40 protein-coding genes, 5 tRNA genes and 3 pseudogenes (2 of these 48 only partly in view) are annotated in these 57,671 nt (G+C 74.6%); 18 read left to right on the forward strand and 30 right to left on the reverse strand.

Annotation, left to right across the window (positions count from 1 at the left end; genetic code table 11):
- From ACIPSC_RS25835 to ACIPSC_RS25845, 3 genes are all read right to left on the reverse strand, one after another.
- On the reverse strand, positions 1-654 hold the 5' portion of the coding sequence (locus tag ACIPSC_RS25835; RefSeq protein WP_400828434.1) for an EamA family transporter. It extends 492 nt beyond the left edge of the window; the window shows 654 of its 1,146 coding nt (coding positions 1-654); it begins with the start codon at positions 652-654; its stop codon lies beyond the left edge, outside the window.
- A 217-nt stretch (positions 655-871) separates the two neighbouring features.
- Positions 872-3,349, reverse strand: coding sequence for a transglycosylase domain-containing protein (locus tag ACIPSC_RS25840; protein WP_400828435.1), 2,478 nt, complete (start codon positions 3,347-3,349; stop codon positions 872-874).
- Between the two features lie 225 nt (positions 3,350-3,574).
- Positions 3,575-3,648, reverse strand: a tRNA-Lys gene (locus ACIPSC_RS25845).
- A 354-nt stretch (positions 3,649-4,002) separates the two neighbouring features.
- Between ACIPSC_RS25845 and ACIPSC_RS25850 the strand changes: the two genes are divergently transcribed.
- Entirely contained in the window at positions 4,003-4,923 is a 921-nt protein-coding gene (locus tag ACIPSC_RS25850) for an alpha/beta fold hydrolase (protein ID WP_400828436.1), read from the forward strand.
- A 60-nt stretch (positions 4,924-4,983) separates the two neighbouring features.
- Here the strand turns inward: ACIPSC_RS25850 and ACIPSC_RS25855 are convergent, their stop codons facing one another.
- The 5 genes and pseudogenes from ACIPSC_RS25855 to ACIPSC_RS25875 form a co-directional block, all read right to left on the reverse strand.
- Positions 4,984-5,790, reverse strand: a complete 807-nt coding sequence (locus ACIPSC_RS25855) for a GPP34 family phosphoprotein (RefSeq protein ID WP_400828437.1) — start codon at positions 5,788-5,790, stop codon at positions 4,984-4,986.
- A gap of 118 nt (positions 5,791-5,908) precedes the next feature.
- A tRNA-Lys gene (locus ACIPSC_RS25860) sits at positions 5,909-5,982 on the reverse strand.
- 152 nt (positions 5,983-6,134) lie between these two features.
- On the reverse strand, positions 6,135-8,333 hold the full coding sequence (locus ACIPSC_RS25865; protein WP_400828438.1) for a dipeptide ABC transporter ATP-binding protein: 2,199 nt from the start codon (positions 8,331-8,333) through the stop codon (positions 6,135-6,137).
- Positions 8,334-8,548: 215 nt separating this feature from the next.
- Positions 8,549-9,466 (reverse strand): annotated as a pseudogene (locus ACIPSC_RS25870) (ABC transporter permease); the annotation flags it as partial.
- A 15-nt stretch (positions 9,467-9,481) separates the two neighbouring features.
- Positions 9,482-10,462 carry an ABC transporter permease gene (locus tag ACIPSC_RS25875; protein ID WP_313763886.1) on the reverse strand — a complete coding sequence of 327 codons (981 nt, stop codon included), beginning with the start codon at positions 10,460-10,462 and terminating at the stop codon, positions 9,482-9,484.
- A 315-nt stretch (positions 10,463-10,777) separates the two neighbouring features.
- On the opposite strand from ACIPSC_RS25875, the gene ACIPSC_RS25880 reads away from it, so the two are divergent.
- Both ACIPSC_RS25880 and ACIPSC_RS25885 read left to right on the forward strand, forming a co-directional pair.
- Entirely contained in the window at positions 10,778-12,484 is a 1,707-nt protein-coding gene (locus tag ACIPSC_RS25880; RefSeq protein ID WP_400828439.1) for an ABC transporter family substrate-binding protein, read from the forward strand.
- A gap of 587 nt (positions 12,485-13,071) precedes the next feature.
- Positions 13,072-14,262, forward strand: a complete 1,191-nt coding sequence (locus ACIPSC_RS25885; protein WP_400828440.1) for a low temperature requirement protein A — start codon at positions 13,072-13,074, stop codon at positions 14,260-14,262.
- 200 nt (positions 14,263-14,462) lie between these two features.
- Here the strand turns inward: ACIPSC_RS25885 and ACIPSC_RS25890 are convergent.
- A pseudogene (locus tag ACIPSC_RS25890) lies at positions 14,463-15,461 on the reverse strand (LysR family transcriptional regulator); the annotation flags it as partial.
- A gap of 57 nt (positions 15,462-15,518) precedes the next feature.
- Here ACIPSC_RS25890 and snpA (ACIPSC_RS25895) point away from each other — a divergent pair.
- The 4 genes from snpA (ACIPSC_RS25895) (at position 15,519) to ACIPSC_RS25910 (ending at position 19,961) form a co-directional block, all read left to right on the forward strand.
- Positions 15,519-16,166 (forward strand): snapalysin, encoded by a 648-nt coding sequence (gene snpA / locus ACIPSC_RS25895; protein WP_400828441.1) that lies wholly within the window; start codon positions 15,519-15,521, stop codon positions 16,164-16,166.
- 103 nt (positions 16,167-16,269) lie between these two features.
- Positions 16,270-16,887 carry a snapalysin gene (snpA, locus tag ACIPSC_RS25900; protein ID WP_400828442.1) on the forward strand — a complete coding sequence of 206 codons (618 nt, stop codon included), beginning with the start codon at positions 16,270-16,272 and terminating at the stop codon, positions 16,885-16,887.
- Positions 16,888-17,064: 177 nt separating this feature from the next.
- Entirely contained in the window at positions 17,065-17,721 is a 657-nt protein-coding gene (locus ACIPSC_RS25905; protein WP_400828443.1) for a pentapeptide repeat-containing protein, read from the forward strand.
- Between the two features lie 167 nt (positions 17,722-17,888).
- Positions 17,889-19,961 carry a phosphocholine-specific phospholipase C gene (locus ACIPSC_RS25910; protein ID WP_400828444.1) on the forward strand — a complete coding sequence of 691 codons (2,073 nt, stop codon included), beginning with the start codon at positions 17,889-17,891 and terminating at the stop codon, positions 19,959-19,961.
- Positions 19,962-20,036: 75 nt separating this feature from the next.
- On the opposite strand, the gene ACIPSC_RS25915 is transcribed toward ACIPSC_RS25910, so the two are convergent.
- Entirely contained in the window at positions 20,037-20,843 is an 807-nt protein-coding gene (locus ACIPSC_RS25915) for a phosphoribosyl-dephospho-CoA transferase MdcG domain-containing protein (RefSeq protein ID WP_400828445.1), read from the reverse strand.
- A gap of 230 nt (positions 20,844-21,073) precedes the next feature.
- Between ACIPSC_RS25915 and ACIPSC_RS25920 the strand changes: the two genes are divergently transcribed.
- Entirely contained in the window at positions 21,074-21,340 is a 267-nt protein-coding gene (locus tag ACIPSC_RS25920; protein WP_400828446.1) for a hypothetical protein, read from the forward strand.
- Positions 21,341-21,479: 139 nt separating this feature from the next.
- Here ACIPSC_RS25920 and ACIPSC_RS25925 read toward each other — a convergent pair whose 3' ends face one another.
- Entirely contained in the window at positions 21,480-24,701 is a 3,222-nt protein-coding gene (locus tag ACIPSC_RS25925) for a S41 family peptidase (protein ID WP_400828447.1), read from the reverse strand.
- A gap of 336 nt (positions 24,702-25,037) precedes the next feature.
- On the opposite strand from ACIPSC_RS25925, the gene ACIPSC_RS25930 reads away from it, so the two are divergent.
- Positions 25,038-26,588 carry a chitinase gene (locus tag ACIPSC_RS25930; protein ID WP_400828487.1) on the forward strand — a complete coding sequence of 517 codons (1,551 nt, stop codon included), beginning with the start codon at positions 25,038-25,040 and terminating at the stop codon, positions 26,586-26,588.
- 90 nt (positions 26,589-26,678) lie between these two features.
- Here ACIPSC_RS25930 and ACIPSC_RS25935 read toward each other — a convergent pair whose 3' ends face one another.
- On the reverse strand, positions 26,679-27,041 hold the full coding sequence (locus ACIPSC_RS25935) for a MerR family transcriptional regulator (protein WP_400828448.1): 363 nt from the start codon (positions 27,039-27,041) through the stop codon (positions 26,679-26,681).
- Between the two features lie 133 nt (positions 27,042-27,174).
- On the opposite strand from ACIPSC_RS25935, the gene hemC reads away from it, so the two are divergent.
- Positions 27,175-28,110, forward strand: coding sequence for a hydroxymethylbilane synthase (gene hemC / locus ACIPSC_RS25940; RefSeq protein WP_400828449.1), 936 nt, complete (start codon positions 27,175-27,177; stop codon positions 28,108-28,110).
- A gap of 132 nt (positions 28,111-28,242) precedes the next feature.
- Here the strand turns inward: hemC and ACIPSC_RS25945 are convergent.
- Both ACIPSC_RS25945 and ACIPSC_RS25950 read right to left on the reverse strand, forming a co-directional pair.
- Positions 28,243-28,316 (reverse strand) — tRNA-Lys (locus ACIPSC_RS25945).
- Positions 28,317-28,380: 64 nt separating this feature from the next.
- Positions 28,381-29,289 carry an NADP-dependent oxidoreductase gene (locus tag ACIPSC_RS25950; RefSeq protein ID WP_400828450.1) on the reverse strand — a complete coding sequence of 303 codons (909 nt, stop codon included), beginning with the start codon at positions 29,287-29,289 and terminating at the stop codon, positions 28,381-28,383.
- A 225-nt stretch (positions 29,290-29,514) separates the two neighbouring features.
- Between ACIPSC_RS25950 and ACIPSC_RS25955 the strand changes: the two genes are divergently transcribed.
- Positions 29,515-31,098: a Na+/H+ antiporter gene (locus ACIPSC_RS25955; protein ID WP_400828451.1), complete on the forward strand. Its 1,584-nt coding sequence runs from the start codon at positions 29,515-29,517 to the stop codon at positions 31,096-31,098.
- 202 nt (positions 31,099-31,300) lie between these two features.
- Positions 31,301-32,962 carry a glucose-6-phosphate isomerase gene (gene pgi, locus ACIPSC_RS25960; protein ID WP_400828452.1) on the forward strand — a complete coding sequence of 554 codons (1,662 nt, stop codon included), beginning with the start codon at positions 31,301-31,303 and terminating at the stop codon, positions 32,960-32,962.
- 170 nt (positions 32,963-33,132) lie between these two features.
- Here the strand turns inward: pgi and ACIPSC_RS25965 are convergent.
- The 6 genes from ACIPSC_RS25965 to ACIPSC_RS25990 form a co-directional block, all read right to left on the reverse strand.
- Positions 33,133-33,206, reverse strand: a tRNA-Lys gene (locus tag ACIPSC_RS25965).
- A gap of 108 nt (positions 33,207-33,314) precedes the next feature.
- On the reverse strand, positions 33,315-33,866 hold the full coding sequence (locus ACIPSC_RS25970; protein ID WP_400828453.1) for a bifunctional DNA primase/polymerase: 552 nt from the start codon (positions 33,864-33,866) through the stop codon (positions 33,315-33,317).
- Between the two features lie 144 nt (positions 33,867-34,010).
- Positions 34,011-34,418, reverse strand: a complete 408-nt coding sequence (locus ACIPSC_RS25975; RefSeq protein ID WP_400828454.1) for a hypothetical protein — start codon at positions 34,416-34,418, stop codon at positions 34,011-34,013.
- A gap of 251 nt (positions 34,419-34,669) precedes the next feature.
- Complete coding sequence (locus tag ACIPSC_RS25980) at positions 34,670-36,070, reverse strand: AAA family ATPase (protein WP_400828455.1); 1,401 nt, start codon at positions 36,068-36,070, stop codon at positions 34,670-34,672.
- A 7-nt stretch (positions 36,071-36,077) separates the two neighbouring features.
- Complete coding sequence (locus ACIPSC_RS25985; RefSeq protein ID WP_400828456.1) at positions 36,078-37,751, reverse strand: hypothetical protein; 1,674 nt, start codon at positions 37,749-37,751, stop codon at positions 36,078-36,080.
- Entirely contained in the window at positions 37,748-39,106 is a 1,359-nt protein-coding gene (locus ACIPSC_RS25990; RefSeq protein ID WP_400828457.1) for a hypothetical protein, read from the reverse strand. Before ACIPSC_RS25990 ends, ACIPSC_RS25985 begins: the two co-directional genes overlap by 4 nt.
- 357 nt (positions 39,107-39,463) lie before the next feature.
- Between ACIPSC_RS25990 and ACIPSC_RS25995 the strand changes: the two genes are divergently transcribed.
- Complete coding sequence (locus ACIPSC_RS25995) at positions 39,464-40,114, forward strand: histidine phosphatase family protein (protein WP_400828458.1); 651 nt, start codon at positions 39,464-39,466, stop codon at positions 40,112-40,114.
- Between the two features lie 103 nt (positions 40,115-40,217).
- On the opposite strand, the gene ACIPSC_RS26000 is transcribed toward ACIPSC_RS25995, so the two are convergent.
- Complete coding sequence (locus ACIPSC_RS26000) at positions 40,218-41,858, reverse strand: tetratricopeptide repeat protein (protein ID WP_400828459.1); 1,641 nt, start codon at positions 41,856-41,858, stop codon at positions 40,218-40,220.
- A 376-nt stretch (positions 41,859-42,234) separates the two neighbouring features.
- Between ACIPSC_RS26000 and ACIPSC_RS26005 the strand changes: the two genes are divergently transcribed.
- From ACIPSC_RS26005 to ACIPSC_RS26015, 3 genes are all read left to right on the forward strand, one after another.
- On the forward strand, positions 42,235-42,774 hold the full coding sequence (locus ACIPSC_RS26005) for a hypothetical protein (protein WP_400828460.1): 540 nt from the start codon (positions 42,235-42,237) through the stop codon (positions 42,772-42,774).
- 119 nt (positions 42,775-42,893) lie between these two features.
- Positions 42,894-43,832, forward strand: a complete 939-nt coding sequence (locus ACIPSC_RS26010) for a spermidine synthase (RefSeq protein WP_400828461.1) — start codon at positions 42,894-42,896, stop codon at positions 43,830-43,832.
- A gap of 156 nt (positions 43,833-43,988) precedes the next feature.
- Positions 43,989-44,456 carry a GNAT family N-acetyltransferase gene (locus ACIPSC_RS26015; protein ID WP_400828462.1) on the forward strand — a complete coding sequence of 156 codons (468 nt, stop codon included), beginning with the start codon at positions 43,989-43,991 and terminating at the stop codon, positions 44,454-44,456.
- A 50-nt stretch (positions 44,457-44,506) separates the two neighbouring features.
- On the opposite strand, the gene ACIPSC_RS26020 is transcribed toward ACIPSC_RS26015, so the two are convergent.
- The 5 genes and pseudogenes from ACIPSC_RS26020 to ACIPSC_RS26040 all read right to left on the reverse strand — a co-directional run.
- Complete coding sequence (locus tag ACIPSC_RS26020; protein ID WP_400828463.1) at positions 44,507-45,457, reverse strand: hypothetical protein; 951 nt, start codon at positions 45,455-45,457, stop codon at positions 44,507-44,509.
- Between the two features lie 146 nt (positions 45,458-45,603).
- Positions 45,604-46,050, reverse strand: a complete 447-nt coding sequence (locus ACIPSC_RS26025) for a DUF4442 domain-containing protein (protein WP_400828464.1) — start codon at positions 46,048-46,050, stop codon at positions 45,604-45,606.
- A 198-nt stretch (positions 46,051-46,248) separates the two neighbouring features.
- A tRNA-His gene (locus ACIPSC_RS26030) sits at positions 46,249-46,324 on the reverse strand.
- Between the two features lie 170 nt (positions 46,325-46,494).
- Positions 46,495-47,103: an oligoribonuclease gene (orn, locus tag ACIPSC_RS26035; RefSeq protein WP_238862692.1), complete on the reverse strand. Its 609-nt coding sequence runs from the start codon at positions 47,101-47,103 to the stop codon at positions 46,495-46,497.
- Between the two features lie 848 nt (positions 47,104-47,951).
- Positions 47,952-48,947 (reverse strand): annotated as a pseudogene (locus ACIPSC_RS26040) (helix-turn-helix domain-containing protein); the annotation flags it as partial.
- Positions 48,948-50,034: 1,087 nt separating this feature from the next.
- Here ACIPSC_RS26040 and ACIPSC_RS26045 point away from each other — a divergent pair.
- Positions 50,035-50,910 carry a GNAT family N-acetyltransferase gene (locus ACIPSC_RS26045; RefSeq protein ID WP_400828465.1) on the forward strand — a complete coding sequence of 292 codons (876 nt, stop codon included), beginning with the start codon at positions 50,035-50,037 and terminating at the stop codon, positions 50,908-50,910.
- Positions 50,911-51,056: 146 nt separating this feature from the next.
- Here ACIPSC_RS26045 and ACIPSC_RS26050 read toward each other — a convergent pair whose 3' ends face one another.
- The gene (locus tag ACIPSC_RS26050; protein ID WP_400828466.1) at positions 51,057-52,556 is read right to left on the reverse strand and encodes an HAD-IA family hydrolase; all 1,500 of its coding nucleotides are present in this window, start codon (positions 52,554-52,556) and stop codon (positions 51,057-51,059) included.
- Positions 52,557-53,151: 595 nt separating this feature from the next.
- Between ACIPSC_RS26050 and ACIPSC_RS26055 the strand changes: the two genes are divergently transcribed.
- On the forward strand, positions 53,152-53,631 hold the full coding sequence (locus tag ACIPSC_RS26055) for a universal stress protein (protein WP_400828488.1): 480 nt from the start codon (positions 53,152-53,154) through the stop codon (positions 53,629-53,631).
- 142 nt (positions 53,632-53,773) lie between these two features.
- Here the strand turns inward: ACIPSC_RS26055 and ACIPSC_RS26060 are convergent, their stop codons facing one another.
- The 3 genes from ACIPSC_RS26060 to ACIPSC_RS26070 all read right to left on the reverse strand — a co-directional run.
- Complete coding sequence (locus ACIPSC_RS26060) at positions 53,774-54,961, reverse strand: acyl-CoA dehydrogenase family protein (RefSeq protein ID WP_400828467.1); 1,188 nt, start codon at positions 54,959-54,961, stop codon at positions 53,774-53,776.
- Between the two features lie 217 nt (positions 54,962-55,178).
- On the reverse strand, positions 55,179-56,177 hold the full coding sequence (locus ACIPSC_RS26065) for a hydroxymethylglutaryl-CoA lyase (RefSeq protein ID WP_400828468.1): 999 nt from the start codon (positions 56,175-56,177) through the stop codon (positions 55,179-55,181).
- On the reverse strand, positions 56,174-57,671 hold the 3' portion of the coding sequence (locus ACIPSC_RS26070) for an acetyl/propionyl/methylcrotonyl-CoA carboxylase subunit alpha (protein WP_400828469.1). The gene runs 833 nt beyond the window's last position; 1,498 of the gene's 2,331 nt are visible here — the last part of the coding sequence; its start codon lies off the right edge, out of view — the gene reads right to left on this strand; it ends in the stop codon at positions 56,174-56,176. The genes ACIPSC_RS26065 and ACIPSC_RS26070 overlap by 4 nt, the downstream gene beginning before the upstream one ends.

Consider the following 57,671-nt stretch of genomic DNA (forward strand, 5'->3'; position numbering starts at 1 on the left):
GAGCACGCCCCAGTCGGCGGTCCAGGGGTGGGTGAACGCGGTCAGCAGGACCGCACCGATCAGCAGGCCGTAGGCGCTCACGGCGAGGGGGTCGATCGGGCGGTCGCCGCGGCTGCCGGCGTCGGCCAGGACGAAGTAGCCCACCTGGCAGCAGGCCGCACCGAGGGCGAACACGACGCCCAGGGCGTCGAAGCTCAAGCCGTTCCAGACCTCCACCACGCAGGCCAGGCCGGCCACGGCGACGCCGGCGCCGATCGCCGAGCCCCGGCTGATCGGCCTGCGCTGGACGAACCGCACGTAGCCGATCAGCAGTGGCGGTCCGAGGTACTCGATGAGCAGGGCGACGCCGACCGGGATCCGGGAGATGGCGGCGAAGTAGCAGGCCTGGACGCCGGCCACGGCGAGCAGGCCGAAGCCCAGCAGCAGGCCGGGCCGCCGGAGCACCGCGTCGCGGTGGCGGTAAGCGAGGGGGAGCAGGACCACGGCGGCGCCGGTCACCCGGAGCCAGACCACGTGCAGCGGTGAGAGACCGGCCTCGATCAGCGGCTTGGCGGCGGTGCCGGAGCCGCCGAAGGCGATGGCTGAGACCAGCGCCAGGGTGAGCCCGAGGGTTTTGGCCGACGACCGGCCGAGTGGGGGGTTTGAGCTGTGCACCGAGGCATTGTGACAGTCATGCCATCGGTTCGGTAAGGCGCCATTCCGTCATTTGGTCCTGCCTCCAACTGTGCGCGACGGCAGGTTCACGCAGGCCCGCCGATCGGCTAACGGCGGCCACCCCGACGGACACCACACCCCCCGACGGACACCGCACCGCCCGACGGACGCCGCCCCACCCCGACAGGCCACGCGACCGCACCCACCCCCCGACGGGCTACTGCCCGGCCGCCGCGGCCGCGGCGTCGGAGCCGCCACCCGAACCGGCGCCCCCCGTCGGCTGCGGCGCCGTGGTGGGCCCGGCCGTCGGGGCGGTGGTCGGCCCGGTGGTTGGCAGCGGCGGCTTGGTGGGCCGGACCGTCGGCTGCGACGTCGGCTGCGGGCTGGGCTGCGCCGTCGGCTGCTGGGTGGGCCCGCCGGTCGCCCCGCCGTCACCGGGCCGCGAGCCGTTCCGCCCGTTCGACGAACCGGGACCGCCCGAGCCGGACCGGGAGGATCCGTCGCCGGAGCCGTTCGGCGAGGCGCCGGAGCCCGGCCCGTTGCCGGAGCCGCCCGGGGAGGCCGGGGCCGAGGCCGGCCCGGACGGGGCCGCCGCGCCGTCCGAGCCGCTCGACGAGGAGCCGTCCGACCAGGTGTCGTCCCGGCCCGAGGGCGAGGCGAAGTCGGTGACCGGCTTCCCCTTCAGCGCGGCCTTCATGTAGCTGGTCCAGATCTGCGCCGGGTACTGGCCGCCCGCCGCGCCGTCGATGCCGCCGGTGCCGCTGAGGCTGACCTGGGCGCCGGTGCCCGGGTCCTGGCCGAACAGGGCGACCGAGGTCACCAGCTCGGGGGTGTACCCGACGAACCAGACCGACTTCTGGTCGTCGGTCGTCCCGGTCTTGCCGGCCACCGGGCGGCCCAGGGCCTTTGCGCGCCAGCCGGTGCCGCCGGGGTCGCTCACCACGCCCTCCAGCATGGCCGTCACCCTGCGCGCGGTGTCCTCGCCGATCGCCTGGGTGGCCTTGTGGGCGGGCAGCTGGAGCGCCTCGCCCTCTCGGTCCACCGACTGCACCAGCCAGGGGGTGATCTGCTTGCCGCCGTTGTCCAGCGTGGCGTAGACGCCGGCCATGTCGAGGACGCTCGGGGTGGCGGTGCCGAGCGGGATGGACGGCAGCGGGTCGAGCCCGGGGGTGTTGCCGGGCAGGCCGAGCGCGACGGCGGTGTCGCGCACCTTCTGCAGGCCGGTGTCCTGGGCGAGCTGGGCGAACGCCGAGTTCACCGACCAGTCGGTGGCCTGCTGCAGGGTGATCTGGCCGTAGCTCTTGTCGCCCTCGTTCGGCGGCGCGTACGCGGTGCCCTTGCCGCCGCGGACCTTGCGGCCGCTGGTGCCGTCGTAGACCGTGCGCGGGGTGACGGTCTGGCCGGACTGGGTCTTGGCGTTGTTCTCCAGCGCCGCGGCCAGCGCGATGGCCTTGAAGGTGGAGCCGGCCTGGTAGTCCCGCCGGGTCGCGTTGTCGATGTAGTGCTTGGTGTAGTCGACGCCGCCGTAGAGGGCGACCACCGCACCGGTCTTCGGGTCGACGGAGACGGCACCGGCCTGGGCGGCCGCGTCCTTCTTCCGCTTGTCCGGGTTCAGGGTGTCGTGCAGCTGGGCCTGGACGGCGTCCTGGAGGGCCGACTGGCGCCCCGGGTCGACGGTCAGCTTGATCGTGTAGCCGCCCTTGGCCAGTTCGGACTCGGTGATGATCCGGTTGGCGGTCAGGTACTCGGTGGCCGCGTTGACCAGGTAGCCGGCCTGGCCGGAGAGGCCCAGCTGGGCCTGCGGGTCCCGGACCTCGGGGAAGGTGGTGGCGGCCCGCTCCTCGGCGGAGAGCCAGCCCTCCTTCACCATGCCGTCCAGCACGTAGTTCCAGCGGTTGACCGCGTTCTGCCTGCCCGCCGGGGTCGCGGTCGCCACGTCGTAGGCGCTCGGCGCGTTCAGCAGGGCGGCCAGGTAGGCGCCCTGGGCGGGGGTGAGCGCGGACGCGTCGACGCCGAAGTACTGCTGGGCGGCGGCCTGGATGCCGTAGGCGCCGCGCCCGTAGTAGGAGGTGTTCAGGTAGCCCGAGAGGACGTCGTCCTTGGTCTCGGTGGCGTCCACCTTGATCGCGATGAAGAGTTCCTGCACCTTGCGGCTGATGGACTGCTTCTGGCTCAGGTACGTGTTCTTCACGTACTGCTGGGTGATGGTGGAGCCGCCCTGGGTGCCCTCGCCCTTGACCGTGTTGACGGCGGCACGGACCAGGCCCTGCACGTTGACGGCGCCCTCGTCGTAGAAGTTGCGGTCCTCGGCGGCCAGCGCGGCGTGCTGCGCGGCGGGGGAGACCTTCTCCAGCGGGACGTTCTGCCGGTTGGTCTGGCCGGTCCGGGCGATCACCGAGCCGTCCTGGTAGAGCCAGGTGTTGCTCTGGGCGGTCGCGGCGGCGTGCGCGTCCGGCACCTGCACCAGGGTGATCCCCAGGGCGAACAGGCCGATGCCGAGCAGCAGCGCGGTGACGAGACCGGCCAGCGTCATCCGCCAGGTCGGGATCAGCCGGCGCCATCCGGTGCGCTTCGGGCGGCGGGGCCCGGTGCCGCCGGTCCCGTCCGTCGGGCTCCCGCCGGAGCGCCTCAGGCGCTCGACCGGGCGGAGGAGGGCGGACGGCGTGCGACGGCCGCTCTGGGTGTCTCGGGACAAAACGGCGGCCTTTCCTGCGGGCGGACCGTGCCGGGCTGCACAGCGGGGGACTTCGGCGGTCGGGATCGTTCGTCCCGTTTCCGGTTGTACAGCCCAGAACGCACCGATCGGGGTGGTTGGCTCCACCGGGGCGGCAAGCGAGACCGACATCACACACAAATCGGACGTCGAAGGGCAAAAAAGTTGGGGAGCCTCTCGCTACTGCGAGAGGCTCCCCAGTGTCTGTGCGCCGCCAGGGACTCGAACCCCGGACCCGCTGATTAAGAGTCAGCTGCTCTAACCAACTGAGCTAGCGGCGCCTGCTGACCTGGAAAACAATACACGGTTCGGAGGGGTGGCTCGCACCATTTGAGGCGGCCCGCAGGCTCGGAAGCCGCGCCGGACGCCCGTTTCCGCCCGGTTGGGGCGGAGTTTTCCGGCGGTTAGGGTGGGAAACGTGCCCAGCTCCGACCCCGGACGGGTCGGACGGCCGCGGCCGGGCCGGCTCCCGAGCGCATCCCGGCACGGGTGGGAGCCGCCGGGCAGGCGCCGGCGGGCGGGACGCGTGGGACGGCCGCAGCGGGTGCGAGATGCACGACATGCACGCCGTGTGAGACAGGTGCAACAGGAGCGGCAGGGACCACGGACGGGACGGGCGAAGGAGTGGAACCGCGATGACCGGGTCGGGGGAGGCAGGGCAGAGGGGCGTCGGCAAGCAGTCTGGTGCCGGGGAGGCGCCGGCCGTGGTGGCGTTCCTGCACATCGGCGGCACACCGCTGCACGTCCGGACCGAGGGCAGCGGCCCGGTCGTCCTGCTCGCCGGCGGGCTCGGCAGCAGCTGGTTCGACTGGGACCTCGTGGTCCCCTTCCTCACTCCCTACCGCACGGTGGTCCGCTTCGACCGGCCCGGCTACGGGCTGAGCGGTTCGGAGCCGGCCGACCGCCCCGGTCCGACCGTCGTCGGCGAGGCGGAGCGCATCCGGGCCGTGCTGGACGGTCTCGGCCTAAGCGAGCCGTGCACGGTGGTGGGCCACTCCCTGGCGGGCTTCCACGTCGAGGCCTTCGCCCGGTTGAACCCGGAGCGGACGGCCGGGCTGGTCCTGCTGGACGGCAGCGTCGAGTCGTCGCCCCGCCCCTGGCCGGCGCCGGAGCTGCGCGACCTGGCGGCCCGTACGGTGGCGGGCGCGGCGACGGCCCTCGCGGTGCCGTACCTGCTCGGGCCGACCGTGCGGCGGATGGTCGCGCGGGCCGCGACGGTGCGCCGCGAGGACCTCGCGCCGCGACCGCTGGTCCGGCACTGCTACCGGACCGGACGGGCCCTGCGTGCGGTGCTCCGGGAGAACACCCGGTACCTCGACGTGGCCGCCGAGCTGGACGAGCTGCGCGGCGTGGTGCCGCTGCCGGAGGAACTGCCGATCACCGTGCTCGCCGCCGACGACGGGTGCCGTACCCGCCGCACCGAGGAGTGGCTGGACCGGCAGCGGGGGCTCGCCGCGCTGCTCGGGGCCGACTTCCGGACCACCGCCCCGTCGGGGCACCTGCTGATGTTCGACCGCCCGGACGCGGTGGCCTCGGCGATCCTCGACACCCGCTGAGGGGCGGAGGTACCGCTTGCACCGGCGGCCTGGCGGTGCAGGCGGTACCGGCGGCGCGGCTCAGGAGGCCGTGCTCGCCGACATCTCCGAGATCGCCCGTCGGACCGCCCGGGGGACCGGCAGCTCGTTGGCCAGTCGGCGCGCGGCACGCCGGGTGGGGGCGCCGGCCGGGCCGGGGTAGAGCCGGCGGTGCAGCCCTGCCGCGAAGACCAGCCCGGCCAGCTGACGGTCCCGGTCGGCCGACGGGCGGTCCCGATCGGCCGTGGCGGTGGACGCCCCGGCCGCACCGGACGCCTCGCCACTGCCGGCGGACGAAGCGTCGGCAGGAGCAGCCTCGGCGGAGGCGGAGGCGGACGGAGCGGCGGAAGGGGCAACGGTGGTGGGCGACGCCGTCAGCTCCGACCCGGCGGCGTCGGCGGCCAGCGTGGCGGCGACCCGGGCCGCGATCTCCTGCCCGATCCCCGGCGGCACCGCCGTGTAGCGCCGGTACGGCAGACCGAGGAAGCTCCGCCGGTCGACGGTCAGGACACCGTCGGCGGTCAGCCGGTCGAGGAGCAGTTGCTGCGTCGGCTTGCGCGGGATCCGGCGCATGGCCAGGTCGAGACCGAGCCGGTGCTTGCGCTTGCCGGTCTCCTCCAGCCGGGTGAGCACCCCGGCCGCGATCTCGTCGTGGGAGCCGAGCGGCTGGAAGCCGGTGATCCGCCGGCCGTCGACGGTGATCGCTCCGCCGAGCTGCAGTTCGGCGAGGACGCTGCCGGGGACTGCCCAGTAGAAGGCGGACTGCGGGATCCGGAGCCGGCCGCGCACCGGTTCGGCACAGAGCAGCAGCAGCTCCTCCGGGAGCGAGCGAGTGTCGAGCGGTGCCATGGACGGAACCCCCAGCTGTCGCGAAGGGCGCGTGGGGCCGCGCCGTCCTCGCAACCTACCGTGCCCCGGAAACGCCTCAGGCCGTCCACCGGAGTGGACGGCCTGAGACCTTGCCATGTGCGCCGCCAGGGACTCGAACCCCGGACCCGCTGATTAAGAGTCAGCTGCTCTAACCAACTGAGCTAGCGGCGCCTGCTGACCTGGAAGACATTACACGGGGTCCGGCCGGTCTGCCGAATCGCGACCGTGCGGACACGCCCGGTGACCGGGCGATCGCGATTCTCGCGCCGGCCCGGCCCGGGCCGGCGCGAGGGCGGGACCGGCCCGCGCCGGCCCGACTCAGGTCACTCCGGGAAGTGGCACGCCGCCTGGTGGTCCTCGCCCGGTGCCGGCCCGGTCAACGCCGGTGCCTCGTTCTCGCAGCGGGCCCTGGACCCTGCGTCGAGCCCGGCGTAGACGGGGCACCGGCTGCGGAAGCGGCAGCCGGCGTGCCGGACGGTGGGCGAGGGCGGGTCGCCGGCCAGCAGGATGCGGCTGCGGGCCCGCTCGGCGGCCGGGTCCGGGAGCGGTACGGCGGAGAGCAGCGCGCGTGTGTACGGGTGGCGCGGGCGGTCGAAGACGGCGGAGACCTCGCCCTGCTCGACGGTCCGGCCGAGGTACATCACGCTGACCCGGTCGGCGAGGTGCCGGATCACCGACAGGTCGTGCGAGACGAAGAGGTAGGAGAGGCCCAGCTCCGCCTTGAGCGACTGGAGCAGGTTGAGCACGCCCGCCTGGATGGAGACGTCCAGCGCGGAGACCGGCTCGTCCAGGACCAGCAGCTTCGGCCGGACGGCCAGCGCGCGGGCGATCGAGATCCGCTGCCGCTGCCCGCCGGAGAACTGGTGCGGGTAGCGGACGGCGTGGGCCGGGTCGAGTCCGACCTGCCGGAGCAGTTCGGGCACCCGACGGGCGATCTCCTCGCGGGCGGCGCGCTGGGCGCGCAGCGGTTCGGCGACGATGTCGCCGACCGGCATCCGCGGGTCGAGGCTGGCCATCGGGTCCTGGAAGACGATCTGCAGCTGGGCGCGCATCCGGTGGGCGTCGGCCCGGGAGAGCGCGGAGGTGTCCTGCCCGAGCAGTTCGATCCGGCCGGACTCGGGGGCGGCCAGCCGCAGCAGCTCGAACAGGGTGGTGGACTTGCCCGAGCCGGACTCGCCGACCAGGCCGAGCGTCTCGCCCTGCCGGATGTCCAGCTCGACGCCGTCCACCGCGTGGACCTCGCCGATCCGGCGCTTGAAGACGGTGCCCTTGAGCAGCGGGAAGGTCTTGGTCAGGCCACTGACGGCGAGCACCGGCGCGCGCTCCTCGCGCGGTACGGCGACCGCGGCGGGCGGGAGCGGCGGCACCGGGTACACCTCACTCGGTGCGGGGCGCCGCACGGCCAGCTCGCCGGCCCGGACGCACGCCGCCAGATGCCGGCCTGCACCCCCGGCCCCGTCCGCGCCCCCGACCGCGCCCGCGCCCCCGACCGCGCCCGCACCCCCGGCCTGTTCCGAATCCGCCGCGTCGTCCGCACCCCCGGCCCCGTCCGAACCCCCCGGCTCTGCAACGCCCGTGAGCGCGGGCTCGGCCGTCCGGCACCGCTCCTCCACCATCGGGCAGCGGGCGGCGAACGGGCAGCCCGGCGGCAGCTCGGCCATCGGCGCCGGCACGCCGGGGATCGGGACGAGCGGTCCGCCCCGGCCGTCCAACCGGGGCACGGCGCCGATCAGCCCGAGCGTGTACGGGTGGCGGGGCGCGGCGAACAGCTCGTCCACGCCGGCCGTCTCGACCACCCGGCCCGCGTACATCACGGCGACCCGGTCGGCCATCCCGGCGATGACGCCGAGGTCGTGGCTGACCAGGACGAGCGCGGCGCCGGTCTCCCGCTGGGCGGTGCGCAGCACGTCGAGCACCTGCGCCTGGATGGTGACGTCCAGGGCGGTGGTCGGCTCGTCGGCGAGCAGGATGTCGGGGTCGTTGGCGATGGCCATCGCGATCATCGCGCGCTGGCGCATGCCGCCGGAGAACTCGTGCGGGAAGCTGTCGAGCGCCCGCTCGGGCGCCGCGATGCCGACCAGGTCGAGCAGTTCGGCGGCGCGGGTGCGCGCCGCGGCCCGGTCGAGCGACTGGTGGATGCGCAGCGCCTCGACGATCTGGTCGCCGATCCGGTAGACGGGGGTGAAGGCGGAGAGCGGGTCCTGGAAGACCATGGCGACCCGGCGGCCGCGGACGGCGGCGAGCTCGCGGCCGGGCAGGCCGACCAGTTCGCGGCCGTCCAGCCGGACCGAGCCGCGCACCCGTGCGGTGCCGGGGAGCAGGCCCAGTACGGACAGCGCCGTGACGGACTTCCCGGAGCCGGACTCGCCGACGATGCCCAGGGTTTCGCCGCGCCGCAGGGTGAGGTCGACGCCGCGCACGGCGGGGACGGTGGTGCCGCGCGGGCCGGCGAAGTCGACCCGTAGGTCGCGGACGTCCAGCAGCGGGGCCGTGGTCGGCGGGGTTGCGACGGTGGTCGTCACTGGCTGCCACCCTTCCTACGGGCCGAACGGTTGCTCTCGGTCGAGCCGGGCGAGCCGGGCGAGCCGGGCGCGGGCGAACCGGGCGAGCCGGTCGAACCGGCCGCCCCCGCCGAGCCGGCAGAACGGCCGACGTCGGCCGCCCCCGCCGAACCGGCGTCGCCCGCACCGCCCCGCAGCACCCGCTTCCGCGTGCGGCGGGGGCCGCGGCGGGTGCGGGCCGCGTCGGCGGTGGGGTCGAGGGCGTCGCGCAGCCCGTCCCCGATCAGGTTGACCGCCAGGACGAAGAGCACCAGCAGCCCAGCGGCGAAGTAGAACAGCCACGGGAAGACCGGTGCGTCGTTGGTGCCGGCGGCGAGCAGCGTGCCGAGCGAGACGTCCGGCGCCTTCACCCCGAAGCCGAAGTAGGAGAGCGCGGTCTCGCTCATCACGGCCCCGCCGACGGCGATGGTGGCGTCGATGATGAGGAAGGACGCGACGTTCGGCAGGATGTGCCGGGTGATGATCCGCAGCGGCCGCACGCCCATGAACCGGGCCGCGCGGACGAATTCGCGGTCGCGCAGCGAGATGGTCATGGAGCGGACCACCCGGGCGGTGATCATCCAGTTGAAGAGGGCCAGCAGCAGGACGAAGGCGAGCCAGCCGGCGCCCTTCAGCCGGGGGGAGATGATGGTGATGACCAGGAAGCTGGGGAAGACCAGCATGAGGTCCACCACGAACATCAGGATCCGGTCGGTCCAGCCGCCGAAGTAGCCGGCGCAGGCGCCGAACAGCGAGGCCAGCACGGTCGAGAACACCGCCACCAGCAGCCCGATGACCAGCGACTTCTGCAGTCCGCGGACGGTCTGCGCGAAGACGTCCTGGCCGACCCCGTTGGTGCCGAACCAGTGCGTGGTGGACGGGGGTTGGCGCAGCGCGGTGTAGTCGGGGGCGGCGTAGTCCCAGGGGGTGAGGTACTGGCCGCCGAAGGCGAGGACGAACAGCAGCAGGACGACGACGGCGCCGGCCACCGCCCAGCGGGCGGCGAGCAGGCGGGCGAGGACGAGCCGGCCCCGGCCGGCCGCCTCGGGGGCGGGCCCGGCGGCGGGGTCCGGGGCGGGTACGGGCGCGGCGGGCTCCGCGGCGACGGCGGTCACGGCAGTCTCCTCCGGTCAGGACCGCACGCGCGGGTCGAGGGCGGCGTGCAGGGTGTCGGCGAGGAAGCCGGAGGCGAGGACGACCACCGCGGCGAACAGGTTTACGGCGACCACCGAGTTGACGTCCTGTTCGTTGATGGACTGGATGAACCACTCGCCCATGCCGTGCCAGCCGAAGATGGTCTCGGTGAAGGCGGCGCCGGTGAAGATGCCGAGGAAGCTGTAGGCGAACATCGTCGACATCGGGATCACGGCCGTCCGCAGCCCGTGCTTGACCAGGGCGCGGCCGCGGGTGAGGCCCTTGGCCTCGGCGGTGCGCAGGTAGTCCGAGCCGAGTACGTCGAGCATGGTGCCGCGCTGGTAGCGGCTGTAGGTGGCGAGGCCGCCGAGGGCCAGCGAGAGGGTGGGCAGCAGCAGGTGCAGCGCCCAGTCGGCGAGGTGGGCGCCGATGCCGCCGGTCAGGCCGGGGGTCTCGTACCCGGTGAAGGGCACGACCTCGTGGCCGGCGACGTCCTTGGCGGCGATGGCGCCGTTCTTGAGGAACAGCGCGACCAGGAAGACCGGGGTGGAGAGCAGGACGAACGAGAACACGGTGAGCAGCCGGTCGGAGATGCGGTACTGGCGCACCGCGCTCCAGGCGCCGGCGGCGACGCCGAGGGCCATGCCGAGCAGGCTGCCGAGCAGCAGCAGCCGCAGCGAGACCCAGACCCTGCGGCGGAAGTCGTCCGTCACCGGGGTGTCGTGGATGGTGCGACCGAGGTCCCCGTGGAGCAGGTCACCGGCCCAGCGGCCGAAGCGCTCGACGACGGGGGTGCGGTCGTTCAGGTTGAGGTCGTCGAGCTGCCGCTCGACCGACGCGGCGGCCGGGCGCGGCACCTTGGCCTCGAAGTAGGTGCGGGGCCGGAGCGCGGTGGCGGAGAGGGCGTACGCCAGGAAGACGGCGACGATCAGCAGGACTGCGTAGTAGCTGAATCGTTTCGCCAGGTAGCGGAGCATCAGCGGCCGCCCGGGGTGGGGGCGGGCCCGACGCGTCTGGTGGGCATCGGTGGGTGGCCTTCGGTCGGTGGCCCCGTTCGGGCCGGGTGGTGAGAGGTGCAGGTCAGGAGTCTGGCACCGGCGCACGGCCGGGGTGTTGCGGCCGTGTTGCCGCCCGTTTCATTTGGATCAGGCGTGAACTACTCCCCCTGGTACTGGATCTGATCGACTGTTACGTTCGCTCCTCGGGCACCGACTTGGCTGCCCACGTTCAAGCCTCGCCACACCTCGCGACGCCCAACCCTCGCCACATTCCGGATCTTCTGGGGGACCCTCATGGACGCATCCACCGTCACGCCCGTCCGCCGTCTCGGCCGGGCGGCCGCCCTCGCCCTCGCCGCCGCGCTGGCGGCAGCCGCGTGCAGCTCGGGCGGCGGCTCGGCCGACAACGCGGTCAAGAGCGAGCCGCCGAGACAGGGTTCGATCGACATCAACGCCAAGCCGGTGGACCAACTGAAGGACGGCGGCGAGGTCCGGTTCCCGCTGTACCAGTGGATCACGCAGTGGAACCCGTTCCAGGTCGACGGCCGCTACGGTGACGCGGTCGAGATCATGCGGGCGCTGGAGCCGGAGCTCTTCACCACCGACGAGGCGGGCACCTTCAAGCCGGTCACCGACTACCTGCTGGACGCCAAGGTCACCTCCACCTCGCCGCAGGTGGTCACCTACAAGCTCAACCCGAAGGCCAAGTGGTCGGACGGGAAGCCGCTCGGCTACCTGGACTTCAAGGCGGACTGGGAGGCCAGCAACGGCAAGAAGGACGGCTACAACATCGCCGACTCCGCCGGCTACGAGCTGATCTCGGCCGTGGAGCAGGGCGCGGACCCGACCGAGGTCAAGGTGACCTTCTCGGAGTCGTACGCCGACTGGCAGAACCTGTTCCGCCCGCTGATCCCGGCGGCCGGCATCGCCACGGCGGACGACTTCAACAAGGGCTGGGTGGAGAAGATCCCGATCACCGCCGGCGCGCTGAAGGTCGGCACGGCGGACAAGACGGCGCAGACCCTCACGCTGGTCCCGGACCCGGCCTGGTGGGGCGCGAAGCCCAAGGTCGAGAAGATCACCTTCCGGGTGATGTCGCAGTCGGCGACCACCCAGGCGTTCCTCAACAACGAGATCGACTTCGCCGCGGCGGGCACCGCGACGGCTTACGGGCAGCTCAAGGACGCCAAGGACGCGACGATCCGGAGCGCCAGCCCGTGGGACGAGGTGCACATCTCCTTCGGCGGCGGCGGGGCGCTGGCCGACCAGAAGGTGCGCCAGGCGCTCGGCAAGGCGCTGGACCGCTCCGCCCTGATCAAGATCGCCAACAACGGTGTGCCGGTGGAGTTCAAGCCGCTGGGCAACCACATCTTCATGCCCAACCAGACCGGCTACCAGGACAACTCCGGAGAGTGGGCCAAGTTCGACCTGGCCGCCGCCAAGAAGGCTCTGGACGAGGCGGGTTGGAAGGAGGCCGGCAGCGGGCAGCCGCGGACCAAGGACGGCCGGTCGCTGACCCTGCACTGGGTGTTCAACGAGTCGTCCCCGCAGGCCCAGCTCGACCTCGCCACCGCGGCCCAGGCGATGTGGCTGGCGGCCGGCGTCAAGGTCGAGCTCGACAAGGTCCCGAGCAACGACTTCTTCACCAAGTACGTCAACCCGGGCAAGTTCGACATCGCGAGCTGGCGCAACACCGACTCGTTCCCGCTCTCCAGCAGCCTGCTCAACTTCCGCCTGCCGCAGGGCGACAACGTCTTCGGCAACTTCTCCAGGCTCGGCACGCCGGAGATCGACGGCCTGCTCAAGAAGGCGGCCGGCACCACCGACCCGGTGGAGGCGGCGAAGCTGTACAACCAGGCGGACGCCAGGATCTGGGAGCTCGGGCACACCGTCGAGCTGTACCAGCGGCCGACGGTGGTGGCGGTCCGCAAGGGGCTGGCCAACTACGGCGCGTTCGGCCTGGCCGGCGTCGACTACGCCAAGGTCGGCTGGGAGAAGTGACCGGCGCCGGATCGGCCCCGGCGGCTTGATCGGCCTCGGCGGCTCGATCGGCCTCGGCCTCGGCGTCCGCGTTCGTCGCGTCCGTGTAGGCGGCGAGGACGGCACAAGACGGCGGAGGGGGCGGTACGGCAGGCGCTGGCGAGCAGCGCGGTGATCACGAGGCCGGTGGTGCGGACGCGGGGGAACGGCTCTGCCGCCCCCGCCGTCCTGCCGCCGGCCTTGACCTTCCGCGTTGCCCGCAGGCCGCCCGTGTCGTGGGGTCGCTCCGGACCCGCTCGCTTCCAACCGGGGAAGAATCTAGCGGGGGATCCCGGCCGCCGTGCCGTACGGCACGGGCGCGTCCTGGAAACCCGTCCCGCAGTCACCCGGTTCGCGCACCCGGGCGTCAACTCTCGCTGACGGAAGGGCATATCGGGCGAAGCCGGACGCAGAAAATCGGGCCAATGTGGCATGACGGGCGTGTTTCGCAAGCGCGCGCCGGTGCGTGCGCCCGGCCCGCGCCGCTGCCAGGATGCGCGGGACGGCGCAGCAGGCCGTCCGGCAGCGCCGTCCCGCAGCCCGCCGTCCCGCAGCCTGGAGACCCGACCATGAGCAGCGAACCCGCCGCGGCGCCCCGCCGCCCGCACCCCGTCGACCGGCGCCCGGTGCGCCCGATGGTCCCGCGCAGCCGGGACGAGCCGCACCGGGTGGCCACGCCGCTGGAGCTGTTCTTCGACCTCTGCTTCGTGGTCGCCGTCGGCCAGGCCGGCCGGGAGCTGGCCCACGACCTCGCCGCCGGGCACTACGGCGACGGGCTGCGGGGGTACGTCTTCGCGTTCTTCGCGATCTGGTGGGCCTGGATGAACTTCACCTGGTTCGCCTCGGCGTACGACTGCGACGACGTCCCCTACCGGGTCACCACGCTGGTGCAGATCGCCGGTGTGCTGATCCTCGCGGCCGGCGTGCCGAGGATGTTCGCCGACCAGGACCTGACGCTCTCGGTGGTCGGGTACGTGGTGATGCGCCTGGCCATGGTCACCCAGTGGCTGCGCGCGGCGGCCGGCGAGGAGGGCGCGGCACGCGGGGTGGCCCTGCGGTACGCGGCCGGGATCACGCTCTGCCAGATCGGCTGGGCCGTGGTGCTGCTGCTGCCGGAGTCGGCCCGGCCGTACCTGATCCCGCTCGGCATCCTGGCCGAGCTGTCCGTGCCGGTGATCGCCGAACTGCGGCTGCGCACCAGCTGGCACCCGCACCACATCGCCGAGCGCTACGGCCTGTTCACCCTGATCGTGCTGGGTGAGACGGTGGCGGCGGCGACCATCGCGGTGCAGTCGGCGGTGGACGAGCACGAGGGGCTCGACCGGCTGCTGCCGGTCGCCGCCGGCGGTCTGCTGATCTGCTTCTCGGCCTGGTGGATCTACTTCGCCCGGGAGGTGCACGAGCACCTGCGCTCCAACCGGCAGGCCTTCCTCTGGGGCTACGGCCACTACGTGGTGTTCGGGTCGGCGGCGGCGATCGGCGCGGGGCTGGAGGTCGCGGTCGAGTCGGCGGTGCACAAGGCACACATCTCGGAGACCGCCGCCACCGCGACGGTGACGGTGCCGACGGCGGTCTACCTGTTCACCGTCTGGCTGCTGCACGCCCGGCACGGCAAGACCGGGGTCGAGCAGGCGCTGCTGCCGGCCGCCTCGCTGGCCGTGCTGGCGTGCACCGCGGCCGGCGGCTCGGGCGTCCTGGTGGCCGGTCTGGTGAGCGCGGCCACGGTGGCGGTGGGCGTCACGCTGCACGCCCGCGGCTGACCGATGGTGGGGAGGGGCTCCCGCGGCTGCCCGTCGCGGGGGTCCTCCTGGAGGCCGGGGCCCAGCAGGTGCTGGAGGGCGTGGTCGTGCCGGGCGAGCCAGGCCCGGTAGGCCGGGTTGACCCGGGCCAGGTCCAGGTAGGCGGCGCGCAGCTCGCCGTAGAGGACCTCCAGTGCGGGCGGGCTGAGCGCCCGCGGCCGCCAGGCGAGCAGCAGCCGGACGGCCAGCGGGTCGCCGTGCACCGGCCGGACGACCGTGCCCGGCCCCGGTGACGAGGTCGGCTGGCAGGGCCGGACGGCCTCCCCGGATGCGACCAGCTCGGCGGCGGTGGCGTTGTCGCGCACCTGCACCACCCGGGGGTTGAGCCCGGCCTCGGTGAAGACCCGGCGCATGGCCGCGTACTCGTGGTCGGCCGTCGGGTCGACCATCCAGGTGTCCTCGGCGAGGTCGGTCAGGTGGACCACCGACCGGGCGGCGGCCGGGTGGCCGGCGGCCAGGGCGACGAACTGCGGCTCGCGGGCCAGCAGCACCCGGTGCTCGGCGTCGGGCGGCACCCGGAGCGGGAACCCCTCGCTCTCGTGCACGAAGGCCACGTCCAGTTGGTCGGCGGCGACCATCCGCAGCAGGGCGTTGGCGGAGATGTCGATGTGGATGGTGGTGTCCGTCTCCGGCAGCCGCTCGTGCACCCGGCGCAGCCAGGCCGCGACCGCCCGGCTGCCGACGCTGCCGATCCGCAGCCGGCGGGAGCGCTCGCCACCGGCCGCCTCGCGGGCCTCCTGGCGCGCGGCGGCGACCAGCGCGGTCATCTCGGCGATCACCGGCCGGGCCCGCGACAGCACCGAGTGGCCGAGCGCGGTCGGCCGGCTGCCGGTCTGCTCACGGGTGAACAGCCGGCCGCCGATGGTGCGTTCGATCCGGCGCAGCTGGGTGGTGAGCGAGGGCTGGGTCATCCCGAGCTGCCGCGCGGCCTTGCGGAGGCTGCCGGTGTCGGCGATGGCGCACAGCACCCGCAGGTGTCTCACGTCGAGCTCCACGTCGGGAGCATAACCGGGCGAATGGGTGTGACGCCAGGGACATGACAGGCCGTTGGGCGGGGTCGGAACCCCGCCGGACGACGGGGATTGGTCCGCGCTATCGCCGATTGACATCATCCGCCGGGCCGCCGACCTGGCCGAAGCTCTGGGGCAGCAAACATTCATCCGATGCCCGCGACCGGCCCCCACCGCCGCGGCGCACCCGCGAATCGGAGCCCCCACATGAACCGCATCCCGCGGATGCTCTCTGCTGCCGTCGGTCTGGCGCTCGCCGCCGGACTGGCCGCGCTGCCCACCACGGCCTCGGCCGCACCCGTCGACCGGGCCGCCGCCGGCGCCCAGCACTACACCCCCTCGGCGTCGGCGCAGCGGAGCAACGGAAAGGCCGACAACCAGGCCTTCTACGAGGCGGTGATGAAGTCGGCGCGGGCCAAGCAGGCCGCGGCGCCGTTCCTCAAGGCCGTCGTGGTGACGTACGACCCCAGCAACGCGCCGTCCTTCTCCGGGGAGATCGCCCGGTCCGCGCAGATCTGGAACGGCTCGGTCGCCAACGTGAAGCTCCAGGCCGGCTCCAACGCCGACTTCTCGTACTACGAGGGCGACGACCCGAGCAACGGCTCGTACGCGAGCACCGACGGGCACGGCCGCGGCTACATCTTCCTCGACTACACGCAGAACCAGGAGTACGACTCCCTGCGCGTCACGGCGCACGAGACCGGGCACGTCCTCGGCCTGCCCGACCACTACTCGGGCCCGTGCAGCGAGCTGATGTCCGGCGGCGGTCCCGGCCCGTCCTGCACCAACCCCTACCCGAACAGCACCGAGCGCAGCCGGGTCAACTCCCTCTGGCGGAACGGCCTCGCGGGCTGACCCGCGCTCCGCTCCGCTCCGCTCCGCTCCGCAGTACCGGTTCCCCTCTTCCCTCCGTCACCGCGGTCCCCCATGGCCGCGCCCCCGCGAACAGGAGCCCCACGTGAACCGCATCGCCCGCACGCTCTCCGCCGCCCTCGGCCTGGCCCTCGCCGCCGGCGTGGCCGTCCTGCCGACGGCCGCCGCGGCCGCCCCGGCCACCCAGGGCTACACCGCGAACGCCTATGCAGGCTCGGCCGCCGAGGACGCGGACAACCAGGCGTTCTACGAGGCCGTCATGAAGTCGGCGCTCGCCAAGCAGGCCGCGGCGCCGTTCCTCAAGGCCGTCGTGGTGACCTACGACGCCAGCAGCGCGCCGACCTTCCGCAACCAGATAGCCCAGAGCGCGCAGATCTGGAACGGCTCGGTCGCCAACGTCCAGCTGCGGTCCGGCACCAACGCCGACTTCCGCTACTACGAGGGCAACGACTCGCGCGGCTCGTACGCGAGCACCGACGGGCACGGCCGCGGCTACATCTTCCTCGACTACGCGCAGAACCGCCGGTACAACTCGACCCGGGTCACCGCCCACGAGACCGGGCACGTGCTGGGCCTGCCGGACCACTACTCGGGCCCGTGCAGCGAGCTGATGTCCGGCGGCGGCCCAGGCACCTCCTGCACCAACCCGTACCCGAACTCCGCGGAGCGCAGCCGGGTGAACTCCCTCTGGGCCCGCGGCTGATCCAACCGCGACACCGGCCCGGCCGCTCACTCCCCCCGGAGCGGCCGGGCCCCCGCCGTCCGCCTCGGGAGCGGCGCACCTCTGGAGCGGCGCAGCTCAGGTGCGGCGTGACCGTCGGTGCTGCATGGGAGCATCCGGGCGAGGAGCCGTACCCCCCGACCGCGAGGTGCCACCGCCATGCCGCTCTCCGTCCCCGACCGCCTGGCCGACCTGCCGTACGCCCACCTGCTGACCCCGCACACCGGCCCGCTGCGCAGCGACGAGCGCCACGACACCGTGCACTTCGACGGCGGCGAGCACCGCGACGAGTCGGCGGCCGGCGCCGTCTTCCTGGAGTGCGCCTTCACCGGCGTCGCCCTCGACGGGGTCCGGATGCGCCAGGCCCGCTTCACCGAGGTCTGGGCGCAGGCCGGCCGCTGGGTGGGCTGCGACCTCAGCGAGAGCGAGTGGCAGGACAGCGCGTTCACCGGCGGCGTGCTGGCCGGCGTCGCGGCCCACGGCTCGGCGCTGCGCCGCACCGTTTTCCGCGGCTGCAAGCTGGAGGCGGTCAACCTGCGGGCCGCCGTGCTGCGCGACGTGGTCTTCGAGGACTGCCTGCTGCGGGACGTCGACTTCGGTGACGCCAGGCTCACCGACGTCTCCTTCCCCGGCTCGACCCTGGAGGAGGTCCGGCTGCGCGGTGCCAAGCTCACCAAGGTCGACCTGCGCGGCGCCGCCCGCCTCGGCCTGCCCGACGGCCACCAGGGCCTGCGCGGCGCGGTCATCAGCTCCACCCAGCTCCTGGAGCTCGCTCCCCAGTTCGCCCACGCCCTGGGGATCACCGTGAAGGACTGAGGCACCGGTGTTCAGCCGGCCGTCGCTCGGTGACGGCGGGGCGAACAGTCCGCCAACCCTGCTCCGGCCCCCTGGTGGGGCCGTTCGGGGCGGGTGGATGATGCTGCGCGATCGATGGGCCCCAACTTGTGTGCACAACATCGCCAGTGAAGGGACGGGCTGGGCTGATGGCCGAGCTGAGTCGTAGGAAGTTCGTCGCGTTGTCCGGAGCGGCCGCGGCCGGCCTGGCCGTGGCCGGCACCACCGGTGCCGGGGCGGCGCCGGGTGCGCCCGAGCCCGCGCCGTCGGCGGCGCTGTCGCAGTCCGGCACCATCGCGGACGCGAAGCACATCGTGATCCTGATGCAGGAGAACCGCAGCTTCGACCACTACTTCGGCATGCTGCGCGGGGTGCGCGGCTTCGCCGACCGCAGCGCGATCCAGATCGCCGGCGGCTACAGCGTCTTCAACCAGCCCAACCTCCTGGGCCGCCAGTACCCGTGGCAGTTCAGCCTCACCAAGCCCGCCGGCGGGGCCGACCCGCAGCGGCTGGCGCAGTGCAACGGCGACCTCGCGCACGGCTGGAACGACCAGCACACCGCCTGGAACGGCGGCAAGATGGACTCCTGGGTCCTCGCCAAGGGCAATGTGCGGACCCTGGGCTTCCTCACCCGCCAGGACATCCCGTTCCACTACGCGCTCGCGGAGAACTGGACCGTCTGCGACGCCTACTTCTGTTCCGTCATCAGCGCCACCGGCCCCAACCGCACCTACCACTGGTCCGGCCAGATCGACCCGGACGGCCAGGCGGGCGGCCCGGCGTACGACGGCGGCGACGAGAAGGGCCTGCGCTGGCAGACCTACGCCGAGGCGCTGGAGAACGCCGGCGTGAGCTGGAAGGTCTACCAGAACGCGGCCGACAACTACGGCGACAACGCGCTCGCCTACTTCACCCAGTTCGCCAACGCCCCGGCCGGCAGCCCGCTCGCCGTCAAGGGCATGGGCTCCGTCCCCAAGGTCACCGGCCGCACCCCGGACGACATCGTCGCCGCGATCAAGGCCGACGTGCTGAACGGCACCCTCCCGCAGGTCTCCTGGATCGTGCCCAACCAGGAGGTCTCCGAGCACCCGTACGCAACCCCGGCCGACGGCGCGCACTTCGTCCACAACGTGATCGACGCGCTCAACGCCGACCCGGACGTCTTCAACTCCAGCGTCCTCTTCCTCAACTACGACGAGAACGACGGCTTCTTCGACCACGTCCCGCCGCCGGCCGCCCCGGCCGGCACCCCCGGCGAGTTCTACGGCGGCAAGAACATCGGCCTGGGCTTCCGTGTCCCGATGATCGCCATCTCGCCCTGGAGCCGCGGCGGCTGGGTCAACTCCGAGGTCTTCGACCACACCTCGGTGCTGCGCTTCATGGAGAAGTGGACGGCCGCCATCGGCAAGCCGGCCACCTGCCCCAACATCAGCGACTGGCGCCGCCGGGTCTGCGGCGACCTCACCGGCCTGTTCGACTTCGCCAACCCGGTCTACGGCCTCCCGGCGCTGCCCAACACCGACGCCACGATCGGCCTGTCGACCTGCGGCCCGCTGCCCAACCCGGCGCCGGTGGACAACAAGCTGCCCGTCCAGGAGGCCGGCACCCGCCCGGCCCGCGCCCTGCCCTACCAGCCCAACGCCAACCTGGACCGGCTGGAGTACGGCTCCGCCGGCGCGATCAAGGTCTGGCTGAAGATGGCCAACGAGGGCCCCCTGGCCCAGAAGTCGGCCCACTTCGCGGCCTACGCCAACGCCTACCGCAGCGGCGGTCCCTGGCAGTACACCGTCGACCCGGGCGGCAACCAGAGCGACTTCTTCAACTGCGGCCTCGGCTTCGGCAGCGGCCCGTACGACCTCTCCGTGGTCGGCCCCAACCGCTTCCTGCGCCGCTTCAAGGGCGACGCCAACAAGGCGGGAAAGAACGCCGCGGTCACCGCGAGCTACGCGGTCGAGCCGGGCACCGGCAAGCTCGCGGTGTACTTCAAGCTGGCCAACGCCGGCAGCACGCCGATGACCTTCACCGTCGCCTCCAACAACTACCGCACCGACGGCCCCTGGACGTACCAGGTGCCGGCCGGCGGCAGCGTCAGCGACTACTTCAACGCCGTCGCCTACACCAACGGCTGGTACGACTTCACCATCACGGTGGACGCCGACTCCAGCTGGTCGCAGCGGTTCACCGGCCACCTGGAGACCGGCGCGCCCAGCATCAGCGGTTGACACCCGCCGGGCGTGTCCCGCACGCCCGGCGGCACCACGAACGGCAGGCGCCCGGCAGGCCCGGCAGGCCGTCCGTCAGGGCAGGCGCCACTGGCGGCCCCGGGGGAACCACGGATCGTGGACCTCCCGGGGCCCGTCCGGCGTCAGCAGCGTGAGGGTCGGCGCCCCGGCCGCGTACTCGGCGAGCAGCACCGCTCCGTACCGGGTCTCCAGCTCCGCCTGCACCGGGACGGGCAGCCGGCCGAGGGCCCGCCGCAGCAGCAGTGCGTCCCGCCGGCTCACCGGCTGTGGGGCGCGCAGCACCAGCCGCAGCGGACTCAGCGGCCCGGCCACCGGGACGCCCGTGCCCAGCTCGTAGCCGACCGCGCCGATCGGCCCCCAGGCCAGCCGGTGCTCCGCGACCAGCCGCCCGGCCGCCGGCAGCGCCGCGAGGGCCGGGACCGCCGCCACCCGCCCGGGCGGCAGCAGCTCCTCCCGGCCGACGAGTTGCTCGGGCCGCAGCGTACGGGCCACCGCCGCCCGGGGCGCCAGCGCGTCCAACCGCCGGCCGCGCTCCGCTCCGCGCACCGTCACCGGCAGCCACTGCTCCGGCGCGGCGTCGACGTCCCGGGTGCAGCGCACCGGGGGCGGGGTGTCCGCCGGCCCGCCGAGCACGGTGGGCGCCCGGCCGACCGTCACCCACGGGTGCACCCGCAGCACCGTGCGCGCCCACTCCGGCAGCTCGCCGCCGCCGACCGGCCGCAGCGAGCCGGGGCACTGCATCAGCAGCAGGTCGTGCGGACCGGCCAGCCGCCCGTCGAGGGCGGCCAGCGGGCCGACCAGACGGCGCGGACCGCCGTGGTGGTCCTCCGGCGCGGTGCGGTGGGCGGGTGCGACGGTCACGGCAGGCCTCCAACGGTCACGGGCACTCCGGGGACGGCGCGGATCGGGACCGGCCGACGCCTCCACCCTCCGCCGTCGGTCCGCCGCCCGCCACGGCCGTTGGACGCCCACCGTCCGGGACCAAGGGCCCGACCGTGCCGGGGCCGGCAGCCCCGCCCCGCCCAGCGGATGCGCCCGTGGGGCGCCGGTGTGAGAGTGGGGGCAGCCCGGAATTCGTCCGAGGAGGAGTCATGGGCATCTTCGACAGGTTCCGCCACAAGGCGCACCACGCCGACGAGGAGGCCAGGTCCTCCCTCGGCGGGAGCCACGAGCAGGACACCACCGCGATGACGGACGCCGCCCAGCGCGCCGCCCTCGCCCACGACGAGGCGGCCGACGCGTTCGGCGCCGAGACCGAGAAGGCCCGGGAGGCCCGGGAGTCCGCGAACCTCACCGAGCGGCAGGCCGAGCAGCGCGCCCGGGAGGACATGACGGCCGAGGGCGACCCCTGGGACTGACGTCCCCGCGCACCGCACGGCGGCGGGCGCGCATCCGGAACACGGACGCGCCCGCCGCCGTCGCCGTTGCCGCTCCTCGACCGAGGCCGGCCGGTTCACCCGCGTGGCGGGGGCCGGTTCACCCGCGTGGCGGGCCGGTTCACCCGCGTGGCGGAAGCGGTGGCCGGCGCAGGTCCGGGCGCAGCGTTTCGTCCGGCGGCGGGACGGCGGCCGGGGCGTCCTCCAGCAGGTCCAGTGCCAGCTGCACCGCCGTGACCAGCTCGGGGTGGAGCCCCCGGGCCCAGTCCTGCGGGCTGCGCAGCACGTGCACGTCCGGCTCCGCACCGTGGTTCTCCACCGACCAGCCGAGCCCGCCGGTGAACCAGGAGGCGTTCTTCGGCACCGAGATCTGCGTCCCGTCGCCGAGGGTGTGCCGTCCGGTCATGCCGACCACCCCGCCCCAGGTGCGGTTGCCCACCACCGGGCCCAGCCCGAGCAGCTTGATCGCGGTGATGATGACGTCGCCGTCCGAGCTGGTGGCCTCGTCGGCGAGGGCCACCACCGGCCCGCGCGGCGCGTCCCGGGGCCACCGGACCGGGTGCCGGCCGCGGCTGAAGTCCCAGGCCAGCACCCGCCGGGTGAGCTTCTCCAGCACCAGCTCGGACACGTTGCCGCCGGCGTTGCCGCGCACGTCCAGCACCAGCGCGGGCTTGTCGAGCTCGCGCCGGACGTCCCGGTTGAACTGCGCCCAGCCGGAGCCGCCGAGGTCCGGGATGTGCAGGTAGCCGCACCGGCCGTCGCTGAACTCCCGGACCAGCGAGCGCCGTTTGACCACCCAGTCCTGGTAGCGGATGGGCCGCTCGTCGGTCAGCGGGGTCACCGCGATCCGGCGGACCGTCCCGTCCGGACCGCCGGTGCGCAGGGTGAGCTCGACGGTGGTGCCGCCGGTGCCGACCAGCAGCGGGGACGGGCCGCGGACCGGGTCCAGCGGGCGCCCGGCCACCGCCAGCAGCTCGTCACCGTTGCGGACCCCGTGGGTGGCGAGCGGGGCACGGGCCCGCGGGTCGGAGGACTCGCCGGGGAGGATGCGGTCGACCAGCCAGCGCCCGTCGGAGGTGCGGTGCGCGTTGGCGCCGAGCAGGCCGAGCGGCTGCTGCGCCAGTGACGGGCCCTCGCCGCGCCGGGACGGGGTGACGTAGGCGTGCGAGGTGCCCAGCTCGCCGAGCAGCTCGCGGAGCAGGTCGGCGAAGTCGTCCGGGCTCGCGATCCGCGCCAGCAGCGGCTCGTACTGGGCCACCAGCGCGGGCCAGTCCAGGCCGGACATCCCGGCGTCCCAGAACTGGTCCCGGACGATCCGGGCCGCCTCGCGGTACGCCTGGCGCCACTCGGCGGCCGGGTGCACGGTGTGCGTGATCCGGCGCAGGTCCACGCTGGTGGACGCGGAGGGCGCGGTGACCGGGACGATCCGCAGGGTGCCCGCCGAGTAGACGGCCACCGAGCCGCCGTCGCCGGAGACGGCGTAGCCGTCCAGCCGGTCGGCGAGCGTGCTGCGGCTGCCCCGGGCCAGGTCGAAGTACTCCAGTGACGGGCGGCCCGAGGTGTCGTCCGGGTTGGTGAAGGTCTGGCCGAGGGTGCCGGAGATCGGCCAGCGCAGCCAGAGCAGCCCGCCGCGCACGGCGTCGGTGGCCGAGTACTTGGAGGCGATCACCGGGAACGGGATCAGCCGGTCGCCGATGCCCTCGGGGTCGACCTCCACCGTGCCGTCGCCGCCGCCGTCGCCGCGCGGGGCGCCGTCCTCGGCGGAGGCGGAGAACGGCGAGGGGGTGTCGGCGGAGAGCGGGACGAGGTAGGGGCGGCAGCCGAGCGGGAACGAGAGGTCGCCGGTGTGCACGTCGTGGACCGGGTCGAAGCCGCGCCAGGAGAGGAAGGCCAGGTAGCGGCCGTCCCGGGTGAACACCGGCTGCTCGTCCTCGAACCGGCCGTCGGTGACCTCGGTGACCGGCGCGGCCCCGTCGGCGCGGGTGAGCCGGATCCGGCGCAGCGAGCGGCCGGCCGTCGGCTGGGACCAGGCGATCCAGTGCGAGTCGGGGGAGAACCGCGCACTGGAGACGGGTCCGTGGCCGGAGGCGGCCAGCTCGCGCACGGCGCCGTCGGCGGTGGCGAGCAGCAGCAGCCGCCCGTCGGAGGTGGCGGCGGCCAGGTGGGTGCCGTCGGGGGAGGCGGTCAGCTCCAGGACCCGGCCGAGCCGGCCGGCCGCCAGCACCCGGTGCCCGTGCTGGGCCGGGGCGGCCTGGTGGCCGGGCAGCGGGACGATCTCGACGGCGTCCTCGCCCTCGGCGTCGGTGATCCAGGCGGCCTCGCCGGTGTGCCCGAGCACCACCGGCAGCCGGGTGCGGACGCCCGGGGTGTCGGCGAGCGCCCGCGCGGGGCCGTCCTGGTGGGTCAGCCAGTACTGGCTGCCGCGCACGGTGATCACCCCGGCGCGGCCGGTCTGGTCGCAGGCGAGGTCCTTGACGTGCGAGGCGGCGCTCACCAGGTACGGCCGCCGGCCGGCCCGCGCGCCGCCGAGCGGGACGCGCAGCCGGCGCGGGCCGGGGGCGTCCAGGCTCTCCAGCAGCCAGAGGTCGCCGCCGTGCTGGTAGACGATCCGGGTGCCGTCGCCGGCGGCCTCGCGGGCGTAGTAGGAGGCGTGGTCGGTGTGCCGGCGCAGGTCGGTGCCGTCGGGGCGGCAGGAGTAGAGGTTGCCGATGCCCTCGTGGTCGGAGAGGAAGGCGATCCGGTCGCCCTCGGCCGCGGTGACCGGCATGGGGGAGGCGAGGTGGCCCCGGTGGCCGGCCAGGATCCGCTCGCCGTCGACCCAGAGCCGTCCGACGGCGCCGCCCCGGTAGCGCTTCCAGGCGGCGGGCTCGTGCGGGGCGGCGCCGGTGAGCAGCACGGTGTGCGAGCGGTTCATCTGGGCGTCGCCGACCGGGCCCCAGGGCATCCGGCGGCCGGGCGCGCCGTCCGGCGGGAGGGCGTGCGCCCAGGTGTAGTGGCCGAAGGGCTCGTGGAACGAGGTGACGGCGAGGAGTTCGCCGTCGGGCAGCCAGCCGCGCAGCCGGGTGTCCTGGCTGCCCCAGTGGCTCAGCCGGGTGGCCGCGCCGCCGCCGACCGGCGCGGTCCAGATCTCCGGGGTGGGGCTCTGCCAGGCGGTCCAGCCGAGGGTGCCGCCGTCGGGGGAGAGCCGGGGGTGGCTGACCCGGGTGCGGTCGCAGCTGACCCGCCAGGCGCGGCCGACGGTGCCGTCCGGGTCGAGCGGGGCCACCCAGACGTCGTCCTCGGCGACGAACGCCAGCAGGTCCCCGCGCAGGTGGGGGTAGCGGAGGTAGCCGGGCGAGGTCACCCCTCCATGGTTCGACGGGGTGTCACGCCCGGCAACCGGACGCCGGGCCGGGACCGGCCGGGGCCGGTCCGGACCATTGACACCGCACCGGCGGATCCACTTCAGTGGTCTAGTCCAACTAGGGTGCGCGGTCGGGCCGACCCCCACTGGCGCGTACCTCCGGCGTGCCCTCGGACGTCCCCCCACGATCCGCGCTTCCGCAGGAGCCCCCGCATGCGCAGAACACTCGTACCCGGCGCCGGTGACTCGCCCGCCGGTGACTCGCCCGCTCGCCACCCGCGCAGCCCCCGCACCCTGGTCGCCGCCGGCACCGCCTCGGCCGTCGCCGCCGCCACGATGGTCGGCCTGACCCTCGGACTGGCGCCCGCCGCCTCGGCCGGGGAGTTCCTGGTCAACGGCGGCTTCGAGAGCGGCGCCCTGAACCCCTGGAGCTGCGGCGGCGCCGGCAGCGTCGTCACCGGCCAGGCCCACGGCGGCGCCCACGCCCTCGCCGGTGCCGCCTCGGCGGGCGACAACGCCCAGTGCACCCAGACCGTGACGGTCGCCCCCAACACCACCTACACGCTCAGCGGGTGGGTGAAGGGCTCCTACGTCTACCTCGGGGTGACCGGCGGCGCCTCCACCTGGACGCCCGGCACCGGCGGCGCCTACCAGAAGCTCAGCGTCGGCTTCACCACCGGCGCCACCCAGACCAGCGCCACCGTCTACACCCACGGCTGGTACGGCCAGGGCACCTACTACGCCGACGACCTCTCGCTGGACGGCCCGGGCGCGCCCTCGCCGACCGCCTCGCCCACCGCCACTCCGACGGCGACCCCGACCGCGACGGCCACGCCCACCGCCACCGCGACCCCCACCACGCCGCCGGCCGGCGGCCACGCCCTGGTCGGCTACCTGCACGCCAGCTTCGCCAACGGCGCCGGCTACATCCGGATGGCCGACGTCCCGGACTCCTGGGACTTCATCAACCTCTCCTTCGGCGAGCCGACCTCCGTCACCTCCGGCGACATCCGGTTCAACCGCTGCCCGGCCGCCGAGTGCCCGACCGTGGAGTCGGACGCCGACTTCAAGGCCGCGATCGCCGCCAAGCGCGCCAAGGGCAAGAAGGTCCTGATCTCGATCGGCGGCCAGAACGGCCAGGTCCAGCTCACCACCGCCGCCGCCCGCGACGCCTTCGTCGGCTCGGTCTCGGCGATCATCGACAAGTGGGGCCTGGACGGGCTCGACATCGACTTCGAGGGCCACTCGCTGTCCCTGCAGACCGGCGACACCGACTTCAAGAACCCGACCAGCCCGGTCGTGGTCAACCTGATCTCCGCGCTCAGGACGCTCAAGGCCAAGTACGGGCCGGGCTTCGTCCTCACCATGGCGCCGGAGACCTTCTTCGTCCAACTCGGCTACCAGTACTACGGTTCCGGCCCCTGGGGCGGACAGGACCCGCGCGCCGGCGCCTACCTGCCGGTGATCCACGCGCTGCGCGACGACCTCACCCTGCTGCACGTCCAGGACTACAACTCCGGCTCCGTCATGGGCCTGGACAACCAGTACCACTCGATGGGCGGGGCCGACTTCCACGTCGCGATGACCGACATGCTGCTCAAGGGCTTCCCGGTCGCGGGCAACACCGCCAACGTGTTCCCGCCGCTGCCCGCCGGCAAGGTCGCCATCGGCATGCCGGCCACCACCAACGCGGGCAACGGCTACGTCGCCCCGGCCGAGGTGAACAAGGCGCTGGACTGCCTGACCAAGCTGGCCGACTGCGGCAGCTACGTGCCGAAGGCCGGCGCCCAGCCCGACCTGCGCGGGCTGATGACCTGGTCGATCAACTGGGACCAGTTCGGCGGCCGGGAGTTCTCCCGGAACTTCGACGGCTACTTCCGCCGCTGACGGCATCCGCCGCCGACCGCTCCGCCGGGTGCGGGTATTGGGTGTGTCCGGGGGCCTGGCCCGGGCGCGCCGTCCGGCACCCGGCGGAGCTCACACCCCGACTCGCACCGCCGCCAGGTACTCGGCGATGGCGTCCCGGTTGCGGGTGAGGCACTGGATCCGCCGCGTCATGCTGGTGAGCTCGTGCTCCAGGGTGGCGAGCATCTCCGGGGTGGCGTCCGCGAAGTGGATGGTCCGGGGCTTGCTCAGGCAGGGCAGGATCTGCTTGATGATCCTGGTCGGCAGCCCGGCGTCGAGCAGGCCCCGGATCTGCAGCACCCGGTCGACCGAGGACCCGTCGTACGTGCGGTAGCCGTTGGCACAGCGCTCGGAGAAGATCAGGCCCTGCTCCTCGTAGTAGCGCAGCAGTCGCCGGGACGTTCCGGTCCGCTCCGCAAGCTCCCCGATCTGCATGTGGCCCACCTCATCGCCGGTCGCGTACGGCCCTGACACCAGTGTGCGTTTCGAGCATAGCCGCGGCGGCGGCCCGGCTGCCCACGATCCGGGCAGCGCGGGAGCGAGGTGTCTGACGGTCTATCATCCGGTCATGGCAACCGCAGAGTTGATCCGCATCGTCTCCCGCTCCTCGCCGATGGCCCTGGCCCAGGTCGAACGGGTCCGCGCCGAGCTGGCCGCCCTGCACCCGCGGGTGCGGACCGAGGTGGTCCCGGTGACCACCTCCGGGGACCGCTGGATGGGCGACCTCGCGCGGCTCGGCGGCAAGGGCGCCTTCACCAAGGAGGTCGACGCGGCGCTGCTGGCCGGCGAGGCGGACCTCGCGGTGCACTGCCTCAAGGACGTGCCGGCCGACCGCCCGCTGCCCGCCGGCACCGTCTTCGCCGCCTACCTGCGCCGCGACGACATCCGCGACGCCCTCGTGCACCCCGGCGGCCTGACCCTGGACGAGCTGCCGTCCGGCGCCCGGATCGGCACCTCCTCGGTCCGCCGCCGGGCCCAGCTCGCCGCCTCCCACCCGCACCTGGAGTGCGTGCCGATGCGCGGCAACGCCAACAGCCGGCTGGCCAAGCTGGCGGCCGGCGAGGCCGACGCCCTGCTGCTCGCGGTGTCCGGGCTGGAGCGGATCGGCGAGCCGGACCGGATCACCGAGATCCTCCCGCCGGAGACGATGTGCCCGCCGATCGGCGCCGGCATCCTGGCGCTGCAGTGCCGGGAGGAGGACGCCGCCACCATCGAGGCGGTCGCCGGTCTCGGCGACCACCTCACCTGGCGCGAGGCGAGCGCCGAGCGGATGTTCCTGCACGTCCTGCAGGGGCACTGCAACTCGCCGATCGCCGGCTACGCCAAGGCCGAGCCGGACGGCCGGCTCTCGCTGCGCGGCCGGGTCTTCTCCCCGGACGGCAAGCAGGTCCTGGACGCCCACGAGTGGGCCGGCTCGCTCACCCCGGAGGACCTCGGCACCGCGACGGCCCTCGCGCTGAAGCGGCAGGGGGCGTCCGAGCTGATCGCCGCCATCCCGCACTGAGGCCGCGCGGCGCCGCCCCGGGGCCCTCGCCCCGGGGCGGCGGGCAGTGCAGCAGCCGGGCCGCCCCGGGCCGGCGGCGCCCGGAAACGCCGGAAGGCCCTTCGCTCTCGCGAAGGGCCTTCCGGCTGTCTGTGCGCCGCCAGGGACTCGAACCCCGGACCCGCTGATTAAGAGTCAGCTGCTCTAACCAACTGAGCTAGCGGCGCCTGCTGACGTGGAGAACATTACCTGGTCAGCAGCGGAAACACACAATCGGCCCGGCCGGCCCGCTCAGGGCGTGAGCACGACCTTTCCCCGGACGTGTCCGGTGCCGACCGTCCGGTGGGCGTCCGCGGCCCGCTCCAGCGGGAAGGCCGCGGCGATCTCCACCCGGAGCCCGCCCGCCTCCCAGAGCTCCACCAGCTCGGTCAGCCGGGCCGCCGACCGCTGCGCCCGCAGCTGCCGCAGGCCGAGCCGCGCGGCGGTGGCGTGGTCGGTGACGGTGCCGATCCGGTCCCGGTCGGCCACCAGCTCGACGGACGCCTCCAGCGCGCCGCGCCCGGCCGCGTCGAAGGCGGCGTCCACGCCCTGCGGCGCCACCGCCCGCACCCGCTCGACCAGCCCCTCGCCGTACGCGACCGGGACCGCCCCCAGCTCCCGCAGGTAGTCGTGGTTGCGCTCGCTCGCGGTGCCGATCACCGTGGCCCCCCAGGCGCGGGCCAGCTGGACGGCGGCCGTGCCGACCCCGCCGGAGGCGCCGTGCACCAGCACGGTGTCGCCGCGGCCCACCTTCAGCTCGGTCAGGGCGGTGTGGGCGGTCTGGCCGGAGGCGGAGAGGGCGCCCGCCTGGTCCCACGGCATCGCGGCCGGCTTGGCGACCAGGTGGGCGCCGTCCACCGTGACGTACTCGGCGTGGCTGTCGAGCAGGCGGAAGCCCAGCACCTCGTCGCCGACCTCCCAGCCGAAGCTGCCGGCCCCGAGCTGGTCGACCACCCCGGCGAACTCGTTGCCCGGCACCACCGGCGGCTCCAGCCGGGTGCCCGGCGGGCTCCAGCCCTCCCGGACGGCGAGGTCGGCGGGCTGCACCCCGGCCGCGCGGACCCGGACCCGCACCTCGCCCGGCCCGGCGGCGGGGGTGGGCACCTCGGTCACCCGCAGCACCTCGGGGCCGCCGAACCGGGGGACGGTGACTGCCTTCATCGACTTCCTGCCTGTCTGTCGGGCCGCTGATCGGTCCTTTCGATGATCAGACTTCAAGCGCCCTTGAGGTCAAGCGCCGCCCGGCGTGTTGCGGCAGTTGGGCGCATTGTCAGATTTATCCTGAACGGCGGCCCGGGCCGTGCGCTCCGGCCGCCCCGGTCCGCCCTCCGGGCCGCGGTCCGTCCGTCGGGCCGCCCACCCGTCCGCCGCCGAGAGGAACCTTCCGTGGGCCAGCTGCCCCTGCTCTTCCTGGTGCTGCTCGCCTCCGTGGTGACCATGCCGCTCGCCCGGCGGACCGGCGTGCCGCAACCCGTGCTGATGACCCTGCTCGGCATCGTCATGGCGCTCGTCCCGCAGATCCCGGACATCACCCTCGACCCCGACCTGATCCTGCCGCTGGTCCTGCCGCCGCTGATCTTCGCCGTCGCACGGCGCTCCTCGGTCCGCTACTTCCGGGCCAACATCCGCTCCATCCTGCTGCTCGCGGTCGCCCTGGTGGTGGTCACCACCGCGGCGGTCGCCGGGGCCGTGCACTGGCTGCTGCCGACGCTGCCGGTCGCGGCCGCCGTCGCGCTCGGCGCACTGGTCTCGCCGCCCGACCCGGTCGCCGCCGTCGCGGTGGCCGGCAGCATCGGCCTGCCCCGCCGGCTGGTGGCGATCCTGGAGAGCGAGGGCCTGTTCAACGACGTCACCGCGATCGTGATCTACTCACTGGCCATCGAGGCGGTGGTCGGCGGCGACTTCACGGCCGAGAACGCCGTGCTGCGCTTCGTCCTCTCCGCCGTCCTCGCCGTCGTCATCGGCGTCGCGCTCGGCTGGGCCAACGCCAAGATCGCCTCCTACCTGGAGGACCCGACCCAGCAGGTCGCGCTCAACCTGCTGGTCCCGTTCGCCGCGTACAGCCTGGCCGAGGAGATCCACGGCTCCGGCGTGCTGGCCGTCGTGGTCTGCGGGCTCTACCTCGCCGAGCGGGCCGCCGACGCCGATGCCGTCTCGTACCGGCTGGTCGGCAACGCCTTCTGGGAGATCGTCGAGATCCTGATCACCGGCGTGGCCTTCGGCCTGATCGGGCTGGAGCTGGCCACCGTCCTCAAGGAGGCGGGCGACGGCTGGACCGCCATGATCGGCGACGCGGCGGTGGTCATCGCGGTCGTGGTGCTGGTCCGGCTGCTCTGGCTGCTGCCGGCCGGCTGGGTCTCCCGGAGGCTGCGTTCGGGGGACGAGGAGGACACCCCGATCAGCTGGCAGGAGAGCGTGGTGCTCTGGTGGTCCGGGATGCGCGGGGTGGCCACCGTCGCGCTGGCCCTGGCCGTCCCGCTCACCCTGGACTCCGGCGAGGCCTTCCCGGAGCGCGGCCGGCTGGTCTTCATCGCCTTCAGCGTCGTCCTGTTCACCCTGCTGGTCCAGGGCCTGACGCTGCCCTGGCTGGCCAAGCGGCTCCACCTGGACATCGACCACGACCGGCACGAGCAGGCCGTCCGCCAGCTCTGGTGGCGGGCCGCCAAGGCCGGCCTGGAGCGGCTGGGCGAACTGGAGGAGCTGGACCGGCTGCCCGCCGAGGTGGCCGACCGGCTGCGGGACCGTCAGCACGACCGGCTGGCCCGCCTCTGCCCGGAGAAGTACGCCGAGGAGGAGGCGGCCGAGGCGAAGCAGCGGCTCAGCCAGTGGCGGGCCGCGCACAGCGTCGAACAGGAGATGATCGCCGCCTCGCGGCGCGAGATACTGGCCGCCCGCAGCGAGGTCGGCGCCGACCCCGAGCTGGTCGACCGGGTGCTGCGGGGGCTCGACCTGCGCTCCGAACGGAAGTGACGCGCCGTCCGTCCGGGGCTCCGGCCGCCGCCGACGGAGCGTCCGCGAACGGAATGTGCGCGGGTGGTCCCGACGTTGCATAGGCTGGCTCCGGGCAGGCCGTCAAAGGAGTCGGCGCACCATCAGTACCCGCTCGACCTCGCGAAACCCTCACCGCCTGGCCCTGCCGGTATCTGCACCCAGATGAATCGAGGAGCCACCGATGTCGGAGACCCGTGCCGACGCCCGTACCCCGCTGGACCGCACCCCGCAGTGGGCTGCCCTCGGCAAGCACCGGGAGGAGCTGGGCGACGCGCACCTGCGCGAGCTGTTCGCCGCCGACCCGGAGCGCGGCCGGCGCTACACCCTCCAGGTCGGCGACCTGCACGTGGACTACGCCAAGCAGCTGGTCACGGACGAGACCCTGACCCTGCTGCGCGAGCTCGCCGCGGCCACCGGCGTGGCCGAGCTGCGGGACGCCATGTTCCGCGGCGAGAAGATCAACAACACCGAGCACCGCGCCGTGCTGCACACCGCGCTGCGCGCCCCCCGCGGCGCCGTGATCGAGGTGGACGGCGAGAACGTCGTGCCGGCCGTCCACGCGGTCCTCGACAAGATGGCGGCCTTCGCCGAGCAGGTCCGCGGCGGGGAGTGGCGCGGCCACACCGGCAAGCGGATCCGCGCCGTCGTCAACATCGGCATCGGCGGCTCCGACCTCGGTCCGGCCATGGCCTACGAGGTGCTGCGCTCCTACACCGCCCGCGACCTCGACGTCCGCTTCGTCTCCAACGTGGACGGCGCCGACCTGCACGAGGCCGTCCGCGACCTCGACCCGGCCGAGACGCTGTTCATCGTCGCCTCCAAGACCTTCACCACGATCGAGACCATCACCAACGCGGTCTCCGCCCGTGACTGGCTGCTCAGCGGCCTCGGCGCCGGCAACGAGGCGGTCGCCAAGCACTTCGTGGCGCTCTCCACCAACGCCGAGGGCGTCGCCGACTTCGGCATCGACACCGCCAACATGTTCGAGTTCTGGGACTGGGTGGGCGGCCGCTACTCCTACGACTCGGCGATCGGCCTCTCGCTGATGATCGCCATCGGCCCGGACGCCTTCCGCGAGATGCTGGACGGCTTCCACCTGGTGGACGAGCACTTCCGCACCGCGCCCCCGGAGCAGAACGTCCCGCTCCTGCTCGGCCTGCTCGGGGTCTGGTACGGCGCGTTCTTCGACGCCCAGGCGCACGCGGTGCTGCCGTACTCGCACTACCTGTCGAAGTTCACCGCCTACCTCCAGCAGCTGGACATGGAGTCCAACGGCAAGTCGGTGACCCGCGACGGCACCCCGGTGACCTGGCAGACCGGCCCGGTGGTCTGGGGCACCCCCGGCACCAACGGCCAGCACGCCTACTACCAGCTGCTGCACCAGGGCACCAAGGTCGTCCCGGCCGACTTCATCGGCTTCGCCGAGCCCGTCGCCGACCTGCTGCCCGGCCTGGTCGCCCAGCACGATCTGCTGCTCGCCAACTTCTTCGCCCAGACCCAGGCGCTGGCGTTCGGCAAGACGCCGGAGGAGGTCGCCGCGGAGGGCGTGCCGGCCGAGTTGGTACCGCACAAGACCTTCCGGGGCAACCACCCGACCACCACCGTCCTGGCCGCCAGGCTGACCCCGTCGGTGCTCGGCCAGTTGGTCGCGCTGTACGAGCACAAGGTGTTCGTCCAGGGCGCGATCTGGAACATCGACTCCTTCGACCAGTGGGGCGTCGAGCTCGGCAAGGTGCTGGCCAAGCGGATCGAGCCGGTGCTGCTCACCGGTGAGGGCGCCGACGCGCTGGACAGCTCCACCGCGGAGCTGGTCGCCCGGTACCGGGCACTGCGCGGGCGCTGATCCCGTTCGACGCGGGCCGTCCGCTCCGGCGGGCGGCCCGCGCCGGTGTTTCCGGGGGGGCGGCCGCGCGGGATGTGCCCGGGTGGTCCCGGGTTGCCACCCGCCGTCGTCGGGGAGGCCGGAAATGCCGGAAGGCCCTTCGCTCTCGCGAAGGGCCTTCCGACTGTCTGTGCGCCGCCAGGGACTCGAACCCCGGACCCGCTGATTAAGAGTCAGCTGCTCTAACCAACTGAGCTAGCGGCGCCTGCTGACAGAGAAGACTCTAGCAGTGGCCCGGGGTGCAGCCAAAATCGAATACCCGGGGCCCCGCGGCACCGGTCCCGGCCGAGTCCAGGCCCGGTCCCGGCCTGGCTCAGCAGGACGGCACGGCCACCGGCTCGGCCCGGCCGGCCGGCTCACGGGTGGCCCGGACGCAGGCCCAGAGCACCACCGACGCGCCCGGCAGCCAGGGGTCCCGCTCCTCCGGTGCCACGATCCACCGGCCGGAGCCCAGACCGGGGGAGTCCGGGCTGTTCACCATCCGCTGGACCGGCGGGACGGTCACCGCGTCGCCCAGGCCGTGGCAGAGCAGCGGCGGGACGTCGCGGGCCCACTCCTCCCAGGCCAGCAGCCGGCGCAGCCGGGGCGCGGTGCCGGGCTGGACGAACAGCAGGGTGCGCCCCCGGTAGACCGCGACCGGGCCGCAGCCGGGCCCGGAGGTCCACAGCTCGTCCAGCACCCGGCGGCCGAACAGCGCCGGCATGCTGATCACGTCGAAGGCGCGCCCGCAGGGCAGCACCGAGGGCGCCCACGGGCGCGACTCCCACAGGGCGCGCATGCTGCGCGGGTACTCGCTGGCGGAGGCCAGCCAGGCCTCTCCGGCCACGGTGACGTACTCCACCGACTGATACGTCCAGATGTCCACGGAAGCAGCCTGCGGGGTCCGGGGCGTGGCCGGGAGGGAAAGCGCGGTTTGCCGGACAGCGCGCGGGGGAGCGGCGTACCCTGCCCCGCGCATATGCCAGTGGCGAGGCCCAGCCGCCGAGGGGCGGGGGCCGGACGGGGGTGGTCAGTCGTCGTGGCGGCGCGGCTGGAGCAGGCCGCGGCCGTACTCGATCATCTTGGCCGCGTAGTCCGCGGTCCAGTCCGCCCGCTCCGCGATCTCGGCCTCGGAGAGCGCGTCGAACCGGCGGGTGTCCGCCAGCTGCGCGGCCGCGACCGCCTGGAAGTCGGTCGCCCGTTCGGCCGCCGCGCGGAAGGCCAGGGCCAACTCGGTGGAACGGCGCAGCAACTCCGCCGGGTCCTCGATCGACTCCAGGTCGAAGAAGCGCTCCGGCTCCGGCTCGGCGGCCTGCGGCTCGAACAGCAGCTGCGCGGGACGCCGGCGCGGGGCGGGCGCCTCGCCGGCGCCTGCACCCGGCCCGGCCGGCGCGGTCGAACCGCTCGGGTCGGACGCCTGGGCGTGGGAGTCGGGCATGTACGGACACCTCCAGGTGGTCGGTGGGGGCGGACGGACGGCGCCAGGGGACGCCGCCGCCCGGTCGTGGCCGTCGTCCATTGTCTCGCGGGGGCGGCCGGTAACGGAACGGTGCGCACCGGGGCGCTATTCCCGGCCGGTACGCCGGGGGCGTGCCCTGCCCGCCGAGCCCGGCCCACGGCGGCCCGCGGTCACGTGCGGTGACGGACGGTGGCTCGTCGTGCAGTCCGCGGGGGCCGGGCCCGCGTGCATCACCCCAGCCGGACGCGGTGCCCGGAGAGGTGCTGGAGCACCTGGTGGTTGGCCTCCCAGCCGTCCGGGAACGCGACCGAGACGCCCAACTGCACCGGCTCGGTGGACGGGTGTTCGTCCAACAGCTCGGCGATCCCCGCCCGGGCCACCACGATGCAGGCGTGCCGGTGCCGGGAGGCGAGCACGCAGAGCCGGCCCGTCTCCAGGTGGAAGGCGGTCGCGTCCGGCCGCCCGGAGAGCGGGTGCAGCACCACTGTGACGTCGTACTCCCGCCCCTGCAGCCGGTTGGCGGTGTCCACCGTCACGGCCGGCCCGGCGCTCGGATCGACCGGGACCCCGGCTCTGACCAGCGCGGCCCGGACGGCCGCCGCCTGGTCCCGGTGGGCGGTGCCGACCGCGATCCGCCCCGGGGTGAGCGGCGCCGACCCCTGCTCGGAGTGGGCCGTCAGCCCGCGCTCCAGCAGACGGCGGACGGTGGCGGCCACGGCGGCCACGGCCTGCGGATCGGTCCGGACGGTGTGCCGGGGCGGCAGCTCCAGCAGCGCCCAGCCGTGATCGGCCGCCCGGTCGATCGCGGCGTCCAGCGCCGAGCCGTCCGGCCGCACCGAGGCGGTGAGCCGCCGCTCCCCCGGGCCGGTGCCGGAGCGGAACGGCGTGAACGGGTAGAACGCGTCCGAGATCAGCGGCGCCGCGCTGGCCGGCAGCCGCCAGGAGACCGGCAGCCGGTGCGGCTCGATCTGCGGGTTGTGCGCGAGGAGCGTCACCACCGCGCTGCTGGACGGGTCGTACGACAGGCCGGCCCACTGCTCGGTGCCGACCACGGTGAACGGGTCCAGCTGGCCCGGATCCCCGACGAACAGGGCCCGCTCGAAGAGCCGGGCCACCGCGAGCAGGGCGTCCGAGCGCATCTGGTACGCCTCGTCGACGATCGCGTGCCGCCACGGCGCCTCGGCCTTCACCCACTGCCACTTCGCCGCGGTCGAGATCACCACGTCCAGCTCGGCGAGGTCCGCCACCTTGTCTGAGGGCGTGACGTTGGCGTGCCGCAGCACCTCGGGCCCGGGCCGGGAGTCGGCGGCGTGCAGCCGGCCGATCGTCAACTCCGGTGCCTTGTCGGCGAGCCGGTCGACCAGGTCGTCCACCTGGCCGTTGGTCTGGGCGACGATCATCAGCCGCTCGCCGGACCCGACCAGCTCCCGGGCGGCGCGCACCACCAGGGTCGACTTGCCGGCGCCCGGCGGGGAGTCCACCACGACACCGCGCGGCGCCCCGGGGGCCGGGCGGACGGTGGCCTCCAGGATGCGGGCCACCGCGGCGTCGGCGGCCGCACCGGGGGAGGGGGCCTGGGCGGGGACCGGGGACGGGGCCGCGGCGGCGCCGGGGCCCTGCTCGCTGCTCACTGCCGGATCACTCCCATTCCTCGAACACTGCTGACGCGGTGGCGGCCGGTCCCGCGGCCGGTCCCGCGGCCGGGACCGTCGGCGCGGTGACGGGTGTCCCGCTGCCGGGCGGCCCGCCGTGCGTCCACGGGGTGTCGTCCGGCTCGGGCAGCGGGGCGGACTGGCGGACCGTCAGCTCGAACAGGGTGAAGGTGACCGTCTCGCCCGGCTCGGGCAGGCTGCCCGGCTCCGGCTCCTTCTTCCGCCCCATGCCGGAGAGCACCCGCAGCGTGATGGTGCCCGCGGCCGCGTCGACGCCCGCGATCACCGCCTTCTGCGCGGTCGGGCTTCCCCCGTCCGGCCGGGGGGACCCCCAGACCCGGTGGGCCTCCCGGCCGAGGTCGGCGTGCGGCCGGTCGGCGGTGCGGAGCGTCACCAGCGGCCGCGGCTTGGGCGAGCGGCCCGAGGTGTCGTAGTCCGGCACCACCTCGGTCACCACGCCCGCGAACGCCTCGCCGGCCAGCCGGTGCTCGGCCATCGCCAGCGGGTCGTCCAGCGCCTCCTGGACGTACAGCCGAGCCTGCTCGCGCTCCCGCTGCGCCAGCTTCCGGGCCGCAGTCACGGCGTCGTCCTGCCGGGGCTGCGGAGGCTCGCCGGCCGCCAGCCGGTCCCGGTGACCGGTGTAGGACCAGCGGTCGCCGGTCCAGCGTTCCTCCAGGTGCCCGGCGGGCGGCAGGGTGCGCAGCAGGTCCAGGCCGGTCCAGACGTCGTGCCAGGTCGGCAGCAGGACCTCCGCCAGCTCGGCGCGGAGCAGGTCGACGGCGGCCCGGACGGCCGCCCGGGCCTGCTCGGCGGCCGCGGAGTCCGGCCGTTCGGCGTGCTGCTGCAGGGTCGCCACGGCGGCGTCGTAGCGGGTGATCGCCGGGCCGAGCACCAGCTCGTCGAAGCGCGGATCGGTGGCCGGACCGGCCGGCGGGTGGCGCAGCCGGCCGCGGTCGTCCCGGGCGGACTCGGCGAGCTCGGCGGCCTCGGCGCCGGAGAGGCCGGGCGGCGGCGCGTGCCAGGCCAGCCGGGCGGCCAGGTGCTGGTCCTCCAGGTGGCTCTGCCCGGTCGCCCAGTGCCGGGAGAGCAGCCCGGTCATCGGCAGCAGCATGCTGGACCCGGGGACCTGCGCGCGGTCGGTGAGGTGGGTCAGCCAGCGGCCGAGCAGCGGCACCCGGGCCGGCGCCGGGTACGGGCCCGGTTCGTCGTCCTCGACCGTGCGGCGGAACCTGGTCGAGCGGCCGATGAGCGCGAGGTGGTGCACGCCCCCGCCGTTCGGCACGATCAGCTGCGGTGCGTCGGCGCAGAGCTCGCGGAAGACCTGGGTCTTCTCGCCGGTCTCCGGATCCTTCTCGGAGCCCTCGATCTGCTCCACCTCGTCGCCGAAGGACTCCAGGTACGGCAGCAGGTCGGCGGCCAGCTCGGCCAGGAAGTCGAAGCGGAGCATGCGGTTGAGCGGCTGCGGGACGACGTGCAGGCCGGGTGCGGACCGGTCGGTGCCGAGCATGACGGCCAGCGGCGCGCCGGCCTCGCCCGCCGCGGTCAGCGGGACGACCACCATCGGGCGGTCGGAGAGGTGGCGGTGCCGGACGGTGGCCAGCGGTTCGGCGCGGCCGCTGCGGACGGCCTCCAGCCGGGCGAGGGTGCCGAGCAGGCTCATACGGCGGCCCCGGCGCCGACCGCCGCTGTGACCTGCGCGGCCGGGGGAGTTGCTGCCGGGGGAGTGGCCGGGGGAATGGTTGCCGGGCGGGCGGCTGCTGCGGGGACGCGGCCCAGCGCCTCGGCGCGGAGCGCGGCGGCGTACGCCAGCCGGGCGGCGGCCTCGTCGGCATCCGCCCAGGTGCCGGCGGCAGCGGCCTCGGCGTCGGCGTCGTCGCCGGTGGTGGGGGTGGGGTGGTCGGAGCCGGCGGACTCGGCCGCGGCGAGCGCCGCGGTCACCGTCCGGATGCTGCCCAGCTTGCCGCGCACACCCCGGCCGAGCTGCTCCACCCGGTCGTCGCACCGGGCCTGGGCGCGGCAGTGGAAGCCCAGCTCGCACGAGGAGAGGCAGTCCGGGCTGTACGCGGCGGGCACCGAGGCGACCGAGCCGGTCAGATCCTCGGCGGACCGGGCGGGCGTGCCGTCCTCGTCGGCCGCGAGATCGAAGCCGGTCCCGGGCGGCAGCGACTCCAGCAGCCGGCCGATGCCGGTCATCCGGCTCAGCTGGCGGCGCGTGGTGGCCAGCTCCCGGCGGACGTCCACCGGCACCGCCGTCGGCCGGTTGCTGAAGTCCTTGGGGCAGACCAGCAGCACGCTCAGCCACGGGCTGCCCGGCAGCCGCTGTTCGGTGTACGGGTCCGGGTCGACCTCCAGGCCGGCCAGCGCCGCGGCCGTCTCCTGCAGCGCCAGGACGTAGACGGCGGCCTGCCGGGCGGCGGCGCCGACCTTGGCCGGGTCCGCGCTGCCGTCCAGCACCGGGAAGGACTTGATCTCGACCACCGTGCACCGCCCGCCGTGCACCACCACGGCGTCCGGCTCCAGGTACGCGGTGCTGCCGGCCATGGTGAGCCGCAGCAGCGGGTGGTCCAGCAGCGTCCAGGCCGACGGGTCGGCCGCGGCCTCGGCCAGCGCGGCCGCCGTCCGCTCGGCCCGGACGGCCGGGCCGGAACGGCGCAGCAGATCGGGCACGGCCAGCCGGGAGCCGCCCTCCGCCGGGAGGCCGAGGTGGCGCCGGAGGGGCTCCAGCAGCGCCGCGTAGCCGTCCTCCTTCAGCCGGGACTCGAAGATCACGCCGCGCGCGATGGCGAACGGCGACTGCCCGAACGGTGCGGGGCGGCCGAGCCGGGCGGCCAGGGCGGACTTGTCCACGCCGGCGGCGTCGAGCACGGCGCGGCGGTGACAGCCGGGATTGGCGGCGAGCGCGGCGAGGGCGCGGGCGTTCAGGCTGCGCTGCGGCGCCGGACCGCGCAGCTCGGCGAGCCGTTGGGCGAGCGGCTCAGAGTGCCCGCTGGACGGGACGTTCGTCGAGACGTTCATGGTGCGGCCCAGTGTCGCATCCGGGTCCGACAATCCGGTCCGGCCCGGCGATTCGCGGCGATCTCCGGGCATCCGCGGGCATCCGTGGGCGGGCCCGGGCATCCGCGGGCATCGGTGCGCATCGGCGGCATCCGTGGGCAGGGACGGCCATCGGCGGGCATCGACGGGCATGCGTGCCGTCCGGGGGCGTGCGCGGCGATTCCGGGCCGTGCCGGAGCCGCCGCCGGGTTGCGGTCCGCCGCCGGGGCGCCGGGGCCGGGCCCGGAATCGTGGCCGGTCGGGGTGTGGGGGATCATGGAGTACCGGTGCTCAATGGTGAGACCGCCCGTTGCCACCGCCCCGCCGCGAGGAGCCCCCATGCCCGCCCGAATCGTTCTCGTCCGCCACGGTGAGACCGAGTGGTCGGCCACCGGCCAGCACACCGGCCGAACCGACATCCCGCTGACCGAGGAGGGCCGCGCGATGGCCCAGGCGCTCGGCGCCCGGCTGGCCAAGGCGCCCTGGAACGGTCTGCCGGACGCCGTCGTCTTCACCAGCCCGCTGGACCGCGCCAGGGAGACCTGCGCCCTGGCCGGCTTCGGCGACCGCGCCGTGGACCGCCCCGAGCTGCTGGAGTGGGACTACGGCCAGTACGAGGGCCGGACCGGCGCCGACATCCGCGCCACCGACCACCCCGGCTGGCTGATCTGGCGCGACGGCGTGCCCGGCGGCGAGAAGCTGTCCGACGTGGCCGCCCGGGTGGACGCCTTCCTCGCCGACCTCAACGACGAGCACGGTGTGCCCGAGGCCGACACCACCGTGATGCACTGCGCCGACCGCGACGTGGTGCTCTTCGCCCACGGCCACCTGCTGCGCATCCTCACCGCCCGCTGGCTCGGCCTGCCGCCGGAGTTCGCCCAGCGCTTCAAGCTCGGGACGGCCGCGCTCTGCGTGCTCTCCTGGGAGTACGGCGCACCGGCGGTCGAGGTCTGGAACGACCTCAGCCACCTGGAGGGCCTGAAGCACTGACCCGCCGCGCCCTCCCGGGCGGTGCGGCGGCCGCGCCGCCGGGGAGGGCGGGCCCCGTCGGGCGGGCCGCTCAGGGGTTGCCCGACCCCGGGCGGCGGCCGGTTCAGGCCGCGGCCGCCAGGTCGTACTGGACCAGGAAGTGGCCGACCTCCGGGACGTTCCGATGCACGCGCAGCCGCTCGGCGGTGTCCGCCAGCATGCTGCGGATCCGGGCCGAGCGGACCTCGCCGAACAGTGCGACAGCGGCCTCGCCGTGGTGGGCCGCGCCGGCCAAGTCCCCCCGGCCGAGCCGGTCGTGCGCCAACTCGGCGGTGTACAGCACCCGGTTGCGGACGAAGTGCGGCTCCTGGAGCGCTATGGCCAGCCCGGCCTGTTCGCTCGCCCGGTCCCAGTCGCCGAGGGCCGACCAGCACTGGGACTGCAGCCCGGCGATCTCCGCCTCGCCGAAGAAGGACATCCACTCCGGGTCCGCCTCGGAGGGGCCGCGGTCGAACAGCGTGTACGCGCGGGACAGCGCCCGTTCGCAGGCGGCCCGGTCCTGCAGCAGCGCCCAGCCGCCGGCCTCGCGCATGGCCAGCAGTGCGAGCAGCCGGTCGGAGTCGAGGTCGCGGGCGGCGGACTGCCCGGCCTGGGCGGCGCGCAGCGCCTCGCGCGGCCGGCCGGCGTCCCGGGCGAGGAAGGCGCTGTTGCAGAAGACGTGCGCCTCCAGGGCGGCGTCGCCCGCCATCCGGGCGGTCGCAAGCGCCTCGGCGTAGAGCGAGCGGGCGTCCGCCAGCCGGTTCGAGTCGTGCGCCAACCAGCCCACCGAGATGGCCAGTTCACCGGCCCCGGTCTGGAGCCGGCGCTCGGTCTCCGGGCCGTACTCGCCGTCGTTGAGCAGCAGATAGGCGGTGCGCAGCGACTGCCCGGCCCGCTCGAACAGGGCGTCGGCCCCGTGCGCGTCGTCCGCCAGCCGGATGTCCCGGACGGCCTGCTCGACGCCGAGCACCTCGGCCGTGCCGACCTTGCGCGGCGGCGGGACGGGCCCCGGCCGCCCGGGGACGAAGGCGGCGCCGGGCTCGAACAGCGCCGGCCGGGGACCGAACCGGCCCGCCCCGGGCCCCGCTTGGGCCGGGATGAAGCCGCCCGCCGCCCTCGTGGCGGCGCACGCGCCCGGGGTGGGGCGGGTGGCGGCGGCCTCGACCGGGCGGTCGAGGCCGATCACGGTGGCCAGCGCGGCGGAGCCGCCGGCCAGCAACGTACGGCGACGCACGTCGTCGTTCTCCTCGTCGAAATGGTGCGGTCCGGCGGGCCCCCGGGGCGGCGCCGCGGGCCTCGGCAGCAGGGGCCCGTCCGGCGGGGGCGCTTCCGCGTACGGCGAGGCAGCGTACGGGAGTTGGGTGGAGAGCGGTGATCGGGGGGCGGGCACGGGCGGGAACGCGGGGTGGAGCGGGGGTGGTTCGGCTCCGCCGCCGTCCGCCGGGCGGCGGCGGACGGCGGTGCGGGGGGAGAAGCCGAGGTCGGTCAGCGACCGGTCCGGCCACATGTGCCGGAAGACCCGCTCGTACGCATAGTTGGGGCAGCGGATCTCGCCCGCCTCGACCCGCCCGACGTAGCGGGCGTCGCAGGAGACGTGCTCGCCGATCTCGCGGGCGGCCCGGCGCACGGCCATGGCGAACTCGCCCGGCGAGCGGTCGCCGCGCAGCGCGCGCATCGCGGTGTTGGGCGACGGGCGGTTCGGCTCGGCCGGTGGGGTGGCTGCCATGATGCGCTCCGTGGTCGTGCTCGGTGCTCGGTGACTCGTGCTCGGTGCTGGTGCGGGGTGGCGGGGCCGGACTGCGGACGGCTGCGGGCGGGGTGGGACGGACCGCCGGCTCGCCACCGACAGTACCCGGAGTCACCGAGACGCTACGGCGAGTTTGTGGCTGATGTGCTGACAATTCGGTGTAAAGCGGGCGTGATTGCCGGGATCTGCCATGAAATGCCATGCCTTGCTGTAAGGCGCCCCGTGGCCTGGGCCGCGTCCTCGGCGTTGTCCTGATACGTGGAAGTCCCGCCCGCCGCCCGCCCCGCCGTCCCCCGCGGCGCCCCCGGCCCCCGGGCGGCGGTGCTTCCGACCGGACGAGGTGACAGGAGGGCCCATGATGGCCACCGGAGTACCGCAGTACCGCCGCCTGGTCGCCGGTGGCGTGCTCGCCGACGCCGCCCCCGCCCTGTTGCCCGAGCCGGCCGACGAGCGCGGGCCGGTCCGCGGCTCCGCGGCGGGCGGCCGCGGAGCCCCGTGCGGAGGTGGCAGTGCTCCGCTCCGGCGCCTCGGTGCGGACGACGCCGTTGCCGGCGGCGTGGTCGTCGCCGGCTACGACATGGTCACCGTCGCCCTGCGGCACGGGCTGGAGGCGGTCGACATCCTGCGGCTGCGCCGGGCCTGCGGCGTGGTGCTGCAGAGCCGCAACGGCAGCACCCTCTCCTTCTTCGTCCCGGCCGGCACGTCCGTCACCTGGCACCTGCCGGGCAGCTCCTGTACCGCCGGAGCGCTGCTGCTGCCCGCCGCCGACCCGCGCTGGGTGATGCCGCCCGCCGGAGCCGACTGCGGCGCCCGCCCCACCGACGCCTGGGTCCTCCGCTCGGCGCTCTGCGAGGCCGCCTGCACCCTCACCGCCGGCGGCCTCGGCCCGTTCTGAGCCGCGGCCCCCGACCTACCGCCCCTGTGGCCTTCCGCCCTGCCCGCGGGCCGCCTCTCCCCACCGCTCGGTCGCCCCGACCCGGCTGAGCTGCGGAGCCCTCCCGCGCGGCGGCGATAATGGCCGGTATGGGACGCAGCAGCAGAGCCGGCCGGGGCACGGACCGAAGCCGAACGGCGGCCGACCCGCAGCCGGCGGCCACCGGCCCCGGTGGCCGGACGCACGCCCAGGGCCCGCTCACCCGTCCCGTCGACTCCGGACTGGCCGAACTCCGCCCCGACCGCGACCGCCCCGCCGCCTGGTCGCTGCTGATCGACGGTGCGCCGCAGTCCATGGTCGACCTCGCCGACCCGACCCACCTGGGATTCGAGTACCAGCGCCGGCTCGGCCACCTGATCGACCTGGCCGCCCCGCCCGGCCGCCCGCTCACCGTCCTGCACCTCGGCGGCGGCGCCCTGACCCTGGCCCGCTACGTCGCGGCCACCCGCCCGCGCTCCCGCCAGCAGGTCGCCGAGATCGACACCGCGCTCACCGAACTGGTGCGCACCGAGCTCCCGCTGGAGCGGAGCTGGCAGATCAAGGTGCGCGGCGCGGACGCCCGCAGCGTGCTGGAGCGGGCCCCCGAGGCAGGCGCCGACCTGGTGATCGCCGACGTCTTCTCCGGAGCCCGGGTGCCGGCCCACTGCACGACCGTCGAGTTCACCGCTCTCGCCGCGCGGGCCCTGGCCCCCGGCGGCCGGTACGCGGTGAACATCGCCGACGGCGCGGGCCTGCCGTTCGCCCGCTCGCAGATCGCCACCCTCGGCGCGGTCTTCCCCGAGCTCTGCCTGGTGGCGGATCCGGCGGTGCTGCGCGGCAAGCGCTTCGGCAACCTGATCCTGGCCGCCGCGCACACGCCGCTCCCGCTCGACGAGCTGGGCCGCAAGGTGGCCTCCGACGCCGCGCTCGGGCGGCTGGAGCACGGCCGCTCCCTGGCCGACTTCGCCGCCGGCGCCGCCCCCGCCACCGACGCCACCGCGGCCCCCTCGCCGGCCCCGCCGCCGGGCGTCTTCCACTGACTGCACTGCGTCCGCGGCGTCGGTCCGCCGGTGCGGTGGGTCGGTGCGGTGGGTCGGGCCGGTGCGGAAACTGCTTGGCCGCGGACGGCGGACCGTAGAGAATGGGCAGCCCTGTCCGAAATGCGGACGGCCGTGACCGGACTGAGGGGGCGCGCGATGAGGATCAGACCTGCTCGACCGGAGGAGGCGGCGCTGCTCAGCGCCATCGCCCTGCGCTCCAAGGCGTACTGGGGCTACGACGAGGCGTTCATGGCCGCCTGCCGGGAGGAGCTGACCCTGGACCCCGCCGCGATCGAGCGGCGACGGACGGCGGTGGCCGAGGCCGACGGGCGGGTACTGGGCTTCGTCACCCTCGTCGGGGCGCCCCCGCAGGGTGAGTTGGGCATGCTCTTCGTCGACCCCGACAGCATCGGGCGGGGCGTGGGCCGCCGCCTCGTGGACCACGTCCGCGAGCGGGCCGGGGTGCTCGGCTTCCGCCGCCTCACCATCGACGCCGATCCGAACGCCGAGCCGTTCTACCTCGCGATGGGCGCCACCCGGATCGGCACCACCCCGTCGGAGTCGATACCGGGCCGTGAACTGCCCCTGCTCGCGCTGGAGATCGCGGCGGGCGCGGAGGCCTGAACGGCCCGGGGGCCCAACGGCCGCGGGGGCCTGAACGGCCGGGGCCGGCGTCAGTGGCCGCGGGGCAGCCCCCGGTGCTTGCACATCGCGGCGCCGGTCAGCAGCAGCCCGGCCGCGATCGGGGCGAGGACGGCCGTCCCGGTGCCCGCGAGGCCGTGCCCGACCGGATCGGCGGCGACCACCGCCGGATCGACGGCGGCGAGGTTCTCGTGCGCTGCGGAGCGTTCCACGGAGGCGGCGCCGGGTGCGCCGGTACTGCCAGGTCCGGACGGACCGGCGGTCGAACCCTGCCGATCGGCACTGCCCTGGACGGGCGGTGGGGCAGCCGGGCCGTGCGGCGCGCCGGGGGGTGGCGCTGGCCGTCCCGCGGCGGCGCCGGAACGGCCGTACGGCACCGCCGACTCCACGCCTTCGCCGTCCCGGGAGGCGCGCGCCTGAGCGGTGCGGGCCTGCACGGGCACGGTGCCGAGCAGCCCGGAGGCGATCGCGAATGCGTCCGGGACGGCGGCCGGCTGCCCGGGCAGCGGCAGGCCGCCCGCCCTGATCCGGCCCTGGAGGGCGTCGCCGACCCGCGCTCCGGCCGGGCCGGAGCCGGGGGTGGCGGCGGCCGTGGCGAGTCCGCCGAGCAGCCCGGGCGAGCCCGGTCCGCCGTCGCCGGCCGACGCCCGGCCGGAGGCGCGGGGCTGCCCGTCGGCCGATGCGCCGCCCCGGCCGCGGCCCGTGCGGTCGGGGCCCTCGCCCGGTCCGTTCTCCCGTTCCCCCTCGGCGGGCCGCTCGGCTGACCCCCCGTCGGGGGCGTCGTCGCCCAGGGCCCGGCCGACGGTGCGGTTCACCGGCTCGGGCAGCGGTTCGGCGGTCGCGGCGAGCGCCCCGGGCGCCCCCAGCCACCAGACCTGGGCGAGGAGTGCCCCGCCGACCGCGACGGCCCGCGCCCGGGTCGGCCGCCTACCGTCCGTGCGTCCCGTGAGGCCGACGCCGCGTCGGACGGGTTCCGGTGCCATGGTCGCGTGATTGGCTCGCACGTGAATCGAGAACGAGCGGACGGGCCGTGAGGTCACGGCCGCCGTTACGGACAGTCATCGCCGCGAGCCGCGGGCCGCGACCCCACTCACGACACTCCCTGAGGCCCGGACCCGCCCAGTGACGGTCAGGAGTTGGGGCGCAGGGTCCAGATGACGGTCATGACGCCGGTCACAGCCCCGTCGGCGCGGGTGATCTCGACGGTGACCGGGAACTCCGGGCGCTCGCCCTTGTCCAGCTCCGCGACGATGTCCGCGGCCGGGCGGCCCAGCACGGCCGTGGCGGTGACGGCGCCCATGGCCAGCTTCTTGTACGCGATCTCGGCGCTGACCGCGAGCGGCACCGCGCGCGAGAGCTGGTCGCTGAAGGCACCCAGGACGATGCAGCCGCTCGCGGACTCGGCGAGGGTGAACATCGCGCCGGCGTGCGGGCCGCCGAGGTGGTTGTGGTACTCGGGCTGGTCGGGCAGCCGCAGCACGGCGCGCTCCGGCGTGGTCTCCAGGTACTCCAGCTTGAGGGTGCGTGCCATCGGCACGGTGGAGTCCAGCAGCTGGCCGATCGAAGGTGTCGTCATGGTGGCCAGGTTACTAGCCGGTAGCTTCGAGCGGCAGACCCGCCGACAGATCTCACACCCGGGATCCACCTCGACGGATGCGGTCCGCGGTGCTCTCCCGCCGATTCCGTTGCGGGAGGTCGCCGGCTCCGGGGCGGAAGTCCCGGGCATGCGAAAACGCCTGAGGGCCGATCTCTTCCGAGATCGGCCCTCAGGCTCTGGGGTGAGTGACGGGACTCGAACCCGCGGCCACCTGGACCACAACCAGGTGCTCTACCAACTGAGCTACACCCACCATCTGTCCGGTCCGTTCCCGCTCTCGCGTTCCCGTTCCGACAGGAAGAACTCTACAGGATCCGAGAGGGTGCTCGCGCCAGGGTTTCGATCAGGCGTCCGCGGGCACCCTCCGGCCCGTTCCGGGAGCCCCCGACCGGGGGCCACCGGAACGCGCCGGGGAGGCCGGGTTCAGTCCGTCGACGTCGGGGCCTGGTACTTCTCGGCGATCGCCCGGGAGGTGTCGGTGTCCGGACCGGGCTGGGGGACGAACACCGCCTCGCGGTAGTACCGCAGTTCGTCGATGCTCTCGCGGATGTCGGCGAGCGCCCGGTGGTTCCCGCCCTTCTGCGGGCTGTTGTAGTACGCCCTCGGGTACCAGCGGCGGGCCAGCTCCTTGATCGAGGAGACGTCCACGATCCGGTAGTGCAGGTGCCCCTCCAGGGCCGGCATGTCCCGGGCCAGGAAGCCGCGGTCCGTCGCCACCGAGTTCCCGCAGAGCGGCGTCCGCCCGGCCTCGGGCGCGTACTCGCGGACGTAGGCCAGGACGAGGGCCTCCGCCTCGGCGAGCGTGACGCCGTTCTCCAGCTCGTCGAGCAGGCCGGAGGAGGTGTGCATGGCGCGCACCACCTCGGGCATGTTGGCCAGTGCCTCGGCGGGCGGGCGGATGATGACGTCGACACCCTCGCCGAGGACGTTCAGCTCCGAGTCCGTCACCAGCGCCGCGACCTCGACCAGGGCGTCCCGGTCGAGGTCGAGGCCTGTCATTTCACAGTCGATCCATACCAAACGGTCATTCACGCCACTCACCCTACGGCGCGATCACGCGCCGCGGGCACTGGAGGAGTCGAGCGCGGCGCCGGGGCGCAGGCCTCCGCGGCGCGCTCGCCCTGGCCGTGACCGTCCGGCTCGTGCGCCTCGTGCGCCTCGCGGGCCGGGTCGGCCTGGCCGACGGGGTGGGCCTGGTGGGCGTCCCGAGCGGTCCGGGCCTCGCGGCCCGGGTCCGGGGTCCCGGCCCGGCCGCCCTGCGGACGGACCTGGGGAGCCCGGACCTGCCGGGCCCGGCCCTCCGCCGTACCGGCCGCGGGGGCCGGCACCCGGCCGGCGGGCGCACCGTGCCCGCGGCCGCCACCCGGCCCGACACCGGGCACGCCGCTCCCGCCGGCCGGGCCGGAGTCGTCCGACGCCTGCTCGGCCGCGGCGCGGTGCCCCTGGCCCTGGCCACGAGCGCCGGGTTGGGGGTGGCCGTCCTCCGCGGCGGCGTGCTCCGCCGTACGCGCCGGACGCCCCGCCCCCGGACCGGCCTGCGGCGGGACCAGCGGCGACCGGGCCGGACCGCGCCCGGCCCCCGGCTGCCCGGGGTGCGGCTGGTGCGGGTACGGCTGCGCCGCGCGGGCGTGGAACCCCTGCGCCGCGGGCTGCCCGTGCTGGTGGCCGTGCTGGCCCGGATGCCCGTGCTGCCCCTGGTGCGCGGAGCCGCCGGCCGTCGGGAACGCGGCCCCGGCCGCCTGACCGTGCTGCCCGAGCAGTGCCCCGCTCGCCGCTGCGGCCGCCGCAGCGGCGGCGTGCGCGGCGGCCGACTGCGCGGCGGCGCCCACCGGCCGGAGCTCGCCCGCGTGCACCGGAACCGGCGTGGGCGCGGCCGTGCCGGGCCGCCGGGCCCGGTAGCTGGTCCGGTACGCGGCCGGCGAGACCCCGAGCTGGCGCCGGAAGTGCCCGCGCAGCGCGACCGGCGACCGGAAGCCGCAGCGGCGCGCGACGTCGTCCACCGACAGCTCCGAGGTCTCCAGCAGCCGCTGCGCCTGGAGCACCCGCTGGGTGATCAGCCACTGCAGCGGGGCACTGCCGGTCAGCGTGCGGAACCGCCGGTCGAACGTGCGGCGGCTCATGTAGGCGCGGGCCGCCAGCACCTCGACGTCGAACTGCTGGTTGAGGTTCTCCAGCGCCCAGGTGACCACCTCGGCCAGCGGGTCGTTGCCGATCTCCTCCGGTAAAGACTGGTCGATGTACTGGGCCTGTCCGCCGCCGCTGCGCCGGCTCGGTACGACCAGCCGGCGGGCCAGCGCGTTGGCCGCCTCGGCGCCGTGGTCGCTGCGCACCACGTGCAGGCAGAGGTCGATGCCGGCGGCGGTGCCGGCCGAGGTCAGCACGTCCCCGTCGTCGACGAAGAGCTCGCGCGGGTCGACGTGGACCCGCGGGTAGCGCTTGGCGAGGGTCGGCGCGTACATCCAGTGCGTGGTGGCCGGGCGGCCGTCCAGCAGGCCGGCGGCCGCGAGGACGAACGCACCGGTGCAGAGGCCGATGATCCGCGCGCCCTCGTGGTGGGCCTTGCGCAGCGCGGTGATCGCCTCGACCGGCGGCGGCTGGGAGATCGAGCGCCAGGCCGGAACCACGATCGTCCCCGCCCGGGCCAGCGCCTCCAGCCCGTACGGCGCGGAGAGCGTGAGCCCGCCGGTGGTGGCGAGCGGCCCCTCCTCCCCGGCGCAGACCAGCAGGCGGTAGCGCGGGACCCCGGCGTCCTGGCGGTCGACGCCGAAGACGGAGAGCGGGATCGAGCTCTCGAAGATCGGTGCACCGCCGAAGATCAGCACCGCGACGGTCTCGCGCCGGCGCCGGCCGGACAGCTTCCGGGGCGCGGCGGCCATCACGGGCACGGAGGTGCCGTTCACCCCGTGGCCGGTGGCGCCGTGGCTGCCCGGGGCGTGACCGGTCGGGGTGTGGCCGGTCGGGGTGTGGGAGCCCGGGGCGTGGCCGCTCGGGCTGTGGCCGTTGGCCCCGGCGGTGATGCCCTGGCCCGCCGTTCCGGCGGGGAGTCCGCCGGCGGGGGCGGGCGCCGGGCCGCCGGAGAACGCCGGGTACGCCGCGTCCGCCGCCGGCTGGCCGAGGGCTTGGCCGTAGGGCTGTCCGTGGCCCTGGCCGCCGTGCAGCTGACCCCCGTACAGCTGGCCGGTGTGCTGGCCGCCCGCGTGCAGTGCGGCGGCATGGCCGGGAATCGACGGGCCGGTATGGCCGACCGTCGCTGCGCCGTGGGCCGCCGCCTGATGGACGGACGATCGGCTGACGGACCGTCCACCGTGCTCCACCGCAGCCGAGTAGGCCGACGAGCCCGCTGCCGCGGACGGGGAAGCGGTCGGGGTGGGCGGGGCCGGAGCGGCCGCAGAGCTGTACGAGGGGTACGGGGCGGCGCCGGAGCTGCCGGAGAGGCGGGTGTTGGCAGCGGCGGAGGCGGCGGCTCTCGCGGAACGACCCGCGATGCCGGCCACCGGCTGGCCGCTGTCAGGACCCGCGTCGCTCCTGCTCACCCTGCTCAAGGCGCTCAAGCCCCCTCGGTGGTGTGGTGTGGTGGTGCGGCACTGCTGGCCAAGATCGAATCTATCGGGTGGACCGTTGCCGTTGTGACAAGTTCACCATCCGACGCTATGTCGACATGGCAATTTGGCGTGATGCATTCGATCACGAAGCGTGGCACCCGTCGACCCTTCTGGGAAGGGGGCCTGTGCAAGGGTGGCTGGTTGTCGCGGGACTGGTGCTGGGGCGTCAGGTTCCCGCGCGCCCGGTCGGCGGGTCTGGGCTGCGGCTTTGCCCAAGGCCGGGGGAGCCGCGCGAGATTGGCCGAAAATCGACGGTGCACACGAGGGCGCACAGGCGACAAAGCGTGCGCCTCCCTGGCTTCATCCGGCCAGTGCCGGGGCGGGTGAACAGCGGTCGACCGCCCCGCGCTAGCGTCCAGTCGTGAAGACCATCAGCCGGCTCGAACAGGCCACCGACAACGCCGCCGAATTCTGGCTCGCCCAAGCCCGCGCCCATGGTTGGCAGCGGCTCGTCGATCCCCGATTCACCGCGGTCCGCTGCGCCCGCACCCCGGAGGACGCCCACCGCATAGTGGTGACCCGCCCCGGCGGCGACATCGCCGCGCTGGAGGACGACGTGGCGGGCCTCATCCGGGAATGGGGCAGTACCGGCGTGACCGTGGAAGACCCTTACGGGATCCTGGACATGACCCGCCACGGCCTCGGCCACGGCCGCGCGATGGCCGTGATGACCCGCGAACCGGGCCCGCTGGAGAGCCCGCGGTCCGGTGCGCAGGCGGCCGTTCCGCCGTCTGACGGCAAGTCATCGGCGGGGCCGGGGGCGGGACCGGAGGCCGCAGGCCCCGTGGAGTCCTCCGGAGGCGGTCGCAGCCGGTCCCTGACGGTCGATGAGGTACTGGACGCCGACGGCTTCGCCGAGGTGGAGCGCGCCGTGGTCGACGGCTTCCCGATCGAGGCCAGCCGGCCCTGGACGCGCGGCGGGATGCTGCCGGAGGCGCTGCTGCACGAACCGGGCCTGCGGGCCTGGCTCGCCCGGATCGACGGTGCGCCGGCGGGTGCCTGCCTGACTTACGACGACGGCCGGGCCACCGGGGTCTACTGGGTCGCGACGCTTCCCGAGCACCGCTCCCGGGGGGTGGGCCGCGCCGTCCTGGAGACCGCGCTGGCCGACGCCCACCCGGACCGCCCGGCGACCCTGGTCGCCACCATGCTGGGCGAACCGCTCTACCGCAAGCTCGGTTTCACGGAGCAGGGCCGCACGCACTGGTGGACCCCCCTCGCCCCTGCGGCCGAGTAGCGGTCAGGGTGGCCGGCCGGCCGGACCGGGTCGCAGGTAGGGCCGGGTCGCCGGTTCGTCTGTTCGCCCGGCCCCGTCCGCCCGGCCGTGGGTGCCCGACCGCCCCGGCTTCGGGCGCCCGGGTGGGTGCCCGGGTCCGGCTCGCCTCAGGAGCGGACGGCCGCTGCCCGGGCGGTGGCCTCGCCAGTGCTCTGCGGAACGGCCGGGGAAGGCCGCGCGCCGAACCGGGCGGCCGGAGTCGCGAACAGCGTCCGTGCCGGGCGCTCACCCACCGGGCGTTCGCCCGCCGGGCCCTCGGCGGTGCGGCGCCCGCCGCCCGGTAGATCGATGCCCGTCCGCGGTGCGGCCACGACGGACGGGATGCCCGTCGCGACCGCCGCCAGACCGCCTGCGCCCGTCAGGGCCGCGGTGCCGGTCAGGGCCACGGTGTGGGAATAGGGCGCGGTGTGGGAAGAGGCCGCCGTGGTGGAAGGGCCTGCCGCGCCCGGCAGCCCCGCGGCATCCGTGGAGCGCGCGCCGCCGGCCGCCGCAAATCCGCCGGAACGGTTTCGGACAGCGATCTCCGCCGTCGGGGCCGCGAGTCCGTTCCACGCCGTGCTCCCGGCATTGGGCGCACGCACGCCGTCCGGGGCGGGCGCCGGAAGCTGTGCGCCTGGCCGCGCGCCGGCCCGCGCCGTCACCGCGCGGGCGCGCTCCCGGAGAGGTCCCGGGGCCGTGACCGCGAGGCGGCGCCGGGCGGCACCGCCGGCCCGGATCCCGGGTCGAAGACCCGGCGCGCCGCGTGCGGACAGCACCTGCCCGATCGCCTCCGGCAGGCCGGCCGCCTTCAGTGTCGGCCGGTAACCGGGCTCGGCCCAGGGCCGGCCGTGGTGCAGCCAGACACTGCGGAGCCCCGTCAGTTCCGCGCCCGCGATGTCGGCGGGAGCGTGGTCGCCGATCATCCAGGTGTCCGCCGTCCAGTCGCCGGTCGGCGCGACGCCGCACCGCTGGGCGGCGATCTCGAAGATCAGCGGGTCCGGCTTGACGCAGTCCGCCTCCTCCGAGATCACCCAGCCGTCGACGAGCGGGCCGAGGCCGGTCCGGCGGATCTTCTCCAGCTGCGGCCGGGTGTTGCCGTTGCTGACGATGCCGAGCGTCCAGCCCGCTTCGCGTGCCGTCCGCAGCGCCTGGACGTGCCGAGTCGGGCAGTGGATGTGGGCGTTGATGCCGCGCCGGTAGTGCGCCAGCAGGAATTCGAAGGAGTCGTCCAAGCCGTAGCGGCGTCGGACGGCGGACAGTACCGTGCTGCGCGGCACGTAGCCGCCGCCGTCGATGGTGACGAACCAGTCGACGTCGCCGGGCGGCAGGTCTCGTTCGGCCAGAAGATCCTGAGCCCAGGCCCGGAAAGCGGCATCCCTGGGGAGCAGCGTGTTGTCGAGGTCGAGCAGCAGCAGGGGCATGTCGAGCATGGTGCCAGCGGGCCCGGGTATGCATCTGGCAAATGCCAGAGGCCGTCGCGAACCGGCATGAAATGGCTGAAACCGGTATCGGCTTCCGCCCCCGGGTGCTCCGGGGCCGGGTCCGGGGAAGCCGGCATGTCGGGCGGTACCCTCCGACCGCCGGGGGCAGCGCGCGGTGACGGGCGGCAACGGATCGTCGTCGATCAATGACAGTCCGGTCACGGTGTCCGGGGGGCCTGTTGCGCCGCCCCGTCCGCTCAGTCAAGCTCCAGAGAACCTCCTTTGCCAGGGGGCGCGACCGCGCACACGACGGGCGCACCGCCGCCGGCGGGCGCATCCTCCGTTCGCGGGAACAAGGGTGATCCGGGGCTCCGCAGCTGGGCTGAGCCTTTCGCCCGTCGTACTCTGAAAGGAATAGGTCACAAACGGTGGTGCTCGGCGCAGACCGACGTCGTCCCGTGGGCGGCCCTGCTGCCTGGGCAGCGTTGTCCTCTCCTGTCGGCCCATCTCCTGCGAAGAGCCTTGAGCCATGGCTGGTTTTGAGTCCTCCCGACCGGTTGAACCGGACGTGCCCCGCGTCGGCGGCGCGTCGGCCGGGGGAGACGACCGCCGGAGTACGGACGGCGCCGAGGTCCGGCCTGCTGCCGTGGGTGCCGGTGCCCTCTCCCGTGCCCTCCGCAACATCGCGCGCCGGAGCCGCCCCGGCTCCCGCCAGCGCCGGGAACAGCACCGCTCCGACGCTGCGGAGCCAGCCGTGAGCGGCCGCCTGGGGCCGGGCGCCGAGCGTCCCGGTGTTCCGGGCCTGCCCAGCACAACCGGCGAGCCGATCGCGCAGGAGGCCGCCGCCCGTGCCTGCGACCCGGCCTTCCAGCACGGCGTGGTGGTCGGTTTCGACGGCTCCCTGTCGAGCGAGCGCGCCCTCGCCTACGCGGTGGGCATGGCCCGTCGCTCGCAGTGCGGACTGGTGATCGTGCACGTCGCCAACCGCCTGCCCGCCACCGTCTGGGCCGGGTGCGAGCCTCCGGTCTTCGTCGACCTCCCCGACCACCGGACCGAGGTCCTCGGCCTGGAGCTCGCCTGTGCGGACTTCCTCGCCGGAGTCCCCTGGATCCTGGTCGAGCGGGGCGGCGACATCTGCCACGAGATCGAGGAGGTCGGCCGCGAGTACGCCGCCGACGCCATCGTGGTCGGCAGCACGCACGGCCTGCTCGGCAAGATCTTCGGATCGGTCTCGGGCCGGCTGGCCCGCCGCGCCAACCGCCCGGTGATCGTGATTCCCTGACGTTCCGTCGCGGAGGTGTACTGCGACCGCCGTCCGGTCTTCCTCGGCCTCTCCGCAGGCCCTCCGTGCGCACCGGCCGCGGCGGAGCGGTGTGCGGGAGGGCCCGCGGACGGGCGTGCTTCCGCGAAAGGGCGGGTGCGTCTCAGACCACGCCGAGCTCACGGGCGATGAGCATGCGCTGGACCTCCGAGGTGCCCTCCCCGATTTCGAGGATCTTGCAGTCGCGCCAGAAACGCGCCACCGGGTACTCGTTCATGAAGCCGTACCCGCCATGGATCTGGGTCGCCTCGCGGGCGTTGTCGACGGCGGCCTCGGACGAGTACAGCTTCGCGATCGCGGCCTCCTTCTTGAACGGCTCGGCGTGCAGCAGCCGGGAGGCGGCGTCCCGCCAGGCGAGGCGGGAGACGTGCGCGCGCATCTCCATGTCGGCGAGCTTGAACTGGATCGCCTGGTTGGCGCCGATCGGCCGGCCGAAGGCGCGGCGCGTACCGGCGTAGCTGACGGACTGGTCGACGCACCCCTGGGCCAGGCCGGTGCCCAGGGCCGCGATGGCGATGCGGCCCTCGTCGAGGATCCGCAGGAACTGGGCGTAGCCGCGGCCGCGCTCGCCCAGCAGGTTGGCCGCGGGGACGCGGCAGTCGGTGAAGGACAGTTCACGGGTGTCGGAGGCGTTCCACCCGACCTTCGAGTACTTCTTCGAGACCTGGAAGCCCGGGGTCCCGGTGGGCACGATGATGGACGAGATCTCGCGCTGCGGCGAGGAGAATCCGCCTTCTTCACTCGAACGAGCGATCGGTTCGGTGAGGGCGGTGACGGTGACCAGGCCGGTGATCTCGGTGCCCGAGTTGGTGATGAAGCACTTGGTGCCGTTGATGACCCACTCGTCGGTGTCCTCGTCGTACCGCGCCGTGGTGCGGGTCGCGCCGGCGTCGGAACCGCCCTCGGGCTCGGTGAGGCCGAACGCGCCGAGCATCTCGCCGGAGGTGAGCCGCGGCAGCCACTCGCGCTTCTGCTCCTCCGTGCCGAAGCGGTAGACGGGCATCGCACCGAGCGAGACCGCGGCCTCCAGGGTGATCGCGACCGAGGAGTCGACGCGGGCGAGCTCCTCCAGGGCGAGGCAGAGGGCGAAGTAGTCGCCGCCCATGCCGCCGTACTCCTCCGGGAAGGGCAGGCCGAAGAGGCCCATCCGCCCCATCTCCCGCACGATCTCGTAGGGGAACTCGCCCTGCTCGTAGAACTCGCCGATCTTCGGCGCGACCACGTCCTGGGCGAACTCGGCGACGGTGCGCCGCAGTTCCTCGTACTCGCTGTTCAGCCGGTGGTCGAGCATGGTGATCCTCCTGTGGCCCCGGCGGGGTGGCCGCGGGCGTGAGCGTGGTGACCGCGTGTCCGCCCGGCGGTGTGAGGGCGTGACGGAAGCGCGGTCTGTTGAGGGTGACGGTCGGTGCCGTCGGTGTGGTGTCGGCGCCGGCCGGAGGTGGCTCCGGCCGGCGCCGCGGGTCTCTGTGCGGGCCGGGCTTCCGAGGGCGCCCGGCGGCCGGGCGCCGTCAGGCCGGGGCCGCGCCGAGCAGGGCCTGGACGGTGCGGGAGGGGCTCGGCCGGCCGAGCTGCTGCGCCATCCAGCCGCTGGTCGCGACCAGGGCGCGGAGGTCGACCCCGGTCCGGATGCCGAGCCCGTGCAGCATCCAGACCAGGTCCTCGGTGGCCAGGTTCCCGGTGGCGCTCTTGGCGTACGGGCAGCCGCCCAGGCCGCCCGCGGAGGCGTCCACCGTGGTGACGCCGGCGCGCAGGGCGGCCAGAGTGTTGCTGAGCGCCTGGCCGTAGGTGTCGTGGAAGTGCACCGCGAGCCGCTCGGCCGGGACGCCCGCCCGGGCGAAGCCGTCCAGCAGGGCGGTGACCTGGCCCGGCGTGGCCACGCCGATGGTGTCGCCGAGGCTGAGCTCGAAGCACCCCATCTCCAGCAGCCGGACCCCGAAGCCGACGACCTGGTCGATCGGGACCGGGCCCTCCCACGGGTCACCGAAGCACATCGAGAGGTAGCCGCGGACCCGGATCCCGGCCTCCGTGGCGCGCGCCACGACCGGCTGGAACATCGCCATCGCCTCGTCCGCCGAGCGGTTGAGGTTGCGCCGGGCGAAGGTCTCGGTGGCGCTCGCGAACACCGCGATGTCGGCGGCGTGGTGGGCGAGCGCCCGGTCGAGGCCGCGCTCGTTGGGCACCAGCACCGGGAGCCGCAGCCCGGGGTGGCGGGCCGGCAGGTCGGCGAGCCGGGGCACCAGTTCCTCGGCGTCGGCAAGCTGGGGCACCCACTTCGGGTGGACGAAGCTGGTCGCCTCGACCGTGCCCAGGCCGGCGGCCGCGAGCCGGGCGATGAACTCGGCCTTGACCTCGACGGGGACGAGGCCGCTCTCGTTCTGCAGCCCGTCGCGCGGGCCGACCTCGTGGATCCGCACCTGCGCGGGCAGGCCCGGGTCGCGAACGGGGTCGGGCAGGCCGAGGTCGAGGGCGTCGGGCTCGTGCGCAGCGGAGGGCGCGTCGGCGGTCACGGCGTCACCTCGGCCGCGACCGCGCCGGCGTCCCGGCCGGCCGCCTGCTCGGCGGGGCCGTCCTCGTCCGGGGCGACCACGACCAGCAGCTCCTCCATGGCGACGGTGGCGCCGGCGGTGGCCCGCAGCTCGGTCACCGTGCCGTCGTGCGGGGCGGCGATCACGTGTTCCATCTTCATGGCCTCCAGGACGAGCAGGGGTTGGCCCCGGCGGACCTGCTCGCCGGCCGCCGTCTTCACGACGGTGACGGTGCCCGGCATCGGGGCGGTGAGCGCGCCGTGGTGGGCGGCGCCGCCGGCGGCGCTCTCGCCGACCGGGTCGTACGCGTGCAGCGGCCAGGCGTCGCCGTCGATGCCGAGCCAGGTGACCGGACCGCCCACGGGGTTGGGGGCACCGTCGGCGGCCAGGGCGAAGGTGGTCTGCAGACCGGCCGCGGTGAGGTGCAGGCGGTCGCCGGTGCGCACGGCGCGGGCGCGGTGGACCGGCCCGTCGCCGAGCCGGACCTCCACCTCCGGGGTGACGCCCGGCCGATTGTCAGTGGGCTCCGCTACGTTGCTCGCAGTGATCGGACGGACGCTCACCGCCACCGGTTCCTGGCCGGAGGCGCGGAGGCGGTGGGTGGTCCAGGCGGCGTCGCCCCCGAGGCGCCAGCCCGACGGGAGGGAGAAGGGGTCGGTCCAGCCGCCGCCGTCGGTGGCGGGGGTGAGGTCCAGGTGCCGTGCGAGCGCGGCCGCGTAGTAGAGGAGGTGCGCCGGCGACGGAGCGTCGGCGGAACCGGCGGAGCCTGCGGTATCGGCGGAGCTGGCGGAACCGGCGGTGGAAGGAGTGGCGGAAGTGGTGTCGGCGGTCCGGGCCGGGGAGTAGGCGGAGGCCAGCAGTGCGGGCTGCTGCTGGGCCGTCTGCTCCACCAGGCCGGTGTCGAGGCGGCCGGCGGCGACCTCGGGGTGTGCGAGCAGTCGCCGCAGGAAGCCGGTGTTGGTGGTCACGCCGAGGATCCGGGTGTCGGCCAGCGCGGCGCGGAGGCGGCGCAGCGCGGTCGGACGGTCGGGCCCGTAGGCGATGACCTTGGCGAGCATGGGGTCGTAGGCGCTGGTGATGACGGATCCGGCGGTGACGCCGGAGTCCACCCGGATGCCTTCGCCCTGCGGCTCGTCGAGTACCAGGATGCGCCCGCCGGTGGGCAGGAAGTCCCGTTCCGGGTCCTCGGCGCAGATGCGGGCCTCGATGGCGTGGCCCAGGAAGGAGATGTCCGGCTGGGCGAAGGGCAGGCTCTCGCCGGCGGCGATCCGGACCTGCCACTCGACCAGGTCCAGCCGCTGGGGCTGGGCCGGGGCCGCCGCTGCGCCCGGGAGCGGGGCGGTGACGGCGACGGCGAGTTCGGTGACGGGGTGTTCCACCTGGAGGCGGGTGTTCATCTCCATGAAGAAGAAGTCCCGTACCCCCTCGGCGGGGGCGGGGGAGTCCGGGTCGATGCCGGGGACGATGAACTCCACG

Origin of the sequence: Kitasatospora sp. NPDC090091 (assembly GCF_044747365.1) — a bacterium.
In the GTDB taxonomy this organism is placed as follows: domain Bacteria; phylum Actinomycetota; class Actinomycetes; order Streptomycetales; family Streptomycetaceae; genus Kitasatospora.

Excerpts from the sequence above, each read along its gene's own strand:
- ACIPSC_RS25850 (WP_400828436.1), top strand. The coding sequence starts at position 4,003 with ATGACCGGGTCGGGGGAGGCAGGGCAGAGGGGCGTCGGCAAGCAGTCT.
- ACIPSC_RS25995 (WP_400828458.1), top strand. The coding sequence starts at position 39,464 with ATGCCCGCCCGAATCGTTCTCGTCCGCCACGGTGAGACCGAGTGGTCG.
- ACIPSC_RS25920 (WP_400828446.1), top strand. The coding sequence starts at position 21,074 with ATGGGCATCTTCGACAGGTTCCGCCACAAGGCGCACCACGCCGACGAG.
- ACIPSC_RS26025 (WP_400828464.1), bottom strand. The coding sequence starts at position 46,050 with ATGACGACACCTTCGATCGGCCAGCTGCTGGACTCCACCGTGCCGATG.
- ACIPSC_RS25985 (WP_400828456.1), bottom strand. The coding sequence starts at position 37,751 with ATGAGCCTGCTCGGCACCCTCGCCCGGCTGGAGGCCGTCCGCAGCGGC.
- pgi (WP_400828452.1), top strand. The coding sequence starts at position 31,301 with ATGTCGGAGACCCGTGCCGACGCCCGTACCCCGCTGGACCGCACCCCG.
- hemC (WP_400828449.1), top strand. The coding sequence starts at position 27,175 with ATGGCAACCGCAGAGTTGATCCGCATCGTCTCCCGCTCCTCGCCGATG.
- ACIPSC_RS25950 (WP_400828450.1), bottom strand. The coding sequence starts at position 29,289 with ATGAAGGCAGTCACCGTCCCCCGGTTCGGCGGCCCCGAGGTGCTGCGG.
- ACIPSC_RS25885 (WP_400828440.1), top strand. The coding sequence starts at position 13,072 with ATGAGCAGCGAACCCGCCGCGGCGCCCCGCCGCCCGCACCCCGTCGAC.
- ACIPSC_RS26005 (WP_400828460.1), top strand. The coding sequence starts at position 42,235 with ATGATGGCCACCGGAGTACCGCAGTACCGCCGCCTGGTCGCCGGTGGC.
- ACIPSC_RS26000 (WP_400828459.1), bottom strand. The coding sequence starts at position 41,858 with ATGGCAGCCACCCCACCGGCCGAGCCGAACCGCCCGTCGCCCAACACC.
- ACIPSC_RS25905 (WP_400828443.1), top strand. The coding sequence starts at position 17,065 with ATGCCGCTCTCCGTCCCCGACCGCCTGGCCGACCTGCCGTACGCCCAC.
- snpA (WP_400828441.1), top strand. The coding sequence starts at position 15,519 with ATGAACCGCATCCCGCGGATGCTCTCTGCTGCCGTCGGTCTGGCGCTC.
- ACIPSC_RS26060 (WP_400828467.1), bottom strand. The coding sequence starts at position 54,961 with ATGCTCGACCACCGGCTGAACAGCGAGTACGAGGAACTGCGGCGCACC.
- ACIPSC_RS25990 (WP_400828457.1), bottom strand. The coding sequence starts at position 39,106 with ATGAACGTCTCGACGAACGTCCCGTCCAGCGGGCACTCTGAGCCGCTC.
- ACIPSC_RS26010 (WP_400828461.1), top strand. The coding sequence starts at position 42,894 with ATGGCCGGTATGGGACGCAGCAGCAGAGCCGGCCGGGGCACGGACCGA.
- ACIPSC_RS25975 (WP_400828454.1), bottom strand. The coding sequence starts at position 34,418 with ATGCCCGACTCCCACGCCCAGGCGTCCGACCCGAGCGGTTCGACCGCG.
- ACIPSC_RS26020 (WP_400828463.1), bottom strand. The coding sequence starts at position 45,457 with ATGGCACCGGAACCCGTCCGACGCGGCGTCGGCCTCACGGGACGCACG.
- ACIPSC_RS26015 (WP_400828462.1), top strand. The coding sequence starts at position 43,989 with ATGAGGATCAGACCTGCTCGACCGGAGGAGGCGGCGCTGCTCAGCGCC.
- ACIPSC_RS25880 (WP_400828439.1), top strand. The coding sequence starts at position 10,778 with ATGGACGCATCCACCGTCACGCCCGTCCGCCGTCTCGGCCGGGCGGCC.
- ACIPSC_RS25855 (WP_400828437.1), bottom strand. The coding sequence starts at position 5,790 with ATGGCACCGCTCGACACTCGCTCGCTCCCGGAGGAGCTGCTGCTGCTC.
- ACIPSC_RS25935 (WP_400828448.1), bottom strand. The coding sequence starts at position 27,041 with ATGCAGATCGGGGAGCTTGCGGAGCGGACCGGAACGTCCCGGCGACTG.
- ACIPSC_RS25930 (WP_400828487.1), top strand. The coding sequence starts at position 25,038 with ATGGTCGGCCTGACCCTCGGACTGGCGCCCGCCGCCTCGGCCGGGGAG.
- ACIPSC_RS25910 (WP_400828444.1), top strand. The coding sequence starts at position 17,889 with ATGGCCGAGCTGAGTCGTAGGAAGTTCGTCGCGTTGTCCGGAGCGGCC.
- ACIPSC_RS25875 (WP_313763886.1), bottom strand. The coding sequence starts at position 10,462 with ATGCTCCGCTACCTGGCGAAACGATTCAGCTACTACGCAGTCCTGCTG.